This window comes from Pseudomonas sp. DSP3-2-3 (assembly GCF_049898225.1).
Lineage (GTDB): Bacteria > Pseudomonadota > Gammaproteobacteria > Pseudomonadales > Pseudomonadaceae > Aquipseudomonas.
Window position 1 is genome coordinate 57672 of the sequence record NZ_JAFCXH010000024.1, and the last position, 40858, is coordinate 98529.

Here is a 40858-nt window from a genome sequence, read left to right on the forward strand (position 1 = left end):
GGTCCGCAATGGCCCCAGTTGGCGACAGATCAACGCCAGTTGGGTCTGCACCAGACGCTGGCTCTCATCCAGTTCGTCGGGCATCTTCTCCAGTTCAAGCGCCAGATTCTCTTCCGCGTCGCTTTGAATCGCGACCGCTTTCTTCTCGGCCAGGCTTTGCGCGATTTCATCGATGCTGGCGGCCAGCGTCGCCCCCGCACCTTCGATCAGCTGCTCGCGGACTTCGCTCGGTAATTGAGTCTCCCGATGCGCGCCCAGCCCTGACAAATAGCTCAGCAAGGTGTGCGAAAGCACCAGAAAGCGAAACCCGACATCGGCTTCCTTACGGAAATGCCCCGGTTCCATGAGCATATTGGCCAGCGTGGTGGACAGTGCCGCGTCGGCATTGTGCGCGTTGCGACGAGCGAGGCGATAAGCCAGATCGTCGCTTTTGCCGTGGGCGTATTGCTGCATGATCTGGCGCAGGTAAATGCTGTTGCACGTGAGGGTATTGGCCAGCACCTTGTTCAGGCGCCGCCCTTGCCAGTCCGGCAGGAACAGGAACACCGCCAGCCCGGCGATCAGGCTACCAAGCAAGGTATCGAACAGACGTGGCAGAAACAGCCCGTAACCGTCGCCCACCTGATTGAAACAGAACAGCACCATCACGGTAATCGCGGCAGTGGACAAGGTGTAGCGCGTGGTTCGGTTGACGAAGAACACCACGCCGGCCAGCACCGCGCACATCGATTGCAGAATCGGGCTGGTGATCAGATCGAACAACGCCCAGCCGATGGTCAGGCCGATGGCGGTACCGATAATCCGCTGCCCCAGCTTGCGCCGGGTCGCGCCGTAACTTGGCTGGCAGACGAAAACCGTGGTCAGGATGATCCAGTAACCCTGGGACGGGTGAATCAGGTGCACCATGGCGTAACCGACCGTCAACGCCAGCGGCAGGCGCAAGGCGTGTCGAAACAGCAATGAAGTCGGCGTCAGTTGCAGGCGCAGGCGATTCCAGGCGTCCTTGAAGTTGCGCGGCGAGCGGTCCAGCAGCGAACTGTCGGTGGCATCGGCCACGGCATCCGGATTGCTCGCGTCTTTGATGAGGCGATCAAGGGTGCCGAGGTTGGCGGCCAGGGCTCGCAGCGAGCGCAGCAGCCCACGCCAGGCCGGATTGCTCTGGATGCGCAGGTGTTCCAGCGAGGCCTGCAAATCTTCCATGGCAAACGCAAAGCTGTCGTCGTATACGAACGGTTGGCGCAGCTGGATGGATTCGGACAACGCCTGGCAGGCCACGCCTTGTTGACGCAGCAGGCGCTGACAGCGGAACAGCACGTCGCTGTGGAAGAACGCTTCGGCCAGTGAGTTGTACGGGTAATGCGATGAGCTGGCGCGCTCGTGAATGTCCTGAGCGATGAAATACAGCTTCAGGTAGCGGCTGACCTTCGAGCCGGGTCGGCCATTGCCGACGCGATGCAGGATGATTTCCTTGGTGGCATTCAGTGCGGCGACCACACGGCCGTTTTGCTGCGCCAGTTCCAGGCGCCGGGCCTCGACATCCAGCTGGCGGATCGGCTCGAACAGGCTCGACTTCAGCTTCAGGTATTGCCCCAGCTCGCGAAACAGGCGGGCCAGCGCCTGTTGCACCGGCTGGTTGGAAAACAGCATCTGCCACAACACCGAGAGCAGCCCGTACCAAGCGGCACCGGCCACCAGCAGCATCGGTTCATGCCAGAAATCCAGCACTTCGCCGCCGCGCTGGTCGACGCCGATCATGGTGTACACCGACAGAATCAGCGTGCCGTAAGCGATGGCGCTGTAGCGCTCGCCCAGGGCGCCGAGCATGGTCAGGCAAAACGCCGCCAGGGCGAAGGAGCAGACAAACAGAATCGGGTAGGGAAACAGCAGTTCTACCGCCAGTGCGGCGATGCTGAAACACACCAGCGTCACGGCCAGCGCATTGAGGCGGCCTTGCCAGCTGTCATCGGTCTCGGCCAGGGCACTGGCGATAATCCCCAGGAACAAGGGGATCAACAACCCCATCTCATTCTGATACCAGCACAGAGCCATGCTGCCAGTCAGGGCGATGAAGACGCGAACGCTGTAACTGAATTTATCCAGCGCCCACAGACGACGGAACGTGTGACGAAGAGATTTCGATGCCATAGAAGAGCTGACGGCCTTGTTCGCGATTGATCGATCCTGCACACGGATATGTACAGGCCTGGGTGAGGTCTGTACATCCGGTTAACAAAATTTATTCCGGCAGTTTAACGGTGGGACCGGCTTTAGCCGGGAAGGTGACATGAATGTACTGGCCTCTTCCCGGCTGAAGCCGGTCCCACAGGGGCATTTCATTCAAACAAACTGCGCCGCCGCATACGCCGAAGCCCAGGCCCACTGGAAGTTGAAACCACCCAGATGACCGCTGACGTCGAGCACTTCGCCGACGAAGTACAAACCCGGCGACTTCAGCGACTCCATGGTCTTGGAGGAGACTTCCCGCGTGTCGATCCCGCCCAGGGTCACTTCCGCCGTGCGATAGCCTTCTGTCCCCGCCGGGACCACTTGCCAGCTGCCGAGCTTTTCGGCGATGTCGGCCAGTTCAGCGTGGGTGTATTGCTTCATGGGCCTGGACACGAACCAGTGCTCGGCAATCAGGTTGGCCATCTTCTTGGTGAAGATTTCCCCCAGCAATGTCTTCAATTCACTGTTCGGCCGCTCGGCCTGTTGCGCGTTGAGCCAACTGGCGACGTCGTGATCCGGCAGCAGGTTGATCTCCACGGCATCGCCGGGATTCCAGAACGACGAGATTTGCAGGATCGCCGGACCGCTGAGGCCGCGGTGGGTGAACAGGATGTTCTCGCGAAAGCTCGTGTCGTTGCAGCTGACCAGGCAATCCACTGACGTGCCGGACAGCTCGGTGCAGATTTCCTTGAGCTGATCGGTAATGGTGAACGGTACAAGGCCGGCGCGAGTCGGCAGCAGCGTGTGGCCGAACTGCTTGCCGACCTGATAACCGAAACCGGTGGCGCCCAGCGTCGGGATCGACAGGCCGCCGGTGGCGATCACCAGCGATTCGCAGCTCAGATTGCCGAGTGTGGATGCCAGCGTGTAGCCGGTCTCGGTCTTTTCGATCTGCTGCACGGACGTGTCCATGTGCAGGCTCACGCCCGCTTGCTGACATTCGTCCAGCAGCAGTTCGAGGATGTCGCTGGATTTGTTATCGCAGAACAGCTGGCCGAGCTTTTTCTCGTGATACGGCACGCCATGTTTGGCGACCAACTCGATGAAGTCCCACTGGGTGTAACGCGCCAGGGCTGATTTGCAGAAATGCGGGTTCTGCGACAGGAAATTGGCCGGCTCGGTGTACATGTTGGTGAAATTGCAGCGCCCGCCGCCGGACATGAGGATTTTCTTGCCGGGCTTGTTGGCGTGATCGATCAGCATCACCTTGCGCCCGCGACTGGCAGCGGTCAGCGCGCACATCAAACCTGCGGCGCCAGCGCCAATGATCACAACGTCAGTAACGGGCACAGCGGTTTCCTCGGGGATGAATACATGCACAACATGTGGGAGCGAGCTTGCTCGCGAAGAGGCCGGTACATCCGAATCATTTTCGGAGCACTGAATATGGCCTTCGCAAGCAAGCTTGCTCCCACAGGGATTTACGCTGGGGTTCTTACAAAATCCGCACGCGCAACGATTTGCCTTTGATCTTGCCGTTGTTCAAGCGCTCCAGCGCCTGTTTGGCGACGCCGCGCTCAACCGCGACGTACGCCTGGAAATCAAAGATCGCGATCTTGCCGACCTGGGTGCCGGGGATGCCGGCATCGCCGGTCAGTGCACCGAGGATGTCGCCGGGACGCAGTTTGTCCTTGCGGCCGGAACCGATGCACAAAGTGCTCATGGTCGGAATCAGCTGTGAACCGCCCGCATTTTTCAGATTGTCCAGTTGATCCCAGCGCAGCGAGGCTTTCTGGATTTCTTCGATAGCGCGGGCGCGCTGGCTTTCCGACGGGGCTACCAGACTGATCGCAATACCTTTCTCGCCAGCACGACCGGTACGGCCGACGCGGTGAATGTGCATTTCCGAATCACGGGCCAGCTCGACGTTGAGCACCATGTCCAGCGCATCGATATCCAGACCACGAGCGGCAACGTCAGTGGCGACCAGTACCGAAGTGCTGCGGTTGGCGAACATCGCCAAGACCTGATCGCGATCACGCTGTTCCAGGTCGCCATGCAGGCCTACCGCGGAAATGCCCTTGGCGGTCAGGTGATCGACCACTTCCTGGCACTGCTGCTTGGTGAAACAGAACGCCACGCAGGACTGCGGACGGAAGTGACCGAGCACTTTCACGACGGCGTCGAGGCGGTCTTCCGGGGAGATTTCGTAGAAAATCTGCTCGATCTGGCTGTCGGCGTGCAGCGCTTCGACCTTGACGGTCTGCGGATCGCGCATGAACTTGGACGACAGCTGCTTGATGCCCACCGGATAAGTCGCCGAGAACAACAGGGTCTGACGCTTTTTCGGGGTCTGCTCGATGATGTCGGCGATGGCGTCGTAGAAACCCATGTCCAGCATGCGGTCGGCTTCGTCGAGGATCAGCGTGTTCAGGCCGTCCAGCACCAGCGAACCTTTACGCAAATGCTGTTGAATGCGACCCGGCGTGCCGACGATGATGTGCGCGCCGTGCTCCAGGGAGCCGATCTGCGGGCCGAAGGACACGCCGCCGCACAAGGTCAGCACCTTGATGTTGTCTTCGGAACGGGCCAGGCGACGGATTTCTTTTGCTACCTGGTCAGCCAGCTCGCGGGTCGGGCACAGCACAAGGGCCTGGCAACCGAAGTAACGCGGATTGATCGGATTCAGCAGGCCGATGCCGAATGCAGCGGTCTTGCCGCTACCGGTTTTAGCCTGGGCGATGAGGTCCATGCCCTTGAGAATCACCGGCAGGCTCTGCGCCTGAATCGGCGTCATTTCGGCGTACCCAAGCGACTCCAGGTTAGCCAGCATGGCGGCGGACAGGGGCAAAGTATTGAAAGCGGTGTTAGTCACGGGATGGGCCTGCAAAACAAAATGTCGCGCAGTGTATCAGGTCCCGAGCCAGCCTGGCTGACTCCCGCTGGGTGGCGATGGACCAGTGGGACCGGCTTTAGCCGGGAAGGCGGCATTACTAGTGAGACCGGCTTTAGCCGGGAAGGTGAGATGAATGTACCGGCCTCTTCCCGGCTAAAGCCGGTCCCACGCAGTGCTAAGCAGCCTTGGGCTTCACCTCACGCGACGGCAATTGCAGGAAAATCCCCGCCGCGAACATCGCCATGATGCCCACCGTCAGGAAGGTCAACTGGAAGGCGCCCAGCACGCTGCTCACTTCGCCGGTCGCGACCTGATCGGTAAACCCGCCGAGCAGCGCCGCTGCGCACGCCACCCCAAAGCTCAGGGACAACTGCGCGACCACCGACAACAGGCTGTTGCCGCTGGCGGCGCTGGCGTCATCAAGGTCGATCAGCGTCACGGTGTTCATGGCGGTGAATTGCAGGGAGTTCACCGCGCCCAGCAAGCCCAGATGCACGAGCAACATCCAATACGGGGTTTCGGTGCCGACCAGGGCAAGGCTCGACAGCAGAATGCCGAGCATCAAGGTGTTGCCGGTGAGAATAATGCGATAACCCAGGCGTTCGATCAGCCAGCGCGCCACGGACTTGGCAAACATCGCCGCCGCCGCCAGCGGCAACATGCTCATCCCCGCTTGTGAAGGCGAATAACCCAGGGCGACTTGCAGCAGCAGCGGCATCAGAAACGGCAACGCGCCGCTGCCCAGGCGCGCGAACAGATTGCCGAGGATGCCCACGGCGAACGTCCGGGTGCGAAACAGCGCGGGCGAGAACAGCGGCTGATCCACATGTCCGGCACGCAGCCAATAAGCGGCCAGGCAACCAAAACCGCCAAACAGCAGCAAGACCACGCGCAGATGCGGCAGATGCAGTTCGCCGAGACCTTCCAGCGCAATCGTGATCAGCACCATCGCCGCGCCGAACAGGGTGAAACCGACACCGTCAAAGCGCGTGCGGCCACCGCCTGCAAGGTCGGGGATGAAGTACTTGACCGCGAAGCAGCCGATGATGCCCACCGGAATGTTGATCAGGAAGATCCAGTGCCAGCTCAGGTATTCCACCATCCAGCCGCCCATGGTCGGCCCCATCAACGGGCCGAGCAAACCGGGCAGGGTGATGAAGCTCATGATTCGCACCAGCTCCGAACGCGGGTAGGCACGCAGCACGATCAAGCGCCCGATGGGCAGCATCAACGCGCCGCCAAGGCCCTGCACGACTCGCGCACCAATCAGCATGGTCAGCGAGTTGGACAGCGCACACAGCAGGGAGCCGAAGCTGAACAGCAGGATCGCGCTGAAGAAAATTTGCTTGATGCCAAAACGGTCGGCGATCCAGCCCGAAGCCGGAATCAGCAAAGCGATGGTGAGCATGTAGGCGATGACCACCGACTGCATGCGCAATGGGTCTTCAGCCAGCGAGCGCGCCATGGAAGGCAGCGCCGTGTTGAGGATCGTGCCATCCAGGCTCTGCATGAAGAACGCAATGGCAACTACCCAAGGCAACCAGCGTAGGGCTTTTTCATCCAGCAGCGGGGCGGTGATCGGCATGGGGGTCCTTGTTAGGTATGACTTGTGGGAGCGAGCTTGCTCGCGAAGAGGCCCGTACATACGACCCATATCTGCCGTGTGATCGAATGCCTTCGCGAGCAAGCTCGCTCCCACAAGTCCATTTACAGTGTCAACGTCAACCGACTGATTAAAGCCCCCGGCAGCTGACTCGACGCTGTCTGGCGCTCACTATAGGTACTTGTCGAGAGAATCAGTTCCCGCTCACGGGTCAAATCTTCCAGCGCGCTGCCCAACAGGCTGTAGGCGCTGTCGTCGAAACGTATGGTGCTGACCGGCGCTTGAATCTTGCCGTCTTCGACCCAGAACGTCGCGAAACGGGTCATGCCGGTCAGGCGCGCGGCGGCTTGATCGGAGTAGTTCAGGTACCAGAGATTGCCGATGTACAGGCCAGTACCGATTTTCTCCAGGATCTGCTCAAGTTCCAGCGAACCGCCCGCCATGCTCAGGGAATTTGGCGACTCGCCCGGATCGGCGCCATTAGTGGCGAGGCCGTACTCGGCGGCGCTGGCCGAATCCACCAGTTGCTCGCGAGCCTGCCCGTTGGCGACCAGGGCCAGATCCTTGCGCGGATAACCTTCGCCGGAAAACGCCGGAGACAGCGAACCGCTGACCTGCTCGTCAATGCTCACCAGCGGGCTCAGGTGTGCATCGCCGCTGTACAGTCGCTGCAACGGGCTGGTTTTGTTCGCCAGGGATTGCGCGGAAAACCCGCCCCAGCACAGCATGCCGATGATTTCGTCCATGGCCGCCGGCGCCAGATACGCGCGGTATTGGCCGGGCGCCAGGGTTTTCAGCGGACGACCGAGAAACTCCAGTTGCTCGCGCGCCAGTTCGAAGCGACGGGCGAAAGCATCGTCGTTCCAGTCATGTCCGGCATAGTTGGCTTTCACCGCCTGACCGTTGTCGTGAAACAGGCTCCAGTCGAAGTTGAAACTGTTGGCTTCGTGCCAGCCCAGCGCGCCCCACGAACTGGCGAATCCGCGATACAGCGGACCTGCCGCATAGAAACCCACCAGATCCAGGCCCTGCGCCAGACGACTGATCTGCGCCACCACTTCCGAGCTGTCCGGCAACGGTTGCGTCTGAACGTTGCTGGTTTGCCAGGCGTCGGTATTGGGTTTCAGGTACGGGTCCTTGGGCAGCAACGTCAGGGTTTCGCGCAACTGATGCAGCGCTTCGCTCAGGCGCTGCTGGTCGATGTCGGCGTCACCCGACAGCGTCAGGCGCAAGTTGGCGTGACGCTCGTCGTCGATCAGCTTGAAGGTCACGCTGGCCTGCTGCACATGGCCGGCCTGACGCACCTTGGCATGATTGAAACGAATGAAATCCGATTCCTCGGCGTTGTAGGCGAGGGTGAATTGCTCCTGATGCGTGAGCGAGCCCTTGAGGGATTCGACCAATGCCTGGAATTGCTGTTGATGCGCCATCAGGCATCGCCTCCGAATACGTCGACCTGACTGAATACGCAGGCCGGAGATGCGTGACCAACGCGGATCACCTGATTGGGTTCGCCCTTGCCGCAGTTCGGCGTGCCCAGCACTTTGAAGGTGCTGGCATCACCCACCGCGCTGAGGTTCTTCCAGAATTGCGCGGAAATCGCTCGATAATTGGGGTTCTTGACCACGGCTTTGAGTTCGCCGTTTTCGATCAACTGGCCCCATTCGCAGCCGAACTGGAATTTGTTGCGCGCATCGTCGATGGACCACGAACGGTTAGTGGACATCAGAATGCCGTGCTCGATATTACCGATCAGCTGCGCCAGCGGTTGATCGCCGGGCTCGATGTTCAGGTTGGCCATGCGGTCGATGGGTGGGCGATTCCAGCCGCAGGCGCGGCTGTTGGCGACGCCGTCCATGCCCGCGCGATGTTGCGACAGCGCGCCGCCCAATGGACGCTCCAGCTTGCCTTCACGAATCAGGAACTGCTTGCTCGCGGCAGTGCCGTCGTCATCGTGGCTGTAGCTGGCCAGTTGCTCGGGGATTTCCGGGTCGAAGGTTACGTTGAGCAGCTTCGAACCGTATTGCAGGTTGCCGAAGTCGCTGGCCTTGACGAAGCTGGTGCCCGCGTAATTGCGCTCGTCGCCGAGAATGCGGTCCAGTTCCAGCGGATGACCGATGGATTCGTGGATTTGCAGGATCATCTGGTCCGGCATCAACAGCAAATCCCGCGGACCTTGCGGCGTGTTGGGCGCCATGATCAGTTGCAGCGCTTGATCAGCGACGTTACCCGCCGCGCCGATCAGGCCGCAGCTAGCGATGACTTCCGCGCCGCCTTGCTGGCCGAAGTTGTCCCGACCCAGGCTGCGGGTCTGGCTGTCGCTGCCGTCGTAGGCCGTCACGGTCATGCCTGGATAGACGAAACGCTGCGCCCGACGAATCTGCGCGCCGGCATTGTTGAGGTAAATCTGCTCGACATTTTCCAGGCCGAGGCTGACTTGCCAGTTCACCAAACGTTCGTCCTGCGGCACGGCCGTGGACTCGTTCATCAACAGGTGCAGACAATCGCTCAATGCCGGGAAGGCATCGTTCAGGTGCGGCGATACATAGTCGGCGCGGGCGGTGGCGACGGCCTGGTCGGTCAAGTCCAGCAGCGCGTGGGGCGCCAGACGACGGGCGTGGGCTTCGGCTTGTTCCAGCGCAGCTTGCAGGCCGCGTTGCGAGATGTCCTGAGTCGCGGCGTAGGCTTCCACGCCATTGAGGCGCACGGTCAGCATCGCGCCTTCGTCGCTGCTCAGATACGGCGGTTCGGCGACATTCTTGCGCACGCACAAGTGCTGGCTGGTCTGGCGGACATAACGCAGGGAAAAGAATTGGGCGCGGCTCTGCAGGGCGGCAAACCGCTGAGAGAGCTGAGCGGAAAGATCGAACATGCAGGACCTCTTTAAATAGCGTGTCAGGAGGTGTCGGTGGGTGATCCGACGCCTTCGCGAGCAAGCTCGCTCCCACGGAATTTGTGGGAGCGAGCTTGCTCGCGAAGGGAACACGCGGGTGTGGGGTTGATCGTTTGCGTGGCGCTAGATTAGGCCGGTGGCCATGTCGGGATCAAGCGCAGATGGGATGTGTGGAATCGAATGTGGGAGCGAGCTTGCTCGCGAAGAGGTCGTCAGCTGACTCGGATGTCGACTGACCAAACGCCTTCGCGAGCAAGCTCGCTCCCACAAAGGTCATGCTTACGCCGTACGGCTCACTTCCCGTGCCGGTTTGCCGCGTGCTGGCTTGTCGCCCGCGACGAAGTAATCGGCGGTGCTGCGTGGCAGCGGGGCGCGGCCGCGGATCTTGTCGGCGATTTTCTCGGCGATCATGATCGTGGGTGCGTTGAGGTTGCCGGTAGTAATCAGCGGCATGATCGACGCATCGACTACCCGCAAACTTTGCAGGCCATGCACGCGACCTTCGCCATCAACCACCGCCATCTCGTCGGTGCCCATCTTGCACGAGCAGGACGGATGGAACGCGGTTTCGGCATGATCTCGCACGAACTTGTCCAGATCTTCATCGGACTGCACTTCAATACCGGGGCTGATTTCGCGGCCACGGTATGGATCGAGCGCCGGTTGCTGCATGATTTCCCGGGTCAGGCGGATGCCATCACGGAATTCCTGCCAGTCCTGCTCGGAAGCCATGTAATTGAAAAGAATGCTCGGATATTCGCGAGGATTCTTCGACTTGATCTGCACGCGGCCACGGCTGGGCGAGCGCATCGAGCCGACGTGGGCCTGGAAGCCATGTTCTTTCACGCCATTGCTGCCGTTGTAGTTAATCGCGACCGGCAGGAAGTGATACTGAATGTTCGGCCATTCGAAGGCTTCACTGGAACGGATAAAGCCGCCCGCTTCGAACTGATTGCTCGCCCCAATGCCGGTGCCGAGGAACATCCATTCGGCGCCGATAGCCGGCTGGTTCCACCACAGCAGCGATGGATACAGGGAAACCGGTTGGGTGCAGGCGTATTGCAGGTACATCTCCAGGTGATCCTGCAGATTCTGGCCAACGCCTGGCAGATCGTGAACCACGGGCACATTGAGCTTGTTCAGCACTTCAGCCGGACCGACGCCGGAACGCTGCAGGATCTGCGGCGAAGCGATGGCGCCGCCACACAGCAGGACTTCCTTGCGGGCACGGGCTTCGACGCGAGCATCGTTGTCGCCAACCAGATAAGCCACGCCAATCGCGCGCTTGCCTTCGAACAGAATGCGGTCGGTCAGGGCGTGGGTGACGATGGTCAGCGTCGGGCGTTTTTTCGCTTCGTCCAGATAGCCGCGAGCGGTGCTGGCGCGACGACCTTTGGGCGTTACGGTGCGGTCCATCGGACCGAAACCTTCCTGCTGATAACCATTGAGGTCGTCAGTGCGCGGATAACCGGCCTGCACGCCCGCTTCAACCATGGCGTGGAACAGCGGATTGTTGCCCGCTTTCGGCGTGGTCACGCTGACCGGGCCATCGCCGCCGTGATAGTCATTAGCGCCGATGTCGCGGCTTTCCGCCTTGCGAAAATACGGCAGGCAATCCAGGTAGCTCCAGTCTTCCAGGCCTGGGTTTTTTGCCCAGCCGTCGTAGTCCATCGCATTGCCACGGATGTAGCACATGCCGTTGATCAGCGACGAACCACCCAGCCCTTTGCCACGGCCACATTCCATGCGGCGGCCGTTCATGTGCGGTTCAGGATCGGTCTCGTAGGCCCAGTTGTAGCGACGGCCTTGCAGCGGGAATGCCAGGGCAGCGGGCATTTGTGTGCGGAAATCCAGACGATAGTCCGGGCCGCCTGCTTCAAGCAGCAAAACGGTGACGCCTGCGTCTTCGGTGAGACGGGCTGCCAGGGTATTACCGGCCGATCCTGCGCCGATGATGATGTAGTCGTAAGTCGAATTCGTGGTGCTCATGGAGAGCTCCTTTTAAGCTGCAAGCTCCAAGCTTCAAGCTACAAGTAACAGCTGAGAAGTGGCGTTTGCGGAATGGGTTTGCGGCGGCAGACTGCTGTTGCTCTTGCTTTTACTTGAAGCTTGCCGCCTGCCGCTTGTAGCTCTTCAGAACACTGAAGCGTAATCCCCAAGCTCAACCTGCACCGACTTGATGCGCGTGTACTGCGCCAGGGAGCTGATGCCGTTTTCGCGGCCCACGCCCGATTGCTTGTAGCCGCCGACTGGCATTTCCGCCGCCGATTCGCCCCAGGCGTTGATCCAGCAGATGCCGGCTTCGAGCTGGTGAATCACGCGGTGGGCGCGGTTCAGGTCTTTGGTGACGATACCGGCGGCCAGGCCGAATTCGGTGTCGTTGGCGCGGCGGATGACTTCTTCTTCGGTGTCGTAACCGAGAATGCTCATCACCGGGCCGAAGATTTCTTCACGGACGATTTTCATGTCGTCGGTGCAGTCGGTGAACACCGTGGCTGAGACGAAAGCACCTTTGGCGAATTCACCTTCGGTCAGCCGCTCGCCGCCGCACAGCAGGCGCGCGCCTTGCTCTTTGCCGGAGGCGATGTAGCCCAGCACGCTTTCCATGTGGGCGAAGCTGACCAGCGGGCCGAAGTTGGTGTTGTCGTCTTCAGGGTTGCCGACCCGAATGCGCTTCACACGCTCGACGATCTTGGCTTCGAACGCGGCTTTCAGCGCGTTGGGGACGAAGACGCGGGTGCCGTTGGTGCACACCTGACCGGAACTGTAGAAGTTGGCCATCATCGCGATGTCAGCGGCACGGTCCAGATCGGCGTCGTCGAAGATGATCAGCGGCGACTTGCCACCCAGCTCCATGGTCACGTCCTTGAGCGACGAGCTCGACGCACTGGCCATGACTTTCTTGCCGGTGTCGGTGCCGCCGGTGAACGAGATCTTCTCGATGCGCGGGTGCTCGGTCAGCCAGGTGCCGACTTCGCGGCCGCTGCCGGTCAACACGTTGAACACGCCATCCGGCACGCCTGCAGCGGTGTAGATTTCCGCCAGTTTCAAGGTGGTCAGCGAAGTGACTTCGCTGGGCTTGAAGATCATCGCGTTGCCAGCCGCCAGCGCCGGTGCGGATTTCCACAAGGCGATCTGGATCGGGTAGTTCCACGCGCCGATGCCAGCAACCACGCCCAGCGGCTCGCGGCGGGTGTAGACGAAGGAAGAGGTGCGCAGAGGGATTTGCTCGCCTTCAATGGCGGGCACCAGGCCAGCGTAATATTCCAGCACGTCGGCGCCGGTCACGATGTCGACGTATTTGGTTTCGGAAATGGATTTGCCGGTGTCGAGGGTTTCCAGCGCGGCGAGTTCATCGTTACGTTCACGCAGGATGTCCACGGCGCGACGCAGGATGCGCGAACGTTCCATGGCGGTCATGGCGGCCCAGATTTTCTGGCCTTTCTCGGCGCTGACCACGGCACGTTCCACGTCGTCCTTGGTGGCGCGCTGGACTTGCGCCAGGACTTCGCCGTTCGCCGGGTTGATGGAATCGAATGTCGCATCGCTGCTGGCGTTCACGTAGCCGCCGTCGATGTAGAGTTTTTGCTGTTCGAAACGGGCCATAAAGTCCTCGCAAATTCTGAGTGGTTGGCGATGACTGATGTCAGGTTGGTGAGTGGCCGCTACAGGGCTTCAGCTCACCGATTTCGCCAGTTGAAAATCCATATATTCGTACGCGATCTGTTGCGCTTGTTCGGTGTCGAAGGCATCGCCCGACAGCGCGCCGCGCAACCATAAGCCGTCGATCAGGGCCGCCAGGCCACGGGCTGCGCTACGCGCTTGCTCCAGCGGCAAGACGCGGCGGAACTGACAGCACAGGTTCGAATACAGGCGGTGATCGTTGATCCGCTGCAACCTGTGCAAAGACGGTTGGTGCATGCTGGTGGCCCAAAAGGCCAACCAGGTTTTCATTGCCGGGCCGTTGACCTGGCTGGCGTCGAAGTTGCCCTCGATGATCACTTGCAGATGCGCCCGCGGGCTGTCATCGGTCAGCGCCTGTCGGCGTTCGCTGACATTGGCGATCAAGGCGTTCATCAGATGCCGCATGGTGGCTGCGATCAGGCCGTTCTTGTCCTGAAAGTAGTGGCTGATGATGCCGTTGGAGACGCCCGCCAGACGGGCGATCAACGCGATGCTGGCGTCGCCCATTCCGACCTGATCGACCGCAGTGAGCGTGGCCTGGATCAGCTGTTGACGTCGAATGGGTTGCATACCGACCTTGGGCATATCGTTGAATCTCCTGGTTCGCCAAACTGATCGCAATGCCGAAAAGGCTTGGCCAGTCTAAAGATTTTTTATTGAACGTTCAATCAATAAAAAAGCAGAGGCAAGCTTAAAGCCTCAAGCGCCAAGCGGAGCGGGGTGCGCAGAGCTTGAGGCTTGAGGCTTGGAGCTTGAAGCTGTTTCTATCCCAGATTCTTGCCCAGAAGCGCGTGATACAGCTCGCTGTCACCCAGAATGCCGACCACTTGATTGCCATCCTGCAGCACCAGCTTGTTGCCGGTCTGGTAGCGGATTTGCAGGGCGTCGCGCATGCCGATGTTGGAGTCGACCAGGGTCGGGCGACGATTGAGGGTGTCCATTGGCTGGCCCGGCGCCCAGTTCTGCAGATCAAGCTGACCGGCACCCTGGCGTGCGCCTTTGATGGTGTTGCCTTCGGCCAGATCGAGCCAGGAATCGACACCCGGATCGAGGCAGACCGAGCCGTTGATTTTGGTGCAATTATCCAGCGTGCGCATCAGGCTGCGCCCGCACAGCACATTGAGCGGATTGGTGTGGGCGACAAACGTACGTACATAGTCATCGGCCGGATTGAGGACGATTTCTTCCGGCACGCTGTACTGCACGATGCGACCGTCTTTCATGATCGCGATCCGGCTGCCGAGCTTGAGGGCTTCATCAAGGTCGTGACTGACGAACACGATGGTCTTGCTCAGCTTGTTCTGCAATGCCAGCAGTTCGTCCTGCAAGCCTTGGCGGATCAGCGGGTCGAGGGCGGAGAAGGGTTCGTCCATCAGCAGGATGTCAGCGTCCATGGCCAGCGCCCGGGCCAGGCCGACACGTTGCTGCATGCCGCCGGACAGTTCGTCGGGCTTCTTGTTGCGCCATTGGGTCAGGCCCACCAGCTCGAGTTTTTCATCGACCAGCTTGCGCCGTTCCTTTTCAGGACGACCCTGCATTTCCAGACCGAAGCTGATGTTCTCGCGCACTGTCAGCCACGGCATCAAGGCGAATTTCTGAAAGACCATGGCGATGCGCTTGGTGCGCATCATTTTCAGTTCGGCGGGTGTGCAGGACGCAATGTTGATCTGCGAGCCTTCATGCTCGACGTACAGCGCGCCACGGCTCACGGTGTTGAGGCCGTTGATGCAACGCAACAGGCTGGATTTACCGGAACCGGACAAGCCCATCAGCACGCAGATTTCGCCTTTCTGGACTTCCAGGCTGGCTTTTTCCACGCCGACGATCTGGCCGGTTTTTTTCAGAATCTGGTCACGCGTCAGGCCTTCATCCAGTAGCTTGAGGGCCTCACGCGGGTCCTTGGAGAAGATAACGTCAACCTTGTCGAATTTGATGATGCTCATGCGTCTGCCCTCACCTTGGCGTCGGGTTGTTTGCAGATACGGTCGAGCATGATTGCCAGCAATACGATCGCCAGACCGGCTTCGAAGCCCAGGGCGATGTCAGCGGTGTTCAATGCGTTGACCACAGGTTTGCCCAAGCCGTCGGCACCTACCAGTGCGGCAATTACCACCATCGATAGCGAAAGCATGATGCATTGGGTAATGCCGGCGGCGATGCTCGGCATGGCGTAAGGCAGTTCGATGCGCGTCAGCAGTTGGCGTCGGGACGAGCCGAACGCCTTGCCGGCATCGAGTAATTCGTGGGGCACATCGCGGATACCCAGATACGTCAGGCGGATCGGCGCGGCAATGGCGAAGACCACCGTTGAAATCAGACCAGGCACAACGCCCAGGCCGAACAGCGTCAGGGTAGGAATCAGGTAGACGAACGTAGGAACCGTCTGCATCAAGTCCAGGACCGGACGCATGATGGTGTAGAACATCGGCTTGTGCGCCGCAATGATGCCCAGCGGCACGCCAATCAACACGCAGACGAAGGTGGCGAACAGCACCTGCGCCAGGGTTTCCATGGTCTGCACCCAGTAGCCCAGGTTGAGGATCAGCAGAAAGGAGATGATGACGAAAACCGTCAGCCCCCATTTGCGCTGGATGAAGTGCGCGAGCAAGGCAATCACGCCGATCAACACCAGTGGATTGAACCAGGTCAACGAAAACGTCAGGCCGTGGATCATGGTTTCCAGCGTAGACGCGATCGCATCGAAAGTGCTGGCACCGTGTTGGGTCAGCCATTCGACGAAGGCCGCGATGTACTCGCCAAGAGGAATTTTATGATCTGTGAACATGGTTTCGATTGTCCGCTTGCGGGAGGAATGGGGACAACAGGCGGGACAAGCCCGCCTGCTTGTCGGATTACTTCGTCAGCTTGGCTTTCGCGGCCTCCAGGCCTGGTTTTCCGTCAACAGTGGTGACGCCGGCAAGCCAGGTGTCGAGCACTTGCGGGTTGGCTTTGATCCATGCCTTGGCGGCTACGTCAGGCTTCATCTTGTCGTCAAGAACGTTGCCCATCAGTGAGCTTTCCATGTTCAGGGTGAACGACAGGTTTTTCAGCAACTGGCCCACGTTGCTGCATTCCTGGGCATAGCCTTTGCGGGTGTTGGTGTAGATGGTGGCCTGGCCGAAGTTCGGGCCGAAGAAATCGTCACCGCCAGTCAGGTACTGCATTTTGAAACGAGTGTTCATCGGATGCGGTTCCCAGCCCAGGAACACGACATCGGTGTTGCGACGTGAAGCGCGATCAACCTGCGACAACATGCCGGCTTCGCTGGATTCCACGACTTTGAAGCCTGCGGCCTTGAGGCCGAATGCGTCCTTGTCGATCATGCTCTGGATCAGGCGGTTGCCGTCGTTGCCTGGCTCGATGCCATAGATCTTGCCGTCGAGTTCCTTCTTGAATTTGGCGATATCGGCGAAGTCATGCAGGCCTTTGTCGTACAGCGCTTGCGGGACAGCCAGGGTGTACTTGGCGTTTTCCAGGTTGGCGCGCACGGTTTCGACAGTGCCGGCTTCACGATAAGCCTTGATGTCGTTTTCCATGGTCGGCATCCAGTTGCCGAGGAAAACGTCCATGTTCTTGCCATCGGCCAGGGACTTGTAGGTCACGGGCACGGAAATCATCGTGGTCTTGGTCTTGTAGCCCAGCGACTCAAGCACAGCACTGGTCACGGCGGTGGTGACCGTGATGTCTGTCCAGCCGACATCGGAAAAGTTGACGGTACTGCACTGCGCCGGCTCGGCCGCTTGCGCAAGCATTGGCAAACCCAGCGCGACAGCCAGTAGCAGTGATTTTGAACCTTTCATGGGTGGACTCCTTTGGTTTTTCTTCCCGCTATCAGCCTGTGCAGGCCTGAGGCGATTTATGTTTTTTCGGCTGAACGAAAAGGCGTAAAGCAAAAGCTCTTTCACTGCGGCTGGCGATCGAGTCGACACCGATCATGTAACAGCCCAAATCAAACGCCTACAGGGGGCGTCGTAACCAGTACATACAGGGTCGCATCCAGTGTTGGTGACGTCGCTTATGGATTTTTTCTCCGCTGTAAGCGGCCTTTTCCCACAGGAATATGGCTAAAACCGGCATAAACCAGTGCACAAAGGCGCGGCACGACGTTCGCGACGTTGGTGGGCATGAGTGGGTCGGTGTGAGACGCCGTCGTACCGGAAAAAGCCTGATGATGCGATTTGATCGGCGGATCGCAATCAGCGTAGCAGCTGCAGCACGCAGTTTTTGGATGGCCATCTGGATATTCCGTTCAATGTCAGTCTGTCGGTACCGCACACTGCTCACTTATCGAACACCCCATCCCAAACCCGCCACCTTTTGGCGCGCAAGCCCCGTGATATGGCGCTAAGCCATGTCCACTTGGGCCGAAGCGACCCCGCTTTGATGATCGCGTGCTTTGAGTGACATTCGTATCCGGCAGCTCGTTTCTCCCTTCTCACAAGTGCTACCGAATTGCTCACCCGACCAACGCCAGCAAGGCTTGTAAATCCCCCGCGTCGCGAATCGACAACTCAGGTCGCTGCTGAATAGACGCATCGCGACGTCGTTTTCAGGGGTTATTGAATAGCCATTCAACTTTAGGCATGGCATTTGCGTTGTCATTACAAAGCCCTGCTGAACATGGGGCAATAACAAGAGCCTGTGCCTGGGCCAACAATCGCTTTGTGTGAGGAGATACCGTGATGAATTCGTTCAACTCCGGGGCCCAGCCCCAGAATCGTGCACCACAATCCATCGGCTTCCTGCTGTTGGACAACTTCACGCTGATCTCCCTCGCATCAGCGGTTGAACCGCTGCGCATGGCCAACCAGCTGTCTGGTCGCGAGCTGTATCGCTGGACCACGTTGACGGCTGATGGCGGCCAGGTCTGGGCCAGCGACGGTCTGCAGATCACCCCTGATGCCGCGATGCAGAAAGCCCCGGCGATGGACACCATTATCGTCTGCGGCGGCGTCGGCATTCAGCGCACCGTGAGCCGTGAGCACGTGAGCTGGCTGCAAAGCCAGGCACGGCAATCCAAACGCCTGGGTGCGGTCTGCACCGGCAGCTGGGCGCTGGCTTGCGCGGGTCTGCTCGATGGTTTTGATTGCAGCGTGCATTGGGAATGTCTGGCCTCGATGCAGGAAGCTTTCCCTCGCGTGGCGATGAGCACCCGCTTGTTCACCCTGGACCGCAACCGTTTCACCAGCTCCGGCGGCACCGCGCCACTGGACATGATGCTTCACTTGATCAGCCGTGATCATGGCCGTGAACTGTCGGCAGCCATCTCGGAAATGTTCGTCTACGAGCGCATTCGTAATGAGCAGGATCACCAGCGCGTGCCGCTCAAGCACATGCTTGGCACCAATCAGCCGAAACTGCAGGAAATCGTCGCGCTGATGGAAGCCAACCTCGAAGAGCCTATCGACCTGGACGAGCTGGCGGTTTATGTCGCGGTCTCCCGGCGTCAGCTGGAGCGGCTGTTCCAGAAATACCTGCATTGCTCGCCATCGCGCTATTACCTGAAACTGCGCCTGATCCGCGCCCGGCAACTGCTCAAGCAAACGCCGATGTCGATCATCGAAGTGGCGTCGGTCTGCGGTTTTGTGTCCACGCCGCACTTCTCCAAGTGCTACCGCGAATATTTCGGCATCCCGCCACGCGACGAACGCGTCGGCTCCAACACCACCCAGCAAGTCGCCATGATGCCAATCCCGCAAGCCCTCGTGCTGGCGCCGCTTTCCGGCCCGCTTTCAGCGTTGAGCCAGGCCAGGAATGAATCGACGTTTGCGAGTGTGAGGTTGTAAATAGGCTGGTTGATTTTGCAGGAGCGAACGTGTCGGCGAGAGGTCAGCCCTCTCGCGAGCAGGTTCCCTTCTTATATCCGGAGGTGCTTAGCCACGGGCCTTCTTATATTCCGCCAACGCTGGCAACAACTGCTGATCAAGCGCCTGGCGCACGGCTGGCAAAATCGTCGCGCTGCCGGTGAGCATTTGCTCCACAAGGCGGCGCAGGGCGGTGGCGCGGTCTTCGGTCAGGCCGCAGACGGCTTGGGAGCAGGCCTGTTCAGCAGTCGCACCGGAAGGCATTTCGAAGCCGATTGCTCTGAGCTGGCTGATCAAGTCTTCCTGGTCAATCAAGTCTGTGTGCATCATCCCATGCGCTCCTTTTTTGTGAGGTAGGCTCTGATTCTGGTGGTGCTCGCGGTTGTCGGCAAGGGGCGGGCGGGGCAATGTCCGGGGTGCCTACGAGCATGTCGTTTTCGGGCAACTCCGCTGCAAGGCCACAGGGCAAACTGGTCTGGCTTGAATGCGGAGTCAATGGTTTGGTCACCCTCTTGGCTGCGCGGTCTCTTCAGCCCCGGTTTTTGCGACGGCTTTACCGGGTATTTTTTTGCCCGAAATTTGACCGGCTGGCTCCTGCTGCGTGGCAGCGATCTGATAATCCCCACTCGATTTGCTAAACTCCGCTGCCTTCCAGGAGTTGCCATGAATTACCGTCACGCCTTCCACGCCGGCAACCACGCCGATGTGTTCAAACACCTTGTCCTGACTCGCTTGTTTGCCTTGATGGCGCGCAAGGAGCAGCCGTTCGCCTATATCGACAGCCACGCCGGGCTGGGTTTGTATGACCTCAAGGGTGATCAGGCCAGTCGTACCGGCGAATACCTCGAAGGCATCGCCCGCCTGTGGGATGCGCCGGATCTGCCTGCGATGGCGGCGGATTACATGCAGCTGCTGCACGACATGAACCCCGACGGCGAGCTGCGCTACTACCCCGGCTCCCCGGAAATCGCCCGCCGTTCGACCCGCGAGCGCGACCGCGTTCTGCTCAACGAGAAACACCCGGAAGACGGGCGTTTGCTCAAGGAAAACATGCGCGGCGACCGGCGCGTGGCGGTGCATCTGGGTGAAGGCTGGCATGTACCGCGTGCCTTGCTGCCGGTTGCGGAAAAACGCGCTGTGCTGTTGATCGATCCGCCGTTCGAGCAGCTCGACGAACTGAAACGCTGCGCCGTGGCCTTGAAAGAAACCGTCAGCCGCATGCGCCAGACCGTCGCGGCGATCTGGTACCCGATCAAGGATCAGCGTCTGCTCAAGCGTTTCTATCAGGACCTGGCCGAAACCGGCGCGCCGAAGCTGCTGCGCGTTGAGTTGTATGTGCACCCGCTGGATACTCCAGCGAGCCTCAACGGCTCTGGCCTGGCCATCGCCAACCCGCCATGGGGTCTGGAAGAAGAACTGCGCGAATTGATGCCGTATCTGGCCAAAAAACTCGGGCAGACCAAGGGCGACTGGAAGATGGATTGGTTGATTGCGGAGTGATGTAACGGCCTGTGGGTCCGGCTTCAGCCGGGAGGGCGTCGGCTCGGCCATCGCCATTTCTGCGGCGTAGCACAAGGCGCTTTCCCGGCTAAAGCCGGTCCCACAGGCCGTATGTGGTCCTCAAGGTGTCAGCCAGTGCTAGGTCCATATCGAATCCCATAACGAGTACTCGCCTTCCCTCTCGACCAGCTCGGCGCGCATCGGGTTGGCAATGATGTAGCGCGCTATTTCGACCAGATCCTTTTCAGTCCTAATCCCTCGGTCATGAAAACCCTTTTGCCAAACAAGGGTTCTACTGCCAAATGCTTTATTGATCTCGAAAGCACTTCGCCCTTTCAGCGACTGCATGAGGAGCGCCAGCGACCCTGATCGCAATTCAAATAGCCAGTGCAGGTGATCAGGCATCACCACCCAAGCCAGCGAATGCACAACACCAGAGTCGTGCAGGTGCCGCATTTCGTTGACCACCATTCTGGCCATCCGAAAATTAGCAAATACTGGCTGGCGATCCTTTACAGCGCAGGTCACGAGATAGCTGTGCCCAGGCGCGGAGAATCGACCAAGACGAAGGGATCGTTCATGTAGATGGGTTTGCATTCCATTGCCTTTCTTCGTGCTATGAAGGCGAACGATAGAAGCGGCATTCGGTTTTATATAGGGCTAATGATTGTCGGAAAGTGTCTGCCACCACATGGGACAGCACCTGAATTAACGCAGATGACGTGTGGGACCGGCTTCAGCCGGGAAGACGTCGGTTCGGCCATCGCCAGTTCTGCGGTGTAGCGCAAGGTGCTTTCCCGGCTGAAGCCGGACCCACGAGGAACACACGGTTTAGCCTGTGGGACCGGCTTCAGCCGGGAAGGCGTCGGTTCGGCCATCGCCAGTTCTGCGGTGTAGCGCAAGGTGCTTTCCCGGCTGAAGCCGGTCCCACGAGGAACACCGAGTTCCCATGGGAGGTTGTCGGCTTAGTTGTTCGCCAGACTCGGCGGCATGCACACGCCAGTGCCGCCGATGCCGCAATAACCCTGCGGGTTTTTCGCCAGGTATTGCTGGTGGTACGCCTCGGCGTAGAAGAAGGTTGGCGCTTCGTCGATTTCGGTGGTGATCGAACCCAGGCCGGCGTTGCTCAGTTCAGCCTGGAATGCGGCTTCGCTGGTTTTGGCCGCGGCGAGCTGATCCGGCTTGGTGCAGTAGATGACCGAGCGGTATTGCGTGCCGATGTCGTTGCCCTGACGCATGCCCTGAGTCGGGTTGTGTGCTTCCCAGAACACTTTGAGCAATTGCTCGTAGCTGATTTTTTCCGGCTCGTAGACCACCAGAACCACTTCGCTGTGCCCGGTCAGGCCGGAGCAGACTTCTTCGTATGTCGGGTTCGGCGTCATACCGCCCGCATAGCCGACTGCGGTGCTGAACACGCCTTCTTGCTGCCACAGCAGCCGTTCGGCGCCCCAGAAACAGCCGAGACCGAAGATCGCGAATTCCACGCTGCCAGGGAACGGCCCCAGCAAGGGGTTGCCGTTGACGAAGTGGTACTCAGGAACCGAAATAGGGGTTTCGCGACCGGGCAGCGCCTGATCAGCGGTGGGGAGTACGTTTTTGTTCACAAGAATTTCCGAGCGCAGAGCCATGAACCTTTTCCTCTTGGTAGGCACGGACGCGGGGTCCGTAAAGGTGGGTCAGGACGAATAAAATAGCAGTAGGCGCGAGGCTTGCCCGCGAAGAGGCCGGTATTTGCGACGCGATATATGAACCTGAAACAACGGCTTCGCGGGCAAGCCTCGCTCCAATATATGAGGCGGTTTGATTTCGTAAGGTGGCTTAGTGTGCCCGAAACATCCCGGAACAGGGAAGGGCTTGTCAGGCCAGCGGTCCGCGCGGATAGCGGCGCAGTTTTTCGATCAGCTCTTCGCCGGGAATCGGGCGGTCGAAGAGATAGCCTTGACCCACGTCGCAGCGATGGCGGCGCAGGAAGGTCAGTTGCGCGGCGGTTTCGATGCCTTCGGCCACGACTTTCAGCTTGAGGTTGTGGGCCATGGCAATCACCGCCGAGGTGATTTCCATGTCGTCCTGATCATCCGGAATATCCCGGATGAAGCTGCGGTCGATCTTGATCACATCGATGGGGAATTTCTTCAGGTAACTGAACGACGAATAGCCGGTGCCGAAGTCATCCATGGCCAGCGACAGGCCCATTTTTTTCAGGGAGTCGAGCTGTTGGCGGGTGTCTTCAGTGGCCTCCAGCAGCAGGCCTTCGGTCAACTCCAGTTCCAGCAAAGAAGCGTCGAGTTGTTCTTCCTTGAGGATCGCGGCAATCGAGCTGACCAGTTCCGGGTCGGCGAACTGCTTGGGCGAGACGTTGATCGCCACTTGCAGGTTGCCGAAACCGGCAGCGGTCAGGGCTTTGCTCATGCGGCACGACTGACGGGCGACCCATTTGCCGATGGGGATGATCAAACCGGTTTCTTCAGCAACGCTGATGAACTGGTCCGGGCGGATCATGCCTTTTTCCGGATGGTTCCAGCGCAGCAAGGCTTCCATGCCCAGCAAGCGACCGCTGCTCAGGCACAGTTTGGGCTGGTAGAACACTTCCAACTCGTTCTGGGTCAGCGCACGGCGCAGGTTGTTTTCGACGAACAGCTTGTAGCTGGCCTCGGCGTTCAATGCTTCGGTGAAAACCTGAACCTGGTGTTTGCCATTGGCTTTGGCTTTGTGCAGCGCCAGCCCTGCGTTCTTCATCAGCGTTTGCGGGTCGCGGCCATGCAGCGGCGCGCAGGCCAGGCCTACCGACCCTGTCACGCTGATCAGCTGGTTGTCGACGAACATAGGTTTATCCAGCGTCGCCAGGACTTGAGTGGCGACCATCTGCCCGGCTTCCATACTTGCATTGTCCAGCAGCACGGCAAATTCGTTACTGGCGAAACGGGCCAGGATGTCGCTGGCGTTAAGCGTGTTGCGCAGGCGGCGCGCGAGGCTGATCAACAACTTGTCGCCGGTCTGGTGGCCGAGACTGTCGTTGATGCGTTTGAAGTTGTCGATGTCCACCAGCAGCAGGCTCATCGGCGTGTCGCTGTCCCGGGCGAAGCGCTCGTCCAGGTTGCGAATGAACGCCGGACGGTTGCCCAGGTTGGTCAGGTTGTCGGTGTAGGCCAGGCGCTCGATGCGCTGCTGGGCCAGTTTGTTCTGCGTGACGTCTTCGTAAATGCCGATGTAGTGCGTCAGCTCGCGGTCGTCGCCGTACACCTTGGAGATCGACAACTGGCCCCAGTACGGTTCCAGGTTTTTGCGCCGGCTCTTGAATTCACCCTGCCAGCTGTTGCTTTTGGCCAGGCCCGAGTTGGCGTCCTGCAACAATCCGTTGAGGTTTTCCAGCGCAGGCAGTTCGGACAGCTTTTGCCCGTGAACCTCTTCGGTGGTGTATTGGGTGATGGCCGTGAAACTTGGGTTGACGTATTCGACCACGCCGTCGCAGTTGACCAGTAGAAACGCACTGGCGCTTTGCTCGACCGCGCGTTGGAACAGATGCAGCGCGCTGGTGGCAGTACGCCGGTTGTGGTTATTGATGACCTGGGCGAACTGGTCGGCCAATTCGCCCGCAAACGCGATCTCATCGGACTGCCAAGGGCGCGGCGTGCCAATCTGCTCCAGGCACAGCACGCCCACCACTTGCCCGTCGATGCGAATACTGGCGTCGAGAATGGCACTGATGTCACGCGGTTTGAGGTTGGCAGCCATTTCCCGGGTGCGAGGGTCGTGCTGGACGTCGTTGGCGTCGATGGCCCTGCTGTTGTGCAAGGCTTCCAGGTAGCTCGGATAAGGGCTGGCATCGATAACTTTCGGCAGCCGGTATTCACCGGTGGCCTTGCGGAATTCGGCGATAGGCTCCAGGCACTTATCGTTGAGGTTCCAGATGCTCGCGCAAGCGATGTCGTAGATTTCGCAGGCGCTTTTGGTAATCAGCTGCGCCGCTTCCAGCAATGAGTTGGCGGAGCTGTAACGATGGCGTGCCAGGTGCAGGATCAAACCCTGCTGGGCGCGGACGCGCTCCAGATGCTCGAGTTGTTCCTGTTGGGCGTGTTGGTTGAGTTGCAGGGCGATCTGCAGCTGCGAATTCTGGGTTTCCAGATCCGGTGCCGAAACCGGATCGCTGTCCAGCGACACGTCACCCAGGACCATCAGGTAACCGCGCAATAAATGACGGTTGTGCTGCTTGTAGCCTTCACCAATCTCGATCAGACCCAGCGGTCCGCGAGCGGTGTGCAGCGTGTAACGCACCAGATAATGAGGCGTGTCGGATAACTGTTGTTGAATGGCGTCGTGCAGTTGATAGCGAGCTTCAGGTTCCATCAGGCTGGCGTACGGCGAGCCCACCAAGGCGCAGAGATCCATAGCTGCCAGACCGAGCTGTTTTTCGCAGTTCGGATCGAGGTACAGCAGCGCCCAATTGACTTCATTGAGCCTTTCGAAACGCAGCATGCCGAGCCGCGATGGCACAGGCAATTGCGTCACTACCTCGCCCACCGATCTACCGGCAGCATCAGGTTGGCTCTTCATGAAGAAACTCGCTTCCATAATACAGATCGCGCACGGACCCTGGCCCTTTTGAAATGTCGCGTATGGCAAGGTTGCATCATGCAGCTCGGGCTGACAAGTCGGCTGTATGGCTTAGTGCTATAAATGTTTCGGCTGATTAACACTCTTCTTAAATGCTGTTGGTCAGATTGCTCCAAATCAAAGGATTTGTGTTGTTTCAGACACAAAACCTTAACGGTCTTATCAAGATCGTTACAAAAGCCAGACAAAAAAAAGCCCCGCCAAATGGCGGGGTTGAGGTACGAGCGTGGCAGCTCGGAAAACAGGTTTTACGGTGAAGCTAAAGCTGAGCTTTTTGTAGGAGGGAATTCATTCCCGAAAGCGGCAGTCCATCCATCCCACATGTGCTGGTAGAACCATCGCTTCCCGGATAAATCCGGTCCCACAAGGGATTCTGTTACAACAGAATCGTGCGGATGTCGGCCAGTAGATCGCTCAGACGCTTGGTGAAGCGTGCAGCTGCGGCGCCGTTGATCACGCGGTGATCGTAGGACAACGACAGCGGCAACATCAGTTTCGGCTGGAAGGCTTTGCCATCCCAGACCGGCTGCATGGTTGCCTTGGAAACACCGAGGATCGCCACTTCAGGCGCGTTGACGATCGGCGTGAAGCCGGTGCCGCCAATGTGACCGAGGCTGGAAATCGTGAAGCAGGCGCCTTGCATTTCGTTCGCCGACAGCTTCTTGCTGCGCGCTTTCTCGGCCAGTACAGCGGCTTCAGCAGCGAGTTGCAGCAGGCTTTTCTTGTCGACGTCCTTGATGACCGGGACCAGCAGACCTTCCGGGGTGTCCACGGCGAAGCCGATGTTCACGTACTTCTTGCGGATGATCGCTTTGCCGCTTGGCGCCAGCGAGGCGTTGAAGTCTGGCAGTTCCTTGAGCAGGAAGGCGCAGGACTTGAGCAGCAGCGGCAGGATGGTCAGCTTGACGCCAGCCTTTTCGGCGACGGCTTTCTGCGCAACACGGAAGGCTTCCAGGTCGGTGATATCGGCCTGATCGAATTGCGTGACGTGCGGGATGTTCAGCCAGCTGCGGTGCAGGCCGGTCGCGCCCAGTTGCATCAGGCGGGTCATCGGCACTTCTTCGATTTCACCGAAACGGCTGAAATCGACTTCCGGAATCGGCTGGATGCCCATGCCGCCGCTTGCGCCGCCAGCTGGAGTTTCCTTGGCTTTCAGCATCATGGATTTGACGTAAACCTGCACGTCTTCCTTGAGCACGCGGCCGTGTGGGCCGGTAGCGCTGACTGCGCCCAACTCGACGCCGAACTCGCGAGCCAGCTGACGAACCGCTGGGCCTGCGTGAACCTTGGCGCCGTCTTTGGCCGGAGCCTGTGCGGCAGCAGGAGCCGCCGCTTCAGCTTTTGGTGCAGGCGCGGCGGCCGGAGCAGCAGCTTCCGACTTGGCCGGGGCAGCAGCAGCCGCAGCGGGAGCAGTTGCTGCTGCCGGAGCGGCGCCTGCCACTTTCAATTTCAGGATCAGGTCGCCGGTGCCGACTTCGTCGTCCAGCTTGACGCTGATGGCTTCCACAACGCCTGCGGCTGGAGAGGGAATCTCCATGCTGGCCTTGTCGGATTCCAGGGTGATCAGCGATTGATCGGCGGCGATGGTGTCGCCGACCTTGACCATCAGTTCGATGATCTTGGCTTTGCCCGACGAACCAATATCCGGAACATGAATGTCCTGGACGGTTTCAGCAGCAGCGGCAGCTGGCGCTGCGGCGGGTGCTGGAGCAGCAGCGGCTTCGGCCGGCTTTTCAGCAGGTGCGGCAGCAGCAGGGGCAGCAGCTTCGGCTGGCGCAGCAGCAGCTTCGCCTTCGACTTCCAGCTCGAACAGTTCGTCGCCTTCTTTCAGGCGGTCGCCCAGTTTCACTTTCATGGTCTTGATGACGCCGGCCTTGGGAGCAGGGATTTCCATGCTCGCCTTGTCCGATTCCAGCGTCAGGATGCTCTGGTCGGCTTCGATGCGGTCGCCGACCTTGACCATCAATTCAATAACTTCACCTTCACCGTTGCCGATGTCGGGTACGCGAATTAGCTCACTCACAATGTCTCTCCTTCGGAGAACCTGTTCATTCGTGTGCGCTGTTGGCAGTTACGACAAAACAGCGTCGGATGCTCATTTACCGTTCGTAAATTCCGCATCTTCTGCTGCCTTGTCGCTCCTTTTCAGCGCGCTATACGATCTCGAAGCAGACTCTTAACAATCCAGTGGGTTGCGTTTCTCAGGATCGATGCCGAACTTGGCAATGGCTTCAGCCACTACTTTAGGTTCGATATCGCCACGGTCAGCCAAGGCTTCCAGAGCGGCCAGCACTACGAAGTGGCGGTCGACTTCGAAGAAGTTACGCAGTTTCTTGCGGCTGTCGCTGCGGCCGAAACCGTCAGTGCCCAGGACTTTGTATTCCTTGGTCGGAACCCACTGACGAATCTGGTCAGCGAACAGTTTCATGTAGTCGGTCGAAGCGATCACCGGACCTTTACGGCCGTTGAGGCATTCTTCCACATAGCTCAGCGTTGGCTTCTGGCCAGGGTGCAGACGGTTGCTGCGCTCTACGGCCAGGCCGTCGCGACGCAGTTCGTTGAAGCTGGTAACGCTCCAGACGTCAGCGCCGACGTTGAACTCTTCGCGCAGGATCTTCGCTGCTTCGCGAACTTCACGCAGGATGGTGCCCGAGCCCAGCAACTGGACGTGGTGCGCCGCTTCCCGGGTATCTTCTTCGAGCAGGTACATGCCCTTGACGATACCTTCCTCGACACCGGCCGGCATGGCTGGCTGGACGTAGGATTCGTTCATCACGGTCAGGTAGTAGAAAACGTCCTGCTGTTCTTCGAACATCCGGCGCATGCCGTCCTGGATGATCACTGCCAGCTCGTAGCCGTAAGTCGGGTCGAAGGTGCGGCAGTTCGGGATGGTCGACGCCAGGATGTGGCTGTGACCGTCTTCGTGCTGCAGGCCTTCGCCGTTCAACGTGGTCCGGCCGGCGGTGCCGCCCACCAGGAAGCCACGGGTGCGGCTGTCGCCAGCGGCCCATGCCAGGTCGCCAATCCGCTGGAAACCGAACATCGAGTAGAAGATGTAGAACGGAATCATCGGCTGGTTGTGGCTGCTGTACGAAGTACCGGCAGCGATGAAGGAGGACATGGCGCCTGCTTCGTTGATGCCTTCTTCGAGAATCTGGCCTTTCTTGTCTTCGCGATAGAACATCACTTGTTCTTTATCGACTGGCTCGTAGAGCTGGCCGACGGAAGAGTAGATGCCCAGTTGGCGGAACATGCCTTCCATACCGAAGGTACGGGCTTCGTCCGGGATGATCGGCACGATGCGCGGGCCAACTTCCTTGTCCTTGACCAGCTGCGAAAGGATTCGCACGAAAGCCATGGTGGTGGAAATTTCGCGATCGCCGGAACCGTCGAGGATAGCCTTGAGGGTTTCCAGTGGCGGAGTCGGCAGGTTGAAGCTCTTGGCGCGACGCTGCGGCACGAAACCGCCCAGTGCGGCGCGACGCTCGCTCAGGTAACGGGCTTCGGCACTGCCTTCTTCAGGCTTGAAGAATGGCAGGGTTTCCAGCTCGGAGTCCTTGATCGGGACGTCGAAGCGGTCACGGAAGTGACGCAGGCTGTCCACATCGACTTTCTTGGTGTTGTGCGCAGTGTTTTTCGCTTCGCCGGCGCCGGTGCCATAACCTTTGATGGTCTTGGCCAGAACCACGGTCGGTTGACCCTTGTGGTTAACAGCTTCGTGGTACGCCGCGTACATTTTGTACGGGTCGTGACCGCCACGGTTGAGCTTCCAGATTTCGTCGTCGGACAGATCGGCAACCATCGCCTTGAGTTCAGGCGAGTTGAAGAAGTGTTCACGCACGAACGCGCCGTCTTTGGCTTTGTAGTTCTGGTACTCGCCGTCGATGACTTCGTCCATGCGACGTTGCAGGATACCGTCGACGTCCTTGGCCAGCAGCGGGTCCCAGAAGCGGCCCCAGACCACTTTGGTCACGTTCCATTGAGCGCCACGGAACACGCCTTCGAGTTCCTGGATGATCTTGCCGTTGCCGCGCACCGGACCGTCGAGACGCTGCAGGTTGCAGTTGACGACGAAGATCAGGTTGTCGAGCTTTTCGCGGCCAGCCAGGGAAATCGCGCCCAGGGATTCTGGCTCGTCGGTTTCGCCGTCGCCCAGGAAGCACCAGACTTTCTGCTTGCCTTCCGGGATGTAGCCGCGGTGTTCCAGGTACTTCATGAAGCGCGCCTGGTAAATCGCCTGGATCGGACCCAGACCCATGGAAACGGTCGGGAACTGCCAGAAATCTTTCATCAGCCACGGGTGTGGATAAGACGACAGGCCTTTGCCATCGACTTCCTGACGGAAGTTGTTCATCTGCTCTTCGGTGATCCGGCCTTCCATGAACGCACGGGCGTATACGCCTGGCGATGCGTGACCCTGGAAGTAGATCAGGTCGCCGCCGTGTTCGTCGGTCGGAGCCTGGAAGAAGTAGTTGAAACCGATGTCATACAGCGTGGCGCTGGACGCGAAACTGGAGATGTGACCGCCCAGGTCAGGGTCATTCAAGTTGGTTTTCACAACCATGGCCAACGCGTTCCAGCGTACCAGCGAGCGAATGCGGCGTTCCATGAACAGGTCGCCAGGCATGCGTGCTTCGTGGGTCACGGGAATCGTGTTGCGGTAAGGCGTGGTGATGGCGTATGGCAGTTGCGACCCGCTGCGAGTAGCGAGTTCACCCATACGGGTCATCAGGTAGTGAGCACGGTCTTCGCCTTCTTTGTCGAGAACCGATTCCAGGGCGTCCAGCCATTCCTGGGTTTCGACGGGATCGAGGTCTTGCATGGCTTGCTCCAGGGCGGAAAGGCTTCCAGAATCGGTTGCCTGAGTTTGCGACTGGCCTTGTGGGCAGACGACATAAATTCTTGGATGACCGGAGATTGTTCCGGTGGCGTGTAGTTTTACTACAAATCGTCGACCATTTCAGCCTTTCGAGTTGTAAGGGCAGTAGTAAAACTACAGGTAAGCGTCTAAAACGCTCCTGTCAGGTTGTGAGATAAATCGTTACCGTTGGTGGTATTCAAATATTTTTGGACTAAAAACTGATGCTGGCTGCTACAAAAATCACTATTCCAGCAATTTATGACTTTTGTTCGACAGTCCTGCAAGTGACGTGGATCTTGACCTCACGGCACCCAGCCTTACACACGCCGATCAAGGATAGACCATGAGCCTACCTTCGCTGGCCGATTTGCCGGCCATCCTGCTGCCTTTACTCACTCGCGCACAGCAGTCGTTTCGTACATCTATTGCAGCGCTGCCCGAAGGCAGTGCCAAGTCTTTCGACGCCTGGCCCGAGTCACGTCGCGAAGCGTTCGACCGGGTTTGCGCCGCCAGTGATTTTGTTGCCGAACAAATCTGTCGCGACCCGCAAATGTTCCTGGAGCTGGCTGACGCCGGCGAACTGGAGCGTAGCTTTGTTCCTGGCGAACTGCGCGAGCAGATTGCCGCAGCGCTGACCGATGCGGCTGGCGAAGATGAGCTGGGGCGTAATCTACGTCGCCAGCGCACGCGTCAGCAAGTGCGGATTATCTGGCGTGATTTAACCCGCCAGGCCGATCTGGTGGAAACCTGTCGTGACCTTTCCGAGATGGCCGACGCCAGCATTGATCTGGCGTATCGCTGGTTATACACGCGCCATTGCGAGCAATTCGGCACGCCCACGGGGCGGCGCAGCGGCGAAGTGCAGCAGATGGTCATTCTCGGCATGGGCAAGCTGGGCGCGGTGGAGCTGAACCTGTCTTCGGACATCGATCTGATCTTCGCCTACCCCGAAGGTGGCGAAACCGTCGGCGTGAAACGACCGCTGGATAATCAGGAATTCTTCATTCGTCTGGGTCAGCGTTTGATCAAGGCGCTGGACCCGATCACTGTCGACGGTTTTGTGTTTCGCGTGGACATGCGCTTGCGGCCTTACGGTTCATCCGGGGCGTTGGTGCTCAGCTTCAATGCGCTGGAACAGTATTACCAGGACCAGGGCCGCGACTGGGAACGCTACGCCATGATCAAGGCGCGGGTGGTGGGTGGCGATCAGGTCGCGGGGCAGCAATTGCTCGACTTGCTGCGGCCGTTCGTTTATCGGCGCTATCTGGATTTTTCCGCCATCGAAGCGCTGCGCACCATGAAGCAGTTGATCCAGCAGGAAGTGCGCCGCAAAGGCATGGCCGAGAACATCAAGCTCGGCGCGGGCGGCATTCGCGAAGTGGAGTTCATCGCCCAGGCGTTCCAGCTGATTCACGGCGGGCGCGACCTGAGCCTGCAACAGCGACCGCTGCTCAAGGTGCTGAAAACCCTCGAAGGTCAGGGTTATCTGCCTGCGGCGGTGACCGACGAGTTGCGCGAGGGCTATGAATTCCTGCGTTACACCGAACATGCGATTCAGGCAATTGCCGACCGCCAGACGCAGATGCTCCCCGATGGCGAGCAGGACAAGGCGCGCATCGCGTTTATGCTCGGTTTTACCGACTGGCAGAGCTTCCACGCGCAGCTGATGTACTGGCGCGGGCGGGTCTCGTGGCATTTCCGGCAGGTGATCGCCGATCCGGATTCCGACCCCGACGATGAGCAAGAGGACGAAGGTGAAGTGGTTGTCGGCGGGGAGTGGCTGCCGTTGTGGGAAGAATCCCAGGACGAAGAGGCCGCTTGTCGACAGTTGCTGGGAGGCGGTTTCGTCGATGCTGGCAAAGCCCTGAAACATCTCGCCGACCTGCGCAACAGCTCGCAGCTGCGTTCCATGCAGCGGTTGGGCCGGGAGCGGCTGGATGCGTTCATTCCCCGGCTGCTGGCCCAGGCGGTCGAACACGAGAATCCGGATCTGGTGCTGGAACGTGTGCTACCGCTGGTCGAAGCCGTGGCACGGCGTTCCGCTTATCTGGTGCTGCTCACGGAAAATCCTGACGCGCTGCGTCGGCTGTTGACGCTGTGCGCGGCCAGTCCGTGGATTGCCGAGCAAATCGCCCGTTTCCCGCTGTTGCTCGACGAACTGCTCAATGAAGGCCGACTGTTCAGCCCGCCGCTGGCGCCGGAGTTGGCGGCCGAATTGCGCGAGCGCCTGACGCGCATTCCTGAGGATGATCTGGAACAGCAAATGGAAGCCCTGCGCCATTTCAAGCTGGCGCATCGTTTGCGGGTCGCCGCCTCTGAAATCAGCGGTGGCTTGCCGTTGATGAAAGTCAGCGATTACCTGACCTGGCTGGCCGAGGCGATTCTTGAGCAAGTGCTGGCTCTGGCCTGGCGGCACACGGTTGCCCGTCATGGCACGCCTTCGCGCCCGGATGGCAGCCTGTGTGATCCCGGATTTGTCATTGTCGGTTACGGCAAGGTCGGCGGGATCGAGCTGGGTCATGGCTCGGACCTGGACCTGGTGTTCATTCACGACGGTGATCCACAGGCCGAAACCGATGGCGCAAAACCTATCGACAGCGCGCAATTTTTTACGCGTCTGGGCCAGCGGATCATTCATTTGCTGACCACCCAGACCAACTCGGGCCAGCTTTACGAAGTGGACATGCGCCTGCGGCCGTCCGGTGCGTCGGGTCTTTTGGTCAGTTCGCTGGGCGCATTTGCCCGCTATCAGGAAAACGAAGCCTGGACCTGGGAGCATCAGGCACTGGTGCGTGCGCGGGTCCTGGTCGGTAGCCGCGAAGTCGGACAAGCCTTCGAAAGTGTCCGCGCCTCGGTGCTCGGCCGCGAGCGCGACTTGCCCAAGCTGCGTCAGGAGGTCAGCGAGATGCGCGCCAAGATGCGCGGCACTCTCGGCACGCGGATCAGCACAGCCGGAACCGGCGCCAACGCCTTTTCGGCGGCAGTGCCGTTTGACCTCAAGCAGGACGCCGGTGGTATCGTCGATATCGAATTTATGGTGCAATACGCGGCCTTGGCGTGGTCCCGGGAACATCCGGCACTGCTGCGTTACACCGATAACATCAGGATTCTGGAAGGCCTTGAAGAGGCCGGGCTGCTGCCCGCCACCGATGCCAACCTGTTGCGTGAGGCGTATAAAGTCTACCGCTCGGCCGCTCACCGCCAGGCGTTGCAGAATGAAGCCGGCGTGGTCCGGGGTGATCAGTTCGAGCCTGAACGGCGTGAAGTGATGCGGATCTGGGGTGAGTTGGGGTTGGGTTGATCAAATCGTGGGATCAGCTTTAGTGGGACCGGCCGTTGTGGGACCGGCTTTAGCCGGGAAAGCGACATTCCTGATGCAGAAGATGCGTCGAATGTACTGGTCTTTTCCCGGCTGAAGCCGGTCCCACAAAAGCCGGTCCCACATGATTCAATGCATCAGCACCTATATAAAGCTAAGACAGGGAGGCGTCAGGTTGTGTGGGAATGTCACGCAGTCTGACCGGCCTCCCTGGTCGTTTTGGAAGAAGCATGAGAATTCTGATCGTTGGGCCTAGCTGGGTCGGTGACATGGTGATGGCGCAAACGCTGTTCCAGTGCCTGAAACAGCGGTATCCCGAATGCGCAATCGACGTGTTGGCGCCTGAATGGAGCCGGCCGATTCTTGAGCGCATGCCAGAAGTGCGCGCGGCGCTGAGCTTTCCGCTGGGTCACGGTGCGCTCGAACTGGGCACGCGGCGCAGCATCGGTCGGTCCCTGAAGGGCCAATACGATCAGGCAATCCTGCTGCCCAACTCGCTCAAGTCGGCACTGGTGCCGTTTTTTGCCCGTATCCCGAAACGTACCGGTTGGCGCGGCGAATTCCGCTACGTGCTGCTCAACGACGTGCGCACCCTCGATAAAGAACGCTACCCGTTGATGATCGAGCGCTTCATGGCCCTGGCCTACGAGCCGGGTGCTGACTTGCCGATGCCGTATCCGAGGCCGAGCCTGCGCATTGACATCGCAACCCGCGACGCCGCCTTGAGCAAATTCGGCCTGGCGCTGGATCGTCCTGTATTGGCCTTGTGCCCCGGCGCCGAGTTTGGCGAATCCAAGCGCTGGCCTGCCGAGCATTACGCGCAGGTGGCGGAAGCCAAGATTCGTGAAGGCTGGCAAGTCTGGCTGTTCGGTTCGAAAAAAGATCATCCGGTGGGCGAGAGCATTCTTGAACGCCTGATTCCCGGCTTGCGCGAAGAAGCTGTGAACCTGAGCGGCGATACGTCCCTGGCCGAAGCCATCGACTTGCTGTCCTGCGCTGATGCCGTGGTGTCCAACGATTCCGGGTTGATGCACGTGGCTGCGGCGCTGAACCGTCCGCTGGTTGCGGTCTACGGTTCCACATCGCCAGCCTTCACGCCGCCGCTGGCCGACGAAGTGGAAATCGTGCGCCTGGGCATCGAATGCAGCCCGTGTTTTGACCGCACCTGTCGTTTCGGTCACTACAATTGCCTGCGCCTGCTTGAGCCTGAGTCGGTGATCAGTGCGCTCTCGCACATGGGCGGCACGCCGGTGGAGGTTGTCTGATTTGCGGGTCTTGCTGATCAAAACTTCGTCCCTCGGGGATGTGATTCACTGCCTGCCGGCGATCACCGACGCGGCGCGGGCCTTGCCCGGCATTCAGTTTGACTGGGTGGTCGAGGAAGGTTTCGCGGAAATTCCGACCTGGCATCCTGCGGTCGGCGAGGTGATCCCGGTGGCGATTCGCCGCTGGCGCAAGAACCTCTGGCAGACTTTCAAGACCGGCGAATGGCGCCGCTTCAAACAGCGTTTGCGCGACACCCGCTACGACCTGGTGATCGACGCCCAAGGCCTGCTGAAAAGCGCCTGGCTGACCCGTTATGTGAACGCACCGGTGGCCGGGCTGGATAAAAATTCCGCACGAGAGCCGCTGAGCAGCCGCTTTTACGATAGGGCTTATCCGGTGGCGCGCGGCCAGCACGCAGTAGAACGCCTGCGGCAGCTGTTCGCTCAGGCGCTCGGCTATCAAGTGCCCGCCGGGCTGGGCGATTACGGGCTGGATCGCCAACGATTGCTGGACGCGGATGCGAATCAGGCACCATTCGTGCTGTTCCTGCACGGTACGACCTGGGCCACCAAACACTGGCCGGAGCTGTACTGGCGGCAATTGGCCGAGCGCATGGTCGAGCGCGGCCTGCAAGTGCGGCTACCGTGGGGCAATCCGGCTGAAAAAGCCCGGGCCGAACGCATTGCCCAAGGGCTGGAGCACGCGGTGGTCCTGCCGAAACTGAATCTGGCTGGCGTCGCAAAAGTGCTTGCGAGCGCTCAGGCCTGCGTTGCGGTCGATACCGGCATTGGGCATCTGGCCGCTGCGCTGGATGTGCCGACCTTGTCGCTGTTTGGCCCGACCAACCCCGGCCTGACCGGCGCCTACGGCAAGTCGCAAGTGCATCTGGCTGCAGATTACCCGGCTTGCGCGCCTTGCCTGCAAAAGAAATGCACCTATCAACCGACGGATGAAGACCGCCGTCAGTTGGATCTGAAACGCGAGTGGCCGGTGTGCTTCACTCGCTTGAATCCCGAGCGAGTAGCGAGCCAACTGGGCGCGCTGTTGCTGGCAAAGGAACCCGTCTGATGCAACTGGCTTTCGTTCTCTACAAATACTTCCCGTTCGGCGGGCTGCAACGCGATTTCATGCGCATCGCTCTGGAATGCCAGCAGCGCGGGCATCAGATTCGCGTCTACACGTTGATCTGGGAAGGCGAAGTGCCGCCGGGTTTCGAAGTGCTGGTTGCGCCGGTCAAGGCGTTCTTCAACCATCGACGCAATGAAAAGCTCAGCGCCTGGATGGCGGCGGATCTGGCCAAACGGCCGGTGGATCGCCTGATCGGCTTCAATAAGATGCCGGGCCTGGACGTGTATTACGCCGCCGACGGCTGTTTCGAGGACAAGGCGCAAAACCTGCGTCACTCGCTGTATCGCCAATGGGGCCGCTATCGCCACTTCGCTGAATATGAGCGCGCGGTGTTCGCCAAAGACGCGAAAACCCAGGTGCTGATGATTTCCGAAGTGCAGCAGCCGCTGTTCATCAAGTACTACGACACACCGTTGTCGCGCTTCCACCTGCTGCCGCCGGGGATTGCCCAGGATCGCCGCGCACCGCCGGAAGCGCCGCAGATTCGTGCGGACTTCCGCAACGAATTCGGCCTGGCTGACGACGACTTGCTGCTGGTGCAAATCGGCTCCGGGTTCAAGACCAAGGGCGTGGATCGCAGCCTCAAGGCGCTGGCCGCATTGCCCGCCGAGCTGAAAAAACGCACCCGGCTGTTTGTAATCGGCCAGGACGACCCCAAAGTATTCCAACTGCAAAGCGCGACCCTGGGCTTGGGCGATCACGTGACCTTCATGAAAGGCCGCAGCGATATCCCGCGTTTCCTGATGGGTGCCGACGTGCTGATTCATCCGGCTTACAACGAAAACACCGGTACCGTGCTGCTTGAAGCGCTGGTTGCCGGCTTGCCGGTGCTGGTCAGCGCGGTGTGCGGTTACGCCCACTACATTGCCGAGGCCGACAGCGGGCTGGTGCTGGACGAGCCATTCGATCAGGCTCAGCTCAATCAGTACTTGAAATCGATGCTTGCCGACGACGCCGCGCGTGCAGCGTGGAGCAAGAACGGTCTGGCTTTCGCCGATTCAGCAGACCTGTACAGCATGCCGCAGCACGCGGCCGATGTGATTCTGGCGGAGCACTACCCATGAAGTTGTTCCTTGCTGAACCGTTCAAGACGCTCTGGGCCGGACGCGATGCGTTCGCCGAAGTCGAGCGTCTGGACGGTCAGGTGTATCGCGAACTCGAAGGTCGGCGCACGTTGCGCACCGAAGTCGAGGGGCGCGGGTATTTCGTCAAGATCCATCGCGGCATCGGCTGGGGCGAAGTCGCCAAGAATCTGATTACTGCCAAATTGCCGGTGCTGGGCGCGGGCAAGGAATGGGAAGCCATTGCGCGCCTGAAAGAAGTCGGCGTGCCGACCATGACTGCCGTGGCGTATGGCGAGCGCGGCAGCAATCCGGCAGCGCAGCATTCGTTCATTGTCACCGAAGAACTGGCGCCCACCGAAAGCCTGGAAGACGTCAGCATCAATTGGCGCAACGAGCCGCCAGAGCCGCGCCTGAAACGCGCGTTCATCGCCGAAGTGGCACGCATGGTCGGCATGATGCACCGCGCCGGGGTCAACCATCGCGACTGTTATATCTGCCATTTCCTGCTGCACACCGATACGCCGGTGACCGCTGACGATTTCCGCCTGTCGGTGATCGACCTGCATCGCGCCCAGACGCGTCGGGTGATTACCCCGCGCTGGCGTAACAAGGATCTGGCTGCCCTGTATTTCTCGGCGCTGGACATTGGCCTGACCCGACGCGACAAGCTGCGTTTCCTTAAAGGGTATTTCCAGCAGCCGCTGCGCCAGATCCTCGCCGAGGAGGCCAAGCTGTTGCGCTGGCTGGAGATGAAAGCCGACAAGCTGTATCAGCGCAAAGTGCGTTACGGGGATGCGCTCTGATGGCGGGTTGGAATCTGGAACCCGACTACGCCTTTCTCGCCAAAGACTTCGGCAGCCTGGACGCCGTGTTCGCCTTGCAAGGCGAACGCCTGACGCGCGACCCATTGTCCGAAGTGATCCGCGTGCAGCGCGATGGCGTGAATTATTACGTCAAACGCTACGTCGGCGCGGGCAAAGGCTTGCGGCGCTATCTGGGCCGACCACGGGTCAAGTCCGAATGGCAGAACCTCAAGCGTTTCGCCAAATGGGGTATTCCCACGGCAGAAGTCATTGCCTGGGGCCTGGAGCGCAAGGGCACGTCTTATGACCGTGGTGCGTTGATCACCCGCGAACTGCCCAACACCGAAGACTTGTCGGCACTGGCGTTGCGCAATGATCCGCTGCTGGCGGATCGTCAGTGGGTCGATGGCGTCAGTCGCCAGCTGGCGCGTTACACCCGTGCCATGCACGACCACCACTTCACCCACAACGATCTGAAGTGGCGCAACCTGCTGGTGGACGATCAGGCCAAACTGTTTCTGATTGACTGCCCCAATGGCGCTTTCTGGTGGAGTTTCATGCTGCGCTACCGGATTACCAAGGATCTGGCGTGCCTGGACAAAGTGGCGAAATATCACCTGTCCGCCACCCAACGCCTGCGCTTCTATTTGCAGTATCGGCAGCGGGCGCGGCTCAACGCTTCCGACAAGAAACGTATCCGCCATATCGTCAGCTTTTTTGAGGGACGCGAATGACCGACTTTATTGCACAGAGCGAGCGGCCTTTGCTGGAACGTCATGGCCTGGCTGATTTTCAGTCGCTATGGGAAGTCCAGCTGGACGCCGTCGATGAGCCCAATACCGGCCGCGGTGGCTGGAGCAGCGTGTTTCGCCTGGAGCTGGAAGGCTCGGGCTTCTATCTGAAGCGGCAAAGCAACTACCTGATGCACACCTGGCATCACCCGTTTGGCGAGCCATCGTTCTCCCGGGAATTCCGCAATATCAGTCGTTACGAAAAGCTCGGTATCCCGGCACTGCACGCGGTGTTTTACGGCGAAGCCAAGATCGGTCCCGAGCGTCGGGCGATTCTGTTGACCCGCGCGCTGGACAGCTGGACCGATCTGGATACCTTGCTGCAGCAATGGCCGGAACTGACCACGCGCCAGCAATCGGCGATCCTGCAAGCCTGCGGCCAGTTGGCGCGCACGGTACACGGCGCGGGGCAGGTTCACGGCTGTTTCTATCCCAAACATATTTTCCTCAAGGCCAAGGCTGATGCTTACCTGGCGCAGTTGATCGACCTGGAGAAAACCCGGCCGCTGCTGTTTGGCAAGCGGGATCGGGTCAAGGATCTGGAGCCTTTGTTGCGCCGCGCGCCGATGTGGAGCGAATCCCATGTTCGCGAGCTGCTGGCGGCCTATCTGCAATCGGGCATCGACAGCCCGGTCGTCGAGCAATGGTGTGTTCGCCTGGGCAAACGCGGCAGTCACAAGCGCGCTCTGCACCGCAATGACCAGAAAGAGATCCGCTGATGCGTTTGTCTGAACTGAAGGCGGCGGGACGTACGCCCGCAATGCCAATGAATCTGGCCCTGGCCGATGCCGCTGGTCCGGCCGAACTGCAACTGTTGAGCCTGTTGCGCGTTTTGCCGGGGCAACGTTATGTCGGCGCCGGGGTTTGGCGCGGTCGTCCGGTATTGGCCAAATTGCTGGTCGGGCCCAAGGCTGCGCGGCACTTTCAACGCGAACTGGCCGGTGTTCGGCTGCTGGCCCAGCAAGGTCTGACGACGCCGCTGCTGCTGGCCGATGGTCTGCAGGAGGGCGAGGGTGGCTGGCTGTTGTTCGAGCTGCTGGAACATTCGCAAAGTCTGGGCGACGCCTGGGCCGAGGTGGAAAACCAGAAGCCGCTGAGCGATGAGCAGCAAATCGTATTGGCCGAGGCGTTGACCGCCATCGCGCAGTTACACGCCAAAGGCCTGTGGCAGGAGGACCTGCATCTGGACAACCTGCTGCGCCATGACGGCAAGTTGTACTTGATCGACGGCGCCGGGATTCGCGCCGAAGAAGCTGGCAAGCCGCTGTCCCGACAAAAAGTGCTGGAAAATCTCGGCGTGTTTTTCGCCCAGCTGCCCAAGGCTTTCGAGCCATACATCGAAGAGTTGTCGGTGCATTATTTGCTCAGCAACGGCGAACATGGCTTGCCCATGGAAGCGTTGCAGAAGCAGATCGACAAGGTGCGCAGTTGGCGCTTGAAGGATTTTCTCGACAAGACCGGGCGTGATTGCAGCCTGTTCAGCGTGGTCGACGGCGCTTCGGAACTGCGTGCGATTCGCCGCGAAGAAGAAGCGGCAATGTTGCCCGTGCTGGCCGAGGCCGATGCGCTGCTTGAGCAAGGCCATCTGTACAAGACTGGCGGCGCGGCGAGCGTCGGCAAAGTCGAGGTAAATGGCCGTGCGCTGGTCATCAAACGCTACAACATCAAGGACTTTGCCCACTGGCTGAAACGCTTCTGGCGGCCGAGCCGGGCATGGCATTCCTGGCGCGAAGGCAACCGGCTGATGTTCCTCGGTATCGCCACACCCAAACCGCTGGCGGTGCAGGAACAACGTTTCCTTGGCTTGCGGCGCAAGGCTTATCTGGTTACCGAGTTTCTGCCGGGGCCGGACATCATCGAACGATTTGCGCCTTATGTTGCGTCGGGTGATGCGCCGGAAGCGGAGCTCGCGGCGCTGGATAACCTGTTCGCGCAACTGGTTGGCGAGCGCATCAGTCACGGTGATTTGAAGGGCCATAACGTATTCTGGGATCAGGATCGCTGGGCGTTGATCGACCTGGACGCCATGTGTCAGCACAGCTCGGCAGCGTCATTCGCCAGCGCCTTCGCCCGCGACCGCGCGCGGTTCATGCGCAACTGGCCGGTGGACAGCGCGCTGCACCAGTTGCTGGAGCAGCGTTTGCCGAAAAGCGCATAACCACCGTTGGAGATTCTATGTCTGGAGGCAACCGCCAGGCGCCGCAGAAGTATTGTCTGAACCGACGCCTTCCCGGCTAAAGCCGGTCCCACTAGATCGTACGACCTGTCGCGAATGTTGCGTAGATCCGTTGGAGGCTTTGCCTCGCTCCTATGTATGGACTCGCCCACACTTTCAACCTGCTTTTGAACGCTGCTACCCGGTTGCATCTATGTATAAGGCCTATTCGAGGAAGCATCATCGGCTTCTGGCCAACATTGGGTGAGCTCGCGGTATGCCGATTACGTTAAGGCCTCAAAAGGCCAGTAGGA

At 59.7% G+C, this 40858-nt stretch carries 28 protein-coding genes (1 of these 28 running past the window's edge); 10 read left to right on the plus strand and 18 right to left on the minus strand.

The annotated features are described in order from the left end of the window. From yccS to ACP7E4_RS23145, 12 genes are all read right to left on the minus strand, one after another. Nucleotides 1-2145 carry the 5' portion of a YccS family putative transporter gene (gene yccS, locus ACP7E4_RS23090; protein WP_426117837.1) on the minus strand. The gene continues 54 nt to the left of window position 1, outside the view, so only the first 2145 of its 2199 coding nucleotides appear in the window; its start codon is at nucleotides 2143-2145; its stop codon lies beyond the left edge, outside the window. 192 nt (nucleotides 2146-2337) lie between these two features. After that, complete coding sequence (locus tag ACP7E4_RS23095) at nucleotides 2338-3516, minus strand: NAD(P)/FAD-dependent oxidoreductase (RefSeq protein WP_426117836.1); 1179 nt, start codon at nucleotides 3514-3516, stop codon at nucleotides 2338-2340. A 145-nt stretch (nucleotides 3517-3661) separates the two neighbouring features. Then, nucleotides 3662-5041 (minus strand): ATP-dependent RNA helicase DbpA, encoded by a 1380-nt coding sequence (gene dbpA / locus ACP7E4_RS23100; RefSeq protein ID WP_426117835.1) that lies wholly within the window; start codon nucleotides 5039-5041, stop codon nucleotides 3662-3664. A gap of 196 nt (nucleotides 5042-5237) precedes the next feature. Continuing rightward, the gene (gene mdtD / locus ACP7E4_RS23105) at nucleotides 5238-6647 is read right to left on the minus strand and encodes a multidrug transporter subunit MdtD (protein WP_426117834.1); all 1410 of its coding nucleotides are present in this window, start codon (nucleotides 6645-6647) and stop codon (nucleotides 5238-5240) included. Between the two features lie 122 nt (nucleotides 6648-6769). Then, the gene (locus tag ACP7E4_RS23110; RefSeq protein ID WP_426117833.1) at nucleotides 6770-8095 is read right to left on the minus strand and encodes a TldD/PmbA family protein; all 1326 of its coding nucleotides are present in this window, start codon (nucleotides 8093-8095) and stop codon (nucleotides 6770-6772) included. Beyond that, nucleotides 8095-9537 (minus strand): TldD/PmbA family protein, encoded by a 1443-nt coding sequence (locus ACP7E4_RS23115; RefSeq protein WP_426117832.1) that lies wholly within the window; start codon nucleotides 9535-9537, stop codon nucleotides 8095-8097. The genes ACP7E4_RS23110 and ACP7E4_RS23115 overlap by 1 nt, the downstream gene beginning before the upstream one ends. Nucleotides 9538-9837: 300 nt before the next feature. Then, nucleotides 9838-11547 (minus strand): choline dehydrogenase, encoded by a 1710-nt coding sequence (gene betA, locus ACP7E4_RS23120; protein ID WP_426117831.1) that lies wholly within the window; start codon nucleotides 11545-11547, stop codon nucleotides 9838-9840. Between the two features lie 144 nt (nucleotides 11548-11691). Then, nucleotides 11692-13164 (minus strand): betaine-aldehyde dehydrogenase, encoded by a 1473-nt coding sequence (gene betB, locus ACP7E4_RS23125; RefSeq protein WP_426117830.1) that lies wholly within the window; start codon nucleotides 13162-13164, stop codon nucleotides 11692-11694. Nucleotides 13165-13233: 69 nt separating this feature from the next. Continuing rightward, the gene (betI, locus tag ACP7E4_RS23130; RefSeq protein WP_426117829.1) at nucleotides 13234-13827 is read right to left on the minus strand and encodes a transcriptional regulator BetI; all 594 of its coding nucleotides are present in this window, start codon (nucleotides 13825-13827) and stop codon (nucleotides 13234-13236) included. Nucleotides 13828-14006: 179 nt separating this feature from the next. Then, nucleotides 14007-15185 (minus strand): choline ABC transporter ATP-binding protein, encoded by a 1179-nt coding sequence (choV, locus tag ACP7E4_RS23135; RefSeq protein ID WP_426117828.1) that lies wholly within the window; start codon nucleotides 15183-15185, stop codon nucleotides 14007-14009. Beyond that, nucleotides 15182-16027 carry a choline ABC transporter permease subunit gene (choW, locus tag ACP7E4_RS23140; protein ID WP_426117827.1) on the minus strand — a complete coding sequence of 282 codons (846 nt, stop codon included), beginning with the start codon at nucleotides 16025-16027 and terminating at the stop codon, nucleotides 15182-15184. Before choW ends, choV begins: the two co-directional genes overlap by 4 nt. Nucleotides 16028-16094: 67 nt before the next feature. Next, entirely contained in the window at nucleotides 16095-17042 is a 948-nt protein-coding gene (locus ACP7E4_RS23145) for a choline ABC transporter substrate-binding protein (protein WP_426117826.1), read from the minus strand. 882 nt (nucleotides 17043-17924) lie between these two features. On the opposite strand from ACP7E4_RS23145, the gene ACP7E4_RS23150 reads away from it, so the two are divergent. Further along, nucleotides 17925-19028, plus strand: coding sequence for a GlxA family transcriptional regulator (locus ACP7E4_RS23150; protein ID WP_341522368.1), 1104 nt, complete (start codon nucleotides 17925-17927; stop codon nucleotides 19026-19028). 87 nt (nucleotides 19029-19115) lie between these two features. Here the strand turns inward: ACP7E4_RS23150 and ACP7E4_RS23155 are convergent, their stop codons facing one another. Next, nucleotides 19116-19376 (minus strand): hypothetical protein, encoded by a 261-nt coding sequence (locus tag ACP7E4_RS23155; protein WP_426117825.1) that lies wholly within the window; start codon nucleotides 19374-19376, stop codon nucleotides 19116-19118. Between the two features lie 333 nt (nucleotides 19377-19709). Between ACP7E4_RS23155 and ACP7E4_RS23160 the strand changes: the two genes are divergently transcribed. Next, on the plus strand, nucleotides 19710-20546 hold the full coding sequence (locus tag ACP7E4_RS23160; protein ID WP_426117824.1) for a 23S rRNA (adenine(2030)-N(6))-methyltransferase RlmJ: 837 nt from the start codon (nucleotides 19710-19712) through the stop codon (nucleotides 20544-20546). Nucleotides 20547-20684: 138 nt separating this feature from the next. Here ACP7E4_RS23160 and ACP7E4_RS23165 read toward each other — a convergent pair whose 3' ends face one another. The 5 genes from ACP7E4_RS23165 to aceE all read right to left on the minus strand — a co-directional run bounded on the left by ACP7E4_RS23165 (nucleotide 20685) and on the right by aceE (nucleotide 29979). Continuing rightward, the gene (locus ACP7E4_RS23165; RefSeq protein ID WP_426117823.1) at nucleotides 20685-21143 is read right to left on the minus strand and encodes an REP-associated tyrosine transposase; all 459 of its coding nucleotides are present in this window, start codon (nucleotides 21141-21143) and stop codon (nucleotides 20685-20687) included. A 368-nt stretch (nucleotides 21144-21511) separates the two neighbouring features. Then, nucleotides 21512-22174 (minus strand): peptide-methionine (S)-S-oxide reductase MsrA, encoded by a 663-nt coding sequence (gene msrA / locus ACP7E4_RS23170; protein ID WP_426117822.1) that lies wholly within the window; start codon nucleotides 22172-22174, stop codon nucleotides 21512-21514. 229 nt (nucleotides 22175-22403) lie between these two features. Next, nucleotides 22404-25097, minus strand: coding sequence for a sensor domain-containing phosphodiesterase (locus ACP7E4_RS23175; RefSeq protein ID WP_426117821.1), 2694 nt, complete (start codon nucleotides 25095-25097; stop codon nucleotides 22404-22406). 436 nt (nucleotides 25098-25533) lie between these two features. Beyond that, on the minus strand, nucleotides 25534-27180 hold the full coding sequence (gene aceF, locus ACP7E4_RS23180) for a dihydrolipoyllysine-residue acetyltransferase (RefSeq protein ID WP_426117820.1): 1647 nt from the start codon (nucleotides 27178-27180) through the stop codon (nucleotides 25534-25536). A gap of 153 nt (nucleotides 27181-27333) precedes the next feature. Beyond that, nucleotides 27334-29979 carry a pyruvate dehydrogenase (acetyl-transferring), homodimeric type gene (aceE, locus tag ACP7E4_RS23185; protein WP_426117819.1) on the minus strand — a complete coding sequence of 882 codons (2646 nt, stop codon included), beginning with the start codon at nucleotides 29977-29979 and terminating at the stop codon, nucleotides 27334-27336. 382 nt (nucleotides 29980-30361) lie between these two features. Here aceE and glnE point away from each other — a divergent pair, with 382 nt between their 5' ends. The 8 genes from glnE (at nucleotide 30362) to ACP7E4_RS23225 (ending at nucleotide 40547) form a co-directional block, all read left to right on the plus strand. After that, complete coding sequence (glnE, locus tag ACP7E4_RS23190) at nucleotides 30362-33319, plus strand: bifunctional [glutamate--ammonia ligase]-adenylyl-L-tyrosine phosphorylase/[glutamate--ammonia-ligase] adenylyltransferase (RefSeq protein WP_426117818.1); 2958 nt, start codon at nucleotides 30362-30364, stop codon at nucleotides 33317-33319. 248 nt (nucleotides 33320-33567) lie between these two features. Further along, the gene (gene waaF / locus ACP7E4_RS23195) at nucleotides 33568-34602 is read left to right on the plus strand and encodes a lipopolysaccharide heptosyltransferase II (RefSeq protein WP_426117817.1); all 1035 of its coding nucleotides are present in this window, start codon (nucleotides 33568-33570) and stop codon (nucleotides 34600-34602) included. Nucleotide 34603: 1 nt separating this feature from the next. After that, nucleotides 34604-35671, plus strand: coding sequence for a lipopolysaccharide heptosyltransferase I (gene waaC / locus ACP7E4_RS23200; RefSeq protein ID WP_426117878.1), 1068 nt, complete (start codon nucleotides 34604-34606; stop codon nucleotides 35669-35671). After that, nucleotides 35671-36795, plus strand: coding sequence for a glycosyltransferase family 4 protein (locus ACP7E4_RS23205; RefSeq protein WP_426117816.1), 1125 nt, complete (start codon nucleotides 35671-35673; stop codon nucleotides 36793-36795). The genes waaC and ACP7E4_RS23205 overlap by 1 nt, the downstream gene beginning before the upstream one ends. Then, nucleotides 36792-37598, plus strand: a complete 807-nt coding sequence (gene rfaP / locus ACP7E4_RS23210) for a lipopolysaccharide core heptose(I) kinase RfaP (protein WP_426117815.1) — start codon at nucleotides 36792-36794, stop codon at nucleotides 37596-37598. The genes ACP7E4_RS23205 and rfaP overlap by 4 nt, the downstream gene beginning before the upstream one ends. Further along, entirely contained in the window at nucleotides 37598-38332 is a 735-nt protein-coding gene (locus ACP7E4_RS23215; protein ID WP_426117814.1) for a lipopolysaccharide kinase InaA family protein, read from the plus strand. Before rfaP ends, ACP7E4_RS23215 begins: the two co-directional genes overlap by 1 nt. After that, the gene (locus tag ACP7E4_RS23220) at nucleotides 38329-39108 is read left to right on the plus strand and encodes a lipopolysaccharide kinase InaA family protein (protein WP_426117813.1); all 780 of its coding nucleotides are present in this window, start codon (nucleotides 38329-38331) and stop codon (nucleotides 39106-39108) included. The genes ACP7E4_RS23215 and ACP7E4_RS23220 overlap by 4 nt, the downstream gene beginning before the upstream one ends. Then, on the plus strand, nucleotides 39108-40547 hold the full coding sequence (locus ACP7E4_RS23225) for a lipopolysaccharide kinase InaA family protein (protein WP_426117812.1): 1440 nt from the start codon (nucleotides 39108-39110) through the stop codon (nucleotides 40545-40547). The genes ACP7E4_RS23220 and ACP7E4_RS23225 overlap by 1 nt, the downstream gene beginning before the upstream one ends. The last annotated feature ends 311 nt before the right edge of the window (nucleotides 40548-40858 follow it).

Excerpts from the sequence above, each read along its gene's own strand:
- mdtD (WP_426117834.1), bottom strand. The coding sequence starts at position 6,647 with ATGCCGATCACCGCCCCGCTGCTGGATGAAAAAGCCCTACGCTGGTTG.
- ACP7E4_RS23110 (WP_426117833.1), bottom strand. The coding sequence starts at position 8,095 with ATGGCGCATCAACAGCAATTCCAGGCATTGGTCGAATCCCTCAAGGGC.
- ACP7E4_RS23115 (WP_426117832.1), bottom strand. The coding sequence starts at position 9,537 with ATGTTCGATCTTTCCGCTCAGCTCTCTCAGCGGTTTGCCGCCCTGCAG.
- betA (WP_426117831.1), bottom strand. The coding sequence starts at position 11,547 with ATGAGCACCACGAATTCGACTTACGACTACATCATCATCGGCGCAGGA.
- betB (WP_426117830.1), bottom strand. The coding sequence starts at position 13,164 with ATGGCCCGTTTCGAACAGCAAAAACTCTACATCGACGGCGGCTACGTG.
- betI (WP_426117829.1), bottom strand. The coding sequence starts at position 13,827 with ATGCCCAAGGTCGGTATGCAACCCATTCGACGTCAACAGCTGATCCAG.
- choV (WP_426117828.1), bottom strand. The coding sequence starts at position 15,185 with ATGAGCATCATCAAATTCGACAAGGTTGACGTTATCTTCTCCAAGGAC.
- choW (WP_426117827.1), bottom strand. The coding sequence starts at position 16,027 with ATGTTCACAGATCATAAAATTCCTCTTGGCGAGTACATCGCGGCCTTC.
- ACP7E4_RS23145 (WP_426117826.1), bottom strand. The coding sequence starts at position 17,042 with ATGAAAGGTTCAAAATCACTGCTACTGGCTGTCGCGCTGGGTTTGCCA.
- ACP7E4_RS23150 (WP_341522368.1), top strand. The coding sequence starts at position 17,925 with ATGAATTCGTTCAACTCCGGGGCCCAGCCCCAGAATCGTGCACCACAA.
- ACP7E4_RS23155 (WP_426117825.1), bottom strand. The coding sequence starts at position 19,376 with ATGATGCACACAGACTTGATTGACCAGGAAGACTTGATCAGCCAGCTC.
- ACP7E4_RS23160 (WP_426117824.1), top strand. The coding sequence starts at position 19,710 with ATGAATTACCGTCACGCCTTCCACGCCGGCAACCACGCCGATGTGTTC.
- ACP7E4_RS23165 (WP_426117823.1), bottom strand. The coding sequence starts at position 21,143 with ATGCAAACCCATCTACATGAACGATCCCTTCGTCTTGGTCGATTCTCC.
- msrA (WP_426117822.1), bottom strand. The coding sequence starts at position 22,174 with ATGGCTCTGCGCTCGGAAATTCTTGTGAACAAAAACGTACTCCCCACC.
- ACP7E4_RS23175 (WP_426117821.1), bottom strand. The coding sequence starts at position 25,097 with ATGAAGAGCCAACCTGATGCTGCCGGTAGATCGGTGGGCGAGGTAGTG.
- aceE (WP_426117819.1), bottom strand. The coding sequence starts at position 29,979 with ATGCAAGACCTCGATCCCGTCGAAACCCAGGAATGGCTGGACGCCCTG.
- glnE (WP_426117818.1), top strand. The coding sequence starts at position 30,362 with ATGAGCCTACCTTCGCTGGCCGATTTGCCGGCCATCCTGCTGCCTTTA.
- waaF (WP_426117817.1), top strand. The coding sequence starts at position 33,568 with ATGAGAATTCTGATCGTTGGGCCTAGCTGGGTCGGTGACATGGTGATG.
- ACP7E4_RS23205 (WP_426117816.1), top strand. The coding sequence starts at position 35,671 with ATGCAACTGGCTTTCGTTCTCTACAAATACTTCCCGTTCGGCGGGCTG.
- rfaP (WP_426117815.1), top strand. The coding sequence starts at position 36,792 with ATGAAGTTGTTCCTTGCTGAACCGTTCAAGACGCTCTGGGCCGGACGC.
- ACP7E4_RS23215 (WP_426117814.1), top strand. The coding sequence starts at position 37,598 with ATGGCGGGTTGGAATCTGGAACCCGACTACGCCTTTCTCGCCAAAGAC.
- ACP7E4_RS23220 (WP_426117813.1), top strand. The coding sequence starts at position 38,329 with ATGACCGACTTTATTGCACAGAGCGAGCGGCCTTTGCTGGAACGTCAT.
- ACP7E4_RS23225 (WP_426117812.1), top strand. The coding sequence starts at position 39,108 with ATGCGTTTGTCTGAACTGAAGGCGGCGGGACGTACGCCCGCAATGCCA.